48 protein-coding genes, 1 tRNA gene, 2 pseudogenes and 1 riboswitch (1 of these 52 running past the window's edge) are annotated in these 57671 nt (G+C 40.1%); of the genes and pseudogenes, 23 read left to right on the top strand and 28 right to left on the bottom strand.

The annotated features are described in order from the left end of the window. Window positions 1-2060 carry the 5' portion of an accessory Sec system translocase SecA2 gene (gene secA2, locus AB4160_RS03065; protein ID WP_372003663.1) on the bottom strand. It extends 253 nt beyond the left edge of the window, so only the first 2060 of its 2313 coding nucleotides appear in the window; it begins with the start codon at window positions 2058-2060; its stop codon lies beyond the left edge, outside the window. Between the two features lie 884 nt (window positions 2061-2944). Here secA2 and AB4160_RS03060 point away from each other — a divergent pair. The 4 genes from AB4160_RS03060 to AB4160_RS03045 all read left to right on the top strand — a co-directional run bounded on the left by AB4160_RS03060 (window position 2945) and on the right by AB4160_RS03045 (window position 5056). Further along, window positions 2945-3274 carry a hypothetical protein gene (locus AB4160_RS03060; protein WP_372003587.1) on the top strand — a complete coding sequence of 110 codons (330 nt, stop codon included), beginning with the start codon at window positions 2945-2947 and terminating at the stop codon, window positions 3272-3274. Between the two features lie 3 nt (window positions 3275-3277). Further along, complete coding sequence (locus tag AB4160_RS03055) at window positions 3278-3457, top strand: hypothetical protein (protein WP_102531040.1); 180 nt, start codon at window positions 3278-3280, stop codon at window positions 3455-3457. A 445-nt stretch (window positions 3458-3902) separates the two neighbouring features. Further along, on the top strand, window positions 3903-4247 hold the full coding sequence (locus tag AB4160_RS03050) for a TM2 domain-containing protein (protein WP_102440481.1): 345 nt from the start codon (window positions 3903-3905) through the stop codon (window positions 4245-4247). 368 nt (window positions 4248-4615) lie between these two features. Beyond that, window positions 4616-5056 carry a PACE efflux transporter gene (locus AB4160_RS03045; protein ID WP_102440480.1) on the top strand — a complete coding sequence of 147 codons (441 nt, stop codon included), beginning with the start codon at window positions 4616-4618 and terminating at the stop codon, window positions 5054-5056. 311 nt (window positions 5057-5367) lie between these two features. On the opposite strand, the gene AB4160_RS03040 is transcribed toward AB4160_RS03045, so the two are convergent. The 3 genes from AB4160_RS03040 to AB4160_RS03030 form a co-directional block, all read right to left on the bottom strand. After that, the gene (locus tag AB4160_RS03040) at window positions 5368-6480 is read right to left on the bottom strand and encodes a hypothetical protein (protein WP_372003585.1); all 1113 of its coding nucleotides are present in this window, start codon (window positions 6478-6480) and stop codon (window positions 5368-5370) included. Between the two features lie 416 nt (window positions 6481-6896). After that, window positions 6897-7853 carry a GGDEF domain-containing protein gene (locus AB4160_RS03035; RefSeq protein WP_303445736.1) on the bottom strand — a complete coding sequence of 319 codons (957 nt, stop codon included), beginning with the start codon at window positions 7851-7853 and terminating at the stop codon, window positions 6897-6899. A gap of 268 nt (window positions 7854-8121) precedes the next feature. Next, window positions 8122-8877, bottom strand: coding sequence for an outer membrane protein OmpK (locus tag AB4160_RS03030; RefSeq protein WP_102440477.1), 756 nt, complete (start codon window positions 8875-8877; stop codon window positions 8122-8124). A gap of 552 nt (window positions 8878-9429) precedes the next feature. Here AB4160_RS03030 and AB4160_RS03025 point away from each other — a divergent pair. Then, window positions 9430-10016: pseudogene (locus tag AB4160_RS03025) on the top strand (NapC/NirT family cytochrome c). Window positions 10017-10189: 173 nt separating this feature from the next. Here the strand turns inward: AB4160_RS03025 and AB4160_RS03020 are convergent. Further along, complete coding sequence (locus AB4160_RS03020) at window positions 10190-11461, bottom strand: MFS transporter (RefSeq protein ID WP_372003583.1); 1272 nt, start codon at window positions 11459-11461, stop codon at window positions 10190-10192. Between the two features lie 393 nt (window positions 11462-11854). Between AB4160_RS03020 and AB4160_RS03015 the strand changes: the two genes are divergently transcribed. Further along, on the top strand, window positions 11855-12373 hold the full coding sequence (locus tag AB4160_RS03015; RefSeq protein WP_102440473.1) for a hypothetical protein: 519 nt from the start codon (window positions 11855-11857) through the stop codon (window positions 12371-12373). A gap of 243 nt (window positions 12374-12616) precedes the next feature. Here AB4160_RS03015 and AB4160_RS03010 read toward each other — a convergent pair whose 3' ends face one another. The 3 genes from AB4160_RS03010 to AB4160_RS03000 all read right to left on the bottom strand — a co-directional run bounded on the left by AB4160_RS03010 (window position 12617) and on the right by AB4160_RS03000 (window position 14955). Next, complete coding sequence (locus AB4160_RS03010) at window positions 12617-12988, bottom strand: HopJ type III effector protein (RefSeq protein ID WP_372003581.1); 372 nt, start codon at window positions 12986-12988, stop codon at window positions 12617-12619. 92 nt (window positions 12989-13080) lie between these two features. Next, a complete protein-coding gene (locus AB4160_RS03005) occupies window positions 13081-13737 on the bottom strand; it encodes a cupin domain-containing protein (protein ID WP_372003579.1) in 657 nt (218 codons plus the stop codon). 228 nt (window positions 13738-13965) lie between these two features. Continuing rightward, window positions 13966-14955 carry a cytochrome-c peroxidase gene (locus AB4160_RS03000; RefSeq protein WP_372003577.1) on the bottom strand — a complete coding sequence of 330 codons (990 nt, stop codon included), beginning with the start codon at window positions 14953-14955 and terminating at the stop codon, window positions 13966-13968. A gap of 559 nt (window positions 14956-15514) precedes the next feature. On the opposite strand from AB4160_RS03000, the gene rpiA reads away from it, so the two are divergent. The 5 genes and pseudogenes from rpiA to AB4160_RS02975 all read left to right on the top strand — a co-directional run. Beyond that, window positions 15515-16177, top strand: coding sequence for a ribose-5-phosphate isomerase RpiA (gene rpiA / locus AB4160_RS02995; RefSeq protein WP_102440469.1), 663 nt, complete (start codon window positions 15515-15517; stop codon window positions 16175-16177). Between the two features lie 382 nt (window positions 16178-16559). Continuing rightward, complete coding sequence (locus AB4160_RS02990; RefSeq protein ID WP_102440488.1) at window positions 16560-17105, top strand: RNA polymerase sigma factor; 546 nt, start codon at window positions 16560-16562, stop codon at window positions 17103-17105. Then, window positions 17102-17719 carry a hypothetical protein gene (locus AB4160_RS02985; protein WP_372003575.1) on the top strand — a complete coding sequence of 206 codons (618 nt, stop codon included), beginning with the start codon at window positions 17102-17104 and terminating at the stop codon, window positions 17717-17719. Before AB4160_RS02990 ends, AB4160_RS02985 begins: the two co-directional genes overlap by 4 nt. Then, on the top strand, window positions 17716-18687 hold the full coding sequence (locus AB4160_RS02980) for a DUF4097 family beta strand repeat-containing protein (RefSeq protein ID WP_241903591.1): 972 nt from the start codon (window positions 17716-17718) through the stop codon (window positions 18685-18687). Before AB4160_RS02985 ends, AB4160_RS02980 begins: the two co-directional genes overlap by 4 nt. 30 nt (window positions 18688-18717) lie before the next feature. Then, a pseudogene (locus tag AB4160_RS02975) lies at window positions 18718-18789 on the top strand (GlyGly-CTERM sorting domain-containing protein); the annotation flags it as partial. 160 nt (window positions 18790-18949) lie between these two features. On the opposite strand, the gene AB4160_RS02970 reads toward AB4160_RS02975, so the two are convergent. Together AB4160_RS02970 and AB4160_RS02965 are read right to left on the bottom strand one after the other, a co-directional pair. Continuing rightward, window positions 18950-19633, bottom strand: a complete 684-nt coding sequence (locus AB4160_RS02970; protein WP_102440467.1) for a Crp/Fnr family transcriptional regulator — start codon at window positions 19631-19633, stop codon at window positions 18950-18952. 30 nt (window positions 19634-19663) lie between these two features. Next, window positions 19664-20098 (bottom strand): DUF3069 domain-containing protein, encoded by a 435-nt coding sequence (locus tag AB4160_RS02965; protein ID WP_372003573.1) that lies wholly within the window; start codon window positions 20096-20098, stop codon window positions 19664-19666. A 1180-nt stretch (window positions 20099-21278) separates the two neighbouring features. On the opposite strand from AB4160_RS02965, the gene AB4160_RS02960 reads away from it, so the two are divergent. From AB4160_RS02960 to queG, 3 genes are all read left to right on the top strand, one after another. Then, window positions 21279-23174: a tetratricopeptide repeat-containing diguanylate cyclase gene (locus tag AB4160_RS02960; protein ID WP_198589987.1), complete on the top strand. Its 1896-nt coding sequence runs from the start codon at window positions 21279-21281 to the stop codon at window positions 23172-23174. A gap of 3 nt (window positions 23175-23177) precedes the next feature. Further along, entirely contained in the window at window positions 23178-25133 is a 1956-nt protein-coding gene (locus AB4160_RS02955) for a tetratricopeptide repeat-containing diguanylate cyclase (protein WP_303461869.1), read from the top strand. Between the two features lie 179 nt (window positions 25134-25312). Continuing rightward, on the top strand, window positions 25313-26485 hold the full coding sequence (queG, locus tag AB4160_RS02950; RefSeq protein WP_372003662.1) for a tRNA epoxyqueuosine(34) reductase QueG: 1173 nt from the start codon (window positions 25313-25315) through the stop codon (window positions 26483-26485). A 37-nt stretch (window positions 26486-26522) separates the two neighbouring features. Here queG and AB4160_RS02945 read toward each other — a convergent pair whose 3' ends face one another. Continuing rightward, window positions 26523-26741 carry a dodecin gene (locus AB4160_RS02945; protein ID WP_076541563.1) on the bottom strand — a complete coding sequence of 73 codons (219 nt, stop codon included), beginning with the start codon at window positions 26739-26741 and terminating at the stop codon, window positions 26523-26525. A 346-nt stretch (window positions 26742-27087) separates the two neighbouring features. Here AB4160_RS02945 and AB4160_RS02940 point away from each other — a divergent pair, with 346 nt between their 5' ends. Continuing rightward, the gene (locus AB4160_RS02940) at window positions 27088-28020 is read left to right on the top strand and encodes a LysR family transcriptional regulator (protein ID WP_102440462.1); all 933 of its coding nucleotides are present in this window, start codon (window positions 27088-27090) and stop codon (window positions 28018-28020) included. Window positions 28021-28109: 89 nt separating this feature from the next. Here AB4160_RS02940 and AB4160_RS02935 read toward each other — a convergent pair whose 3' ends face one another. The 6 genes from AB4160_RS02935 to AB4160_RS02910 form a co-directional block, all read right to left on the bottom strand. Then, complete coding sequence (locus AB4160_RS02935; protein ID WP_102476285.1) at window positions 28110-28862, bottom strand: HDOD domain-containing protein; 753 nt, start codon at window positions 28860-28862, stop codon at window positions 28110-28112. A gap of 216 nt (window positions 28863-29078) precedes the next feature. Further along, entirely contained in the window at window positions 29079-31064 is a 1986-nt protein-coding gene (locus tag AB4160_RS02930) for a TonB-dependent receptor (protein ID WP_102476284.1), read from the bottom strand. A gap of 132 nt (window positions 31065-31196) precedes the next feature. Continuing rightward, window positions 31197-31416: riboswitch (cobalamin riboswitch) on the bottom strand. Between the two features lie 214 nt (window positions 31417-31630). After that, window positions 31631-32215, bottom strand: a complete 585-nt coding sequence (locus AB4160_RS02925; protein ID WP_133126429.1) for a hypothetical protein — start codon at window positions 32213-32215, stop codon at window positions 31631-31633. Window positions 32216-32390: 175 nt separating this feature from the next. Beyond that, a complete protein-coding gene (locus tag AB4160_RS02920; protein WP_102440458.1) occupies window positions 32391-32729 on the bottom strand; it encodes a DUF3622 domain-containing protein in 339 nt (112 codons plus the stop codon). A 79-nt stretch (window positions 32730-32808) separates the two neighbouring features. Next, window positions 32809-34779: a U32 family peptidase gene (locus tag AB4160_RS02915; protein WP_371999561.1), complete on the bottom strand. Its 1971-nt coding sequence runs from the start codon at window positions 34777-34779 to the stop codon at window positions 32809-32811. Between the two features lie 141 nt (window positions 34780-34920). Beyond that, complete coding sequence (locus AB4160_RS02910; protein ID WP_076541549.1) at window positions 34921-35487, bottom strand: phosphoribosyltransferase; 567 nt, start codon at window positions 35485-35487, stop codon at window positions 34921-34923. A 509-nt stretch (window positions 35488-35996) separates the two neighbouring features. Here AB4160_RS02910 and AB4160_RS02905 point away from each other — a divergent pair. Continuing rightward, complete coding sequence (locus AB4160_RS02905) at window positions 35997-36752, top strand: thiol:disulfide interchange protein DsbA/DsbL (RefSeq protein WP_372003570.1); 756 nt, start codon at window positions 35997-35999, stop codon at window positions 36750-36752. Window positions 36753-36888: 136 nt separating this feature from the next. Here the strand turns inward: AB4160_RS02905 and AB4160_RS02900 are convergent, their stop codons facing one another. The 5 genes from AB4160_RS02900 to AB4160_RS02880 all read right to left on the bottom strand — a co-directional run bounded on the left by AB4160_RS02900 (window position 36889) and on the right by AB4160_RS02880 (window position 42815). Continuing rightward, window positions 36889-37419, bottom strand: a complete 531-nt coding sequence (locus AB4160_RS02900; RefSeq protein WP_303445725.1) for a cytochrome b/b6 domain-containing protein — start codon at window positions 37417-37419, stop codon at window positions 36889-36891. Between the two features lie 57 nt (window positions 37420-37476). Beyond that, complete coding sequence (hemG, locus tag AB4160_RS02895) at window positions 37477-37998, bottom strand: menaquinone-dependent protoporphyrinogen IX dehydrogenase (protein WP_102476280.1); 522 nt, start codon at window positions 37996-37998, stop codon at window positions 37477-37479. A gap of 250 nt (window positions 37999-38248) precedes the next feature. After that, window positions 38249-39892, bottom strand: coding sequence for a di-heme oxidoredictase family protein (locus tag AB4160_RS02890; RefSeq protein WP_372003567.1), 1644 nt, complete (start codon window positions 39890-39892; stop codon window positions 38249-38251). 248 nt (window positions 39893-40140) lie between these two features. After that, window positions 40141-41304 (bottom strand): imelysin family protein, encoded by a 1164-nt coding sequence (locus tag AB4160_RS02885; protein WP_372003566.1) that lies wholly within the window; start codon window positions 41302-41304, stop codon window positions 40141-40143. An 86-nt stretch (window positions 41305-41390) separates the two neighbouring features. Continuing rightward, on the bottom strand, window positions 41391-42815 hold the full coding sequence (locus AB4160_RS02880; protein ID WP_372003565.1) for a hypothetical protein: 1425 nt from the start codon (window positions 42813-42815) through the stop codon (window positions 41391-41393). A gap of 186 nt (window positions 42816-43001) precedes the next feature. Here AB4160_RS02880 and AB4160_RS02875 point away from each other — a divergent pair, with 186 nt between their 5' ends. Together AB4160_RS02875 and AB4160_RS02870 are read left to right on the top strand one after the other, a co-directional pair. Further along, window positions 43002-44201, top strand: a complete 1200-nt coding sequence (locus AB4160_RS02875) for an MFS transporter (RefSeq protein WP_372003563.1) — start codon at window positions 43002-43004, stop codon at window positions 44199-44201. Window positions 44202-44245: 44 nt separating this feature from the next. Beyond that, window positions 44246-45157 (top strand): TIGR03899 family protein, encoded by a 912-nt coding sequence (locus AB4160_RS02870; protein WP_303411673.1) that lies wholly within the window; start codon window positions 44246-44248, stop codon window positions 45155-45157. 22 nt (window positions 45158-45179) lie between these two features. Here AB4160_RS02870 and AB4160_RS02865 read toward each other — a convergent pair whose 3' ends face one another. Continuing rightward, window positions 45180-45824, bottom strand: a complete 645-nt coding sequence (locus AB4160_RS02865) for a hypothetical protein (RefSeq protein ID WP_372003561.1) — start codon at window positions 45822-45824, stop codon at window positions 45180-45182. 422 nt (window positions 45825-46246) lie between these two features. Between AB4160_RS02865 and AB4160_RS02860 the strand changes: the two genes are divergently transcribed. Then, window positions 46247-46669: an organic hydroperoxide resistance protein gene (locus AB4160_RS02860; RefSeq protein ID WP_372003559.1), complete on the top strand. Its 423-nt coding sequence runs from the start codon at window positions 46247-46249 to the stop codon at window positions 46667-46669. 100 nt (window positions 46670-46769) lie between these two features. Here the strand turns inward: AB4160_RS02860 and AB4160_RS02855 are convergent, their stop codons facing one another. After that, complete coding sequence (locus AB4160_RS02855) at window positions 46770-47294, bottom strand: DUF3087 family protein (protein ID WP_372003557.1); 525 nt, start codon at window positions 47292-47294, stop codon at window positions 46770-46772. A gap of 439 nt (window positions 47295-47733) precedes the next feature. On the opposite strand from AB4160_RS02855, the gene egtB reads away from it, so the two are divergent. The 4 genes from egtB to AB4160_RS02835 all read left to right on the top strand — a co-directional run bounded on the left by egtB (window position 47734) and on the right by AB4160_RS02835 (window position 51541). Further along, a complete protein-coding gene (egtB, locus tag AB4160_RS02850) occupies window positions 47734-48999 on the top strand; it encodes an ergothioneine biosynthesis protein EgtB (protein WP_102436150.1) in 1266 nt (421 codons plus the stop codon). Further along, window positions 48996-49985, top strand: a complete 990-nt coding sequence (locus AB4160_RS02845) for an L-histidine N(alpha)-methyltransferase (RefSeq protein ID WP_372003555.1) — start codon at window positions 48996-48998, stop codon at window positions 49983-49985. The genes egtB and AB4160_RS02845 overlap by 4 nt, the downstream gene beginning before the upstream one ends. Before the next feature lie 124 nt (window positions 49986-50109). After that, the gene (locus AB4160_RS02840) at window positions 50110-50490 is read left to right on the top strand and encodes a nuclear transport factor 2 family protein (protein ID WP_371999549.1); all 381 of its coding nucleotides are present in this window, start codon (window positions 50110-50112) and stop codon (window positions 50488-50490) included. A gap of 124 nt (window positions 50491-50614) precedes the next feature. Further along, window positions 50615-51541 carry a LysR family transcriptional regulator gene (locus AB4160_RS02835; RefSeq protein WP_102476273.1) on the top strand — a complete coding sequence of 309 codons (927 nt, stop codon included), beginning with the start codon at window positions 50615-50617 and terminating at the stop codon, window positions 51539-51541. A 112-nt stretch (window positions 51542-51653) separates the two neighbouring features. On the opposite strand, the gene AB4160_RS02830 is transcribed toward AB4160_RS02835, so the two are convergent. The 4 genes from AB4160_RS02830 to AB4160_RS02815 all read right to left on the bottom strand — a co-directional run bounded on the left by AB4160_RS02830 (window position 51654) and on the right by AB4160_RS02815 (window position 56975). Beyond that, window positions 51654-52637 carry an MDR family oxidoreductase gene (locus AB4160_RS02830; RefSeq protein ID WP_372003553.1) on the bottom strand — a complete coding sequence of 328 codons (984 nt, stop codon included), beginning with the start codon at window positions 52635-52637 and terminating at the stop codon, window positions 51654-51656. 323 nt (window positions 52638-52960) lie between these two features. Beyond that, a complete protein-coding gene (locus AB4160_RS02825) occupies window positions 52961-56095 on the bottom strand; it encodes a DEAD/DEAH box helicase family protein (RefSeq protein WP_372003551.1) in 3135 nt (1044 codons plus the stop codon). Continuing rightward, the gene (locus AB4160_RS02820) at window positions 56019-56612 is read right to left on the bottom strand and encodes a bifunctional 2-polyprenyl-6-hydroxyphenol methylase/3-demethylubiquinol 3-O-methyltransferase UbiG (RefSeq protein ID WP_102520175.1); all 594 of its coding nucleotides are present in this window, start codon (window positions 56610-56612) and stop codon (window positions 56019-56021) included. Before AB4160_RS02820 ends, AB4160_RS02825 begins: the two co-directional genes overlap by 77 nt. A 286-nt stretch (window positions 56613-56898) precedes the next feature. Next, window positions 56899-56975: transfer RNA gene (locus AB4160_RS02815), tRNA-Trp, on the bottom strand. Between the last annotated feature and the right edge of the window lie 696 nt (window positions 56976-57671).

Raw genomic sequence — 57671 nt, 5'->3', positions numbered from 1 at the left:
AACATAAAACTGGTGCCCGCAGTCCCCACTAAATTAATGCCTTCTTTGATATAGTCAATCTCAGACAAATGCTGGACCCATAGTTTGTCGATGGCGTGCATAACTACAATATTCAGGGCTTCATTGAGCTTTTCATCACTCACGACTGTACTGAGATTTTGCCAACGCGATGTGACTTTGCTTTTAAACTCTTCAGCCCCTTCCCCCTGTAAAATGTCATTCCGTAGTTGGTGGATCATTTGCCTTTGCTGTTCAACCAAATCACTGTATTTGTATAACGCTTTGCGTCTATCAAGATTCGCGCCTTCTAGCACTCGCTGGCCGTGCGCAATTTTTTTGCTGATACGGGCATTGGATAGCAACTCCCCAGTGTCACTTTTGCCAGACAACAAGCCATCCTGCCCCAAGTGATTAAACAATTTGTCTTCAAGGCTGACAAAATATTGCGAAGACCCAGGCTCGCCTTGCCTTGCCGCCCGTCCACGTAATTGATCATCTATCCGTCTCGACTCAAATCGGCTAGTGCCGATAATATGCAGGCCACCTGCCTTTTTTACTTGTATATTGCTTGCAGTGTCTTTTGCCCCCAGTAAAATATCTGTACCGCGTCCGGCCAAGTTGGTACAGATGGTGACGGCCCCCCAAGCACCTGCCTGAGCAATTATTTGGGCTTCCTGCTCATCATTTTTAGCATTGAGCAGACAACACTCAATCCCTTTTTCAACTAACAAAGCATATAAGTTTTCAGACTCGCGGACATTGGGCGTGCCCACCAAAACAGGTTGCCCTGTACGTTGAATCAAGGATATTTCATTGCAAATGGCAATGGTTTTTTCGGCTTTTGTACTGAACACCCGATCTGGCTTGTCTATTCTAATGCAGGGTTTACGCGGTGGAATAACACAGGTTTTTAATTGGTATAACAGCTCAAACTCTTGCGCTGCCAACACCGCGGTGCCGGTCATGCCGCTCACTTTCTTAAACAAACACATCAAATGTTGCAAGGTGATTGAACCTAGGGTTTGACCTTCCTTTTTGACTGGCAGACCTTCTTTGGATTCCAATGCCGATTGCATACCATCTGGCCAGCGGTGCTTTTCGGCAATTCTACCTGTGAATTCATCAACCAGTTTGATGCTGTTGTCTTTAACTATGTAATCTATGTCTTTGACCAGCAAAACCTCGACGTGCAGTGCTAGATTGACGCTGGTCAGCAAGGGCAAATTATCGATATCAAATAGGTTTTCACAGCCAAATTGTTGCTCTATTTTACGACTGCCGCTGTCCGTCAAGTGAACAGAGGTGCTAAATTCATCGACCGCATAATCGTTTGTTTTGTCTAATTGTTTAATTACCGTCGCAATGTGCGTCAGTTGATCATTGTTTTGGTGGATATCACCTGAAATAACCAGAGGAATACGGGCTTCGTCAATTAGAATCGAATCGGCTTCATCAACAATGGCAACATCTAATCCCGACAATACTTTTTGCTGTTTATAATGCACCAATTGATCACGTAAATAATCAAAGCCAACTTCTCGGGCTGTGGCATAAACAATGTCGCAGGCATGAGCTTTTTTGCGTTGTTTACACGACATGTCAGCTTGAATCATTCCCACGCTCAAACCAAAAAATTGATAGAGGGGCTGTAAAAAGTGACTGTCTCGTTTAGCCAGATAGTCATTAAAGGTGAGTACGTGAACTTTGCGGCCAGCTAATGCGTTAACAATAACGGGGGCAGCTGCGGCCAATGTTTTACCTTCCCCGGTTTTCATATCGACAATATAACCGTCATGTAATGCTAACCCGGCCAACATTTGGCTATCGAAGGGCCTCATGCCTAATAGTCTGTTTGATATTTCTGACACAGAAGCAAAAATTTTAACTTGAGTGGATATATTCATTGGCGGGGAAATAGAAGCACACAGTGATTGTAGCTGTGCTTTGAGTTCATCATCACAAAGCGATTTCAATGTCTCGCTAAAGGAGTTTATTTGTGTCAACGTTTTCTTAAACGGTTTAAGGTCGGATTCAATCGATGACCTTTGCAGTTTTTCCATAACCCTTTTAAACATACTTCCACCTGTTTGTTTATGCTTAAAATATATATTGGTTGTGGAAAGGCTTAATTCAAGTCAAAAGCCTTTAAACCCTTGTTCCTCAATCTAACCAATGCACCTCAAAAAACCACTAAGCAAATGATTTTATTCGTAATTAATAAATAAAACTTTTAAGAAAATAGGTTAAAAGTAAGTGGGTAGAGTCAGTGTGTAGAGTCAGTGTGTAGAGTCAGTGGCAAGAGTAACTTAATCTAAAACTCATCAGTTTAAATTAGGTCTAACCCCATGAGGTGAATGCTGTATCAATGGGGACTGCAAGACGTTTGATGCAAGAAGCGAAAAGGGAAATGCTTTTGGTTTCCTTTCGTTTAGTATGGGCAAAGCGCTACGGCTTTCTCCGCCATTAATACCGTAAAAATTTGAGAATAAATGGATCAGAGCCTGACCATAACGACTCAGGCTAAATTTCTAATGTTCAGGGTTAGGATTAGGGCTGGGCTTAGAATTAGCAGCAAAACTAAACATGCCACCCATTATTAAAAAGTATTGGAGACTGCTACGTGTTTGGATTTAGTTTACTCTGATCCAACATATTTCAGATGTCACTTCCTACCCTAATAATATCACCACTGATTAAGCTATTTTTTTGTATTTGCGGTTTGCCAATTAAGAGTTAGCTAAACTCACTACTTAGGTGGTTAAAATGACTAACTGTTTATTTATCACACAGGTGTAAATTGAATATGTTTTGATTTGTTTTTGATTTCCTTTTGATTAAAACTACTTAAAATCACTTTAAATCAGTTGCTTAAGTGATTACCTCAAAACTTGGCACGCAGCTTGTAATAACCTAGGTGTACCCCATAATTGAAAAGGAAGACACCATGTTTAACTCAACCTCAAATACAAATTTAGTCACTCGCTCAGCATCTACAAAAACTAACCGTACATTTAAAAAATTAGCGTTAATTGCCGTTATTGCAACAGCAAGTGTTGGCGCTCAAGCGAATGAATTGAGTAGTGCTGATGTCGTAAGTGCATTAGAAACACGTTTTACTGAAGCAACCACAGAAATGCTACAAACTGCGAAACAAGAAATTACTTTGAATCTGCAAAGTCACATCGCAGAGCAACTATTTGAGCTAAGTACTTCTCTTGAGTTGACTGAATCAGTAACTGAGCCAGATACAGCATTAGTAAGTAATGAGGACTAATGAATGGATTTAATGATGTTACTTAATTTAGCAGACCCATTAACCACAATGCTTCTGCTTCCCGTTATCAGCTTTATTGTGTGTTCGTTGTTGATATGCGGGTTGCAGTGGTACCAATTTAAAAGCGTCAATGCTATTTCCAAAGAGTTTGTTTCACTGGAGATGGCGGGAAAAGCAGCATGAACTTAACATGCCACTCATTGTTAAAAAGTAACGTAACGACTTTATACTTGGATTGCGATGACTTATATGGCTATTCAAATTCAAATTCAAATTCAAATGAAGTCTGACGCTAAATACTCCCCCGTAAACACTTAACATGTCTGTTAATTAGGTGGCCATGTTAATTATAACCGCATTAAACGCACCTTTAAAATGCGCTTAGGCCATGGTCTAGGTTTTGAGTTTGGTCTTATTTTTGCCACACAGCCCTGAGGATGACTGATGTGAAGTGGTCAAGTTAATCACCTATCAAAAAAGCATTTGTAAATCCGCTAGCCTTTGCCTAGAGACCTTAAAAGCTTATTAGATTTTGGCTTTATTTTCGTTTTGTGAACTATGCACCTTTGTTCAGCGCACACTTGTACCCATAATGCCTTATCAGCGATATTGACCATTGGAGTTTGCGATGCAACAGATTAATTGCCCACAGTGCAGCCAAAAAATCGACCTTAACCAAGTGACTTGCCCACAATGTCATGCCGCGCTAGGTTTAGATGCCCTCGGTGGCGTCGACCCAGATGTTCGCATCAAAAATCAGAAGCTTGCAATATGGTTTAGTGTGCTGTTTGGAGGCTTAGGTTTGCATAAATTCTATTTAGGTCAGTATCTCAAGGGTAGCTTGTACTTAGTGTTTAGCTGGACACTGGTGCCTATGGTAGCTGGCTGGGTTGATGCGATTCGCACCTTGAAAATGAGTCCATTTAGTTTTCAGCAGCGTTACTCACGTAAAGCGAGTCAGTACTCCGCTTAACTAAAACTAGCTTATCCTCCTAAATGAGTAGGGAGTTGCATATTGCTCCCTATTTATAAAACTCGATTTATAAAATCCTATTGAATAGCTTCCTATTAATAATGCCACAGTCTCGTGAGCTTTAATGATTTAAGACGTCAACGATGACATCGCTAAGCCACATTAACGCCGGGGATTTCTCATAGGTTTAGTGTGAAACTTCTTTTGCAAAAGGCTGAAAATCCCCCTTACTGGGCTGCTACAACAATATTCCAAGCTGTTTTACATTTTATCTATCACTTTTTAAGGTAGTCACTCACTTTATTCTTTTGTCATTAATGATAACTTTAGCAACCAAGAACCACTACCCAACAGAAATGAGAATGACCATGAACACCAAAGAGCGCATTTTTCACAGCGTATTATTTGAAGCGATTGCTTTAGCATTTGTTATCGGCGCCGCAACTTTATTTACTGATGCGGGCCCAAAGTCTGCTACAGGCTTAGCGGTAGGCTTATCGCTAATTGCAATGAGTTGGAATTATGCATACAACTTAGGCTTTGACCATATATTTGGTCATAACCGTATTAAACGCACCCTTAAAATGCGCTTAGGTCATGGTCTAGGTTTTGAGTTTGGTCTTATTTTTGCCACACAGCCCTTTATGATGTGGGTGTTGCAGTTAGATTTCTGGACGGTGTTTATGATGAACATTGGGGTGGTGGTATTCTTCTTGATATACGCGATTATATACAATTGGTGCTATGACCAACTTCGAGCGCGTATTGTCTCCGCTCGCGCTGCAGCCAATAATGCTGCCGTCAGTTAAGCTAGCCCAGCTTTAGGTATATGAAACGATACTTAGGTTAATCCCAAGTTCGTCAAATAAAGCAATAATACTAGAGTGACAGTCTATATCGGCGTTAGGTGCTAGGAGTTAAGAATTAAGAATTAAGAGATAGAATCTAGAGTCAAGAGCGACAGAGTTCGCTCTTAACCTCATGCTGAAAGATGCACTGAATAGGCTTAACAGTCCGTTTTGATTAATGTTCCCGCTGTGTTAATAGCGCCTGTTACGCCATCTAAAATGACGATATAGGCATCTAACTCGACACATGCGATGAAGAATAAACTTTATTGTTATTGAACCTCAGTCAGTGGCATTTCTAGCGCCCCACCATTGCCTGCTTTAACCACCTTATAAACACCAAGGGTACATATTGGCAGCACATAAACACATGCAAATCCGTAAGACATCAAGCTGTAACCTTTACCTATGAGATCGACAATGCCTATGGTGCCAAGCAATGCAGCCAATGACACTGTACCGATAGCGATGAGCGCTCTTAACCAAGGCTTTGCATTAGCCTCATCACTGGTGGCAGGGATACGTTCAATAACACTTTGCACTAAGCCGACACCGGTTTCGATAAGCGTGCCAAACAAAGCGATGATAAATAGCATTAACAGCCAATCGGGGGCAAATTGCTGGATCATCCAATAATTGGGCAGCGGTTTATCTAATACATCAGGATAGCCAACGCTGTAACTTAAGTGGAACAGCAACGCCGGGATCATAATAGCAACTGCGGCAATCGCAGCTGACACGAAAGCCTGCTGCCGAGTTACAATATCGCGGGTAGAAAATAATAACCCTGGGGCAATCGCCAAGTTATACATCGCATACAATGCGCCGCCAAACCACCAGCTTGGCTCAATATCCGTTAGCGCAGTAGCGGCTAATAAATCCGTATCAGATTGGCCAACCACAATGACGAAATAAGTAATAAATACCCCGTACATCAGCACTGACCACAAGGCTAACGCCTTCTCAACCACCAGTCGCCCAAAAAGCACAAACAAAGCCACCAATATTGGCATTAAAATTAGCCCTATTGTGGCAGGCACATCAAAGCGCTCTTGCAAAGTGTTACCCGCAGCGGCGCTCACCACCCCCAGCACTAACAAAAACAGTAAGATGTATAAGATTTCAAATACAACCCAAAAAGGCCCAATTAATTTCTTAAAGAAATGGCGATAATCATAAACCTTAAACACCCGTGCAAATTCAAAGGTTATTCCTAATACTATTGCAAAAATTACCGTTGCCGTGCATATGGCTAATACGCCTCCCATTTGGCCGTATTGGGTAAAAAACTCGATAACCTCTCTGCCCGTCCCATAACCACCACCAATAAGCACTGACAGAAATACCGCTGCGGGGATAAAATAAATCTGTATTACCTTAATCATGTTTGAGTCCATTATTATTTTATGAGTCAGTTGCAGCTGACTTTCTCCGTCTTAAGTTCAACTTTGTTATCGAGTTCTCGTTAGCACAAGAACTGCTAAGCTAAATTTTTATTATTTTTTAATCACATATTTTAAGGTAAACGTCATTTAACCTTTATACAACAACTAGCGTTATTGATAAAAAGCTTAATCTGCGAGACAGTCTGTAACCCTCCCTTGAACTCAATAATTTTGAAGCTAGTCTGCTAAAACGATGGCATGTGGAGTATGGCGTAAGGTGTGTGGGTTAAGGTTTATGGAGTAAAGATTGAGGAATAAGTTTGTTCAGCCCGAAATACGAAAGCGATTGTATGAAAAGAATACCTCAGAAAACGCTATCGTCCTGCTTGTTATAAGTTTGCGGTCATAGCGCTAAATTAACCGCAAACTTGATTACGGCCGTTATTTTTAGCTTGATACAAAAGTTCATCAGCTTCATTAATGAGTGCGCGTAAGCTTTGCTTCGTATAACAACTCACCCCACAGCTAATGCTAAGATGAACAAGTTGCGAGTCGAGTTTAATTGGCGTTGAAGCAACAGCCTCACGAATATCGTTAGCAATGACGAGCATGTCATGTTTAAAATCGTGCTCATCATTAGAGCGGCTAGCAACAGTATCGCTAAGAGGCGCTTTGATTAATAGAAGAAACTCTTCACCGCCCCATCGAATTACTGTAGTTTCAAGCGAATTTGATTGCTTAATAATGGCAGCGATATGTTGCAAGGCCAGATCTCCAACGCCATGACCGAATTGATCATTTACACGTTTAAAGTGGTCAACATCCAGCATGATCACCCCAAATTCAATTTCGCCATTTACCGCTAATACCATGTTTTCTACCGCGATAGCCGCGCCTTCACGGCGATTATAAAAGCCTGTTAAGTCATCAAAAGTGGCATGTTGAGTCAATTTGGCTACTAAGGCTTTTTGTTCGGTTATATCGAATATTACTCCGATTAAACCAGCCACATTACCTTCCGCATCAAAAAAGCTGGTTTTGTGAAATTTTACAAACACAATATCTCCGCTATTGGTGCGAATTTCTTTTTCATAAATTTGCACCCCAGGATTATCAAACAAGGCTTGATCCGCTTGTTGGTAACTATCCGCCAAGGCTTTATCAAACAATTGATATACGCTAAACCCCACCAGTTGTTGTCTCGATATTTTTATGAAGTCTTCAAAAGCCCGATTACAGCCCAAATAAACCCCATTCACATCTTTGTAAAAAATCGGCACCGGAAGCGTATCAATCGTAAACTGCAAAAGAGGGTTATCCGCGCTAAAAAACACCAATAAATCGTGTGGAGCTAAGGGGTTTGTTAAGGCCATATCTACTCACTAGTAAAAAATCATGCTCTTTGAGTATAGACATGTTAGCTAACACTTTCCTCAAGCCTGCAATTAATGGCAATTTAGCAGTCCGTTAAAAACTCAAATGTTTAGGGCTTATTTATGGGCAACTATTAGAGGGGATGTCAGGGGACAAAATGAATGATTGGAGTGTCACTGGATAATTAAAATATAATCATTAACAACAAAACTCAGGGGGATCTGACTGTGACTCCCCTGATCGCTTAGCAATGTTCAACTCGCATATTTAAAAGTGGTACTTTACCAATAAGCTAGTCACATTTTGATTGGTATTAAAGCCCGAGCTGCTCTTAATACCGTACTTGTTTTTCCAATAGTCATATTCAATACCCACATAAAGTGCACTATCTCGCATACCGACTTGCTTACCTAAATCATATTTAAGTTGTGGATTGAAATGAAAGTTCTTTTCATAACTGCCATCAGAATCAACTACCCAATCAATAAAACCATCAAATACGATATTTGAATCGCCTACAGGCCAGGTGACTTTCCAGGCTGGGGTGATTTGCCAAGTATCACCATCGCGGCCATCGGGGAAGCGGCGATACATATTAAGCTGAAAAAAATCAAAACCAGGAATGGCTAAATCAATACCTGCACCAATTAAAAATGATTCAACATCGCCTTCGCCAAACTCAACGGTGGTTGCTAGCAGTACATCTTTAACAACCCCCATTTCAACCGGTTCACCAAGCATTTTACTGAAGCTAAAGCGCGGGCTAAATTCACCATAATAGGCGCTTTTACCGTTTAAAAAGTCTTCTTCACCATTGTATTTAGTGAAATCGACAAACATAAATAAATCGCCAACACTCCAACCGCTAACATGTTCAAAAGTCAGTGTTTGTTGAATTTCAGGATTAACCTTAAAGTCGTCACCATATAGGTAAGTTAAACTATTGTCTTGCCACTGAACCACGTCATTGGCAGCAGCAAATGGTGCGTAACTCGCTAACAAGGCTATAAGCAGGCGTTTCATATTACATCCTTTTAAATAAGTTTAATTGATATAAGCCATTAAGGGATTGGCCTTGAATGATTTAAGCATTAGTGCAATAGGTTTCTCATAAGGTAACAGCGTATTATGATCCTTGCTGTGATAACAATTTTATCGCTTTCGAGTCGATATCAGAGTGTCTATCACAAGCGACATCAATAGTAATGCAATAACAACGGTGGAGATTATGCCAGTAACCTTTTAGATACTTAAGCGTTACATTGCCAAATTGCTTGATAAGTGAATTCTGAATCAAGGACGTTTAAACTTGCTGCATTCACTGAAAAGGAATTAGATTTTATCGGCCAATAAATCTTACCAAGATTAAAACAGCTATCCCCATAAGTGACTCAATATAAAATGACGATTGCGCGGGCGAAAGTTCTGTCACAGCGACTGAATACAGAGAGAAATGATCATTTAATGCTTCTATAGTTTGTCTAATACAAGTCAGCTATATTTATACTTCTAACTCATTTACCTCACATCATTTGCACCACTCATTCTGCCCCGACATTCCAATAAGGTCATTCAATGGAAAAGCTAAAAGCATTATTAAGTACCGTGTGGCGAGTAATTAAAAGCCTAGTGTTCATTACAGTTTAGGCTTCTTAGTTATCGGCGGCTTTATAGCGGGAGTCATATTTGGGGGGGCGTTTAATACTGCATTGGAAATGTCGAGCACTGAAGAATTCTGTAGTAGTTGTCATCAAAATGTTTACGAAGAAATGAAACCTACCATTCATTTCACTAATCGCAGTGGCGTAAGAGCGACTTGTCATGATTGTCATGTGCCCCATAAATGGACCGATAAAATTGCACGAAAAATGCAAGCGTCTAAAGAAATATGGGCAGACTTAGTCGGCACCATTGATACCCCTGAAAAATTTGAAGCAAAACGTCGTGAGCTTGCTGGACATGAATGGCGTCGATTAAAAGCCAATAACTCACTCGAATGTCGAAATTGTCATGAATACGATTATATGGACTTCACTCGCCAGTCAGATAGGGCAGCTAATATGCACTCAAAGTATTTAGAGAGCGGCGAACAAACCTGTATTGATTGCCACAAAGGTATTGCCCATCAACTACCAGATATGGAAGGCGTAGAAGGCTGGTAACTTCATCCTCCAAAGACGGTTATATATTGCGATAAGATGAACATGTATGACCACCGTATACCAAACACACTGGAATATAGGTAATCACTGCCGTTAATCATATAGAACAGCGCAAATTAAACACGACGCCACTATCTCGACAAGTAGATAAACAGTAAACCCACTTTAGAGGGCTAACTCAGTTTCATTTCGGCAATATTGGGTCGAGAAAGTCTGGTTAATATCCGATAAAGATTGATAACCACAACACATAAAACCGCCCCTATCATAAATAGCCACGGGCCTCCGAGTAGGTCAAGAATGATCCCTCCTCCTAACGGCGCCATGGCAAAACCAATTTCACTAAATGAAGCTGCGCCAAAATAAGCGCCTCGAAGATGTTGCGGGGCTAAGCGATCAATATGCACATTCATGGTCGGAAATAAAATCGTCTCAGCAAGACTCATCACCACTACGGCCCCTATCCAGCCCCAAAATATATCCACTGGGTTTAATGCCAGCCACACTTGGGAGCACATGAGCAAGATCAATCCAAATTGAATTCGCTGAATTAAACTATATTTAGCCATCAGTTTTAATAAGATAAACTGCGTAGAAATGATCACTAATGCATTGGTAAAAATTATACTCGATATCAACGTCAGTAATTGAGGCGCTTGTGCTCGGGTTAAATACTGAATGAGCGAACTGTCCATTTGCGCATAAATAAACATGCATAAGGTATTGGCTAATATTAAACATTGAAACAATTTATCTTGTTTTAAAATGGCAAAAATTTGCTGGCGAGTTTCTTTTGCAACAGGCTTTGTTACACCCGAATGAGCCTCTTTATCAGCGGTATTTTTAGCGGAATCAATATTTGATTGATGACTAAAACCCCAATAAAGCATTATCAGTAACACCACAAAGGCACCGGCTGTTATATAAAAACTCGATTGCTTACCCGTTAGTCCTAACCAAATGCCAAGCATAGGCCCAACAGCGCAGCCGACATTGACGATGAAATACAATGATTGCATCGCCAATTCCCGTGTTTGCTTATCATGGATTATGTCACCGATAACGGCAGAGGTGAGCGGTCGCCATATCGAGGTCGCGATTGAACATAAGGTCATCACCACCACATAACCATTAACGCTGTCGACTTGTGCTAGCAATGAAAATGAAATGATATAAAGCACACCAGTCATGTACATCAGTTTGTGCCGACCAATACGATCTGACAATGCACTACCGATAAAACTGGTGAATACAGACACCAATGCAGCACTGGATAAAATCAATCCCACTTCTGTGGCACTTAACGCAAACCTGTCATATAAAATGACCGCGAGAAACGGCCACACCATATAATAGCTGCCACGAGTAATAAACGAGCCAAACAACAATATCCACATGAGTAATGGAAACTGCTTAACACGGGCTATAGAAACATCGCTTTGCATTGTAAAACCTTTAAAGGAAAGCCTAAAAGAAGTGATCTTGACCAAATCTAAAGAGTTGGCGCCTTTAAAGCAACAATTGCGTAACAAGATGCGCTGGTTATTACGAATACAGCCGTGTTTGCATAGCGGACTCTAAAATGGTCAAGCAAATTAAAAATAATAAAGAGCAATTCTATTAAATTAAGCTGAACGCCTAGGGGCATGATGAAAATAGCTTAAAAACTTAAGCTTATTTATCCCTTCCATCGACAGTTTATAATGACCAATAATTGACACTAATGGGGGATATTGTTAATTTACTTGTCAGTGACGAAGTGAGGCTTTAATTGCATAGTTTTAAATGCTTAAACCTTATTTTGCTTAATGGATTATAAACACACAAGGGAATGCCCAATGAAAAAAATACTGCTATGTGCATGTATATTAGCTATGACTGCCTGTAAAACTACTGATATCCGTAATATTGCTGACTCAGTTTCAGACATTGCCGGAGCGGCACAAGGTAACTCAACGAGTGTACCAACTAACCAAGCTTATTCGCACCCGACTCAGCAATACGCAAAAACAAGTCAAACATTCCGTATAACCAAACCGACAAAAATGAACCCTGAAATTGGTCAAATTCGTCCATTACGCACAGAAAAAAACCCTCAAGGCATGACCAAGGTTCGATTCGAAGCCTATCACCTTGATAGTGGTGCGCCGATGCAGAGCAATCAATACCTTTATCAGGTTTCAGCCGAAGGGTGGTTGAGTGAAGAACCATTCGTGAACTTTAATTCAAAATTAGTCACCATCAATAGTGGTAATTACTATATCAAGGCACAGGCCGATACCGGTAAATTTTATGCTTCTGGAATGGTGACTTTAGAGCGCGGCGTAACCAATATTGTTAGTTTTGATCTTCAATAAGTAAATTTAAAAATTGGCGGGTATTAAGTCCTTTCAAATTAGGCCTTATTTTATCAATCAACAATTTTGCCAAAACTTGAGCTTGTAACAATTAATGACTTACGAGCTTAGAAAAATCATTTAAGGGCTAATACCTTTTCAGCCCTTACATGATTCAATTCATTAAACCACTTTAATTTCAGCAATCATTGCTACATGCTTCCCACAATTGCGCCGACATTCATTAGCAAAAAAGTGCAAAAATCAAGCTTTCAACACTAATGCCACTTGGCTAAACTCAATCCCCTGCCAACCATTAAGCATAAATTGTCGAATATTTTGATGATCACTGCCCTCTGGGGTGGCTAATACATCAGCATAGAATTGGCCAAACAAGCGCAGCGTTTGAGGCTGGGTTAAATGGTGAATTTGCGCAAACGAAAACACCTTACAAGAACCTGAGTTTTCGCCAGCGTCATTAGCTTGTTTACCATTAGTAAAAGCGCTTGGAGTGAAATCATAGTGAGCATCGATGATTGCCATCGTAGCTTCAAAGCGAACGGGTTCAGCAGTTGTTTGAGACAGTGTTTCGATAAAGCTAACAACATCAGCTTGAGTATTTGTCAGTTCAGTCATGTTAAATCCTGTATTGCTGTCATAAACAGTGTGAAAAATCCTATAAACATCATATAAAAAGATTAACCAATCGTCCTTATAAAATGTGTAACTTACTCATCCAGCAGCAAATGACCCACTTTCACCCAAATAAGCGTATCTTGTTCAACATAAGGATTATGCTGACTTAAATGTGGACTGCGGATCCAAGTGCCTGCAGGATAACGACCTAATTCATCAATAAACTCACCGCTAATAACGTAAATTTCTTCACCACCAAAATGACGATGAGGCTGAAACTGGCATCCTGCTGGCCAAAACACTAATGCTGCCGACTCGGTTAAATGCTGATGCAGCGGCATCACCTTTAAATCACCTTGCCCAGCAGACCATGGTGTATTGTTAGTATCGATACGTATTTGAGCGCTATCGGAGGCTTGAAATTGATGAAGCTTTACCAGTAACTCGCAGCCTTGAACGCTAAAGGGCGCATGACTAAAGCCTTCAGGGTTACGAATATAACTGCCTGCGGGATAATCGCCGCTTTCATCTGAAAATATCCCACTGAGTACCAGTATTTCTTCACCTAAAGGATGCGGATGCGATGCAAAACTTGCTCCAGCATCATACTTCACCACACTGGTCGCATGACCACGTTCAGCTTCTTCTCTGGCCAATCTTTTACGCCATACCCCTTGAGCTGGGCTTTTGTCCCATTGAAGTTTATTGGTATCAATTACAACCCGCTGAGAAAAATCCATGTTAAGCATTATGAGTTCCTGCTATTTTTTATATCAGTGTAATAGGACTTAAACTAAATGAATAGCGCACACTTAAATAGCGGGGAAATAAAAAACCCGCACTATTACTAGCGCAGGTTTTGAGGGAGTTGCAGATAATGTTCAGCTAGGCGTAAAGTTAAGCTGAAGTGTTATCGCGACTTCAATACTGTTTAAACGCCGCTATTATTAAAAGGCATTATTATTTAAACGGCACTATTATTTAAACGGCACTGGACGCGGTGTATTCGCATTTGAAGGCGGTAAAATCGGCAACATAATTTGTGGCTGCTCACCGGTTAAACTGTTCAAAAACTCAACCATTTGTGCAGTTTCTTTAGCTGACATTTTTTGCCCTAGTTGAATGTCGGCCATGGTATTAACCGCTTCATCTAGGTTCCATACGCTACCATCATGGAAGTATGGGTAGGTAAGCTCAATGTTACGTAAGGTTGGTACTTTAAAGACGAACTTATCAGCTTCTTTACCGGTAACCCCTTTACGCCCTTCCGCTGGATTGTCTGTGTGGAATGGTTTAATTAAGCCCATTTTCATGTACATAGTGCCGCCAACCGCTGGGCCGTTATGACACGCGACACACCCTTTGTCTTTAAATAACTGATAACCCGTTTGTGCATCTGCAGAGATGGCTTTTTTATCGCCTTCTAAATATTTATCAAATGGGCTATTTGGCGTCACTAAGGTTTTTTCGAATGTCGCTATGGCATCTGTAATACGGTCGATGTTGACTTCATTTGAACCATAAATGTCATTAAAACGCGCAACATATGCAGGCATTGAAGCGATAGTATCTACTGCTAAATCATGGGTATAACCCATTTCTTTTGGATTATCGATAGGACCTGCAGCTTGCTCTTTTAAGGTTGCAGCACGGCCATCCCAAAATTGCGCCAGCATATAATCAGCGTTTAAGACTGTAGGCGAGTTTATTGGACCTTGTTGCCACTCATGACCAATTGAGGTCGGCAGTGCATCCACACCACCAAGGGACAAGTTATGACATGAGTTACATGAGATAAAACCAGACATTGATAGACGTGGCTCAAAGAAAAGCATTTTACCTAGCTCAACTTTTTCAGGCTCGGTGATCACCGCAGGCTTAATGACTTTAATGGGCTCACTGGCCTGAGAAGTTGAAATAGAAAAAATCGAAGCTAGCATTACAGCAACGGTGGTCAGCTTAGTCATAATAAATAACCTTGTTCATAGTATGGTTTAATGGCAAGCATCTTAATTGTTCTATATCTTAGGTTAAAACGGTAAAATCCGATTAAGTCCATCGCAATCGCAAATTCTATTTATGCGGCTTAAGTCACTGTTTATTTTTAAAAATAAGGTAGGTTAACGAACCATTCGATTAAATTAAACCTGCACACCACCAATAGCGATTAAGATTGCTGTAGATCACATTCTTTTGTATCAAACACTGCGCCAATATTGATACAAATGACTTTTTACAGGTGTAATATCGCGATAAAAAATGCAGCTTATTCTTGCCTATTAAGCTCCATCACTCCTTAAAGCTGATTTTCTCGCCCATATGGCTTAGCTATATTATTTACCGAAGTTAAGTATATAGGGATTTACTGACGCATATGGCAATACACTTATAACTCTTGAGTGTAACGATTCGTGTAACTGCCAGTTAATAAATCAGCCAACAACGTACCTGCTATGGCTTAGCATTTGTTATACTTAACCAAATTTATTACTTACCATTGGTAGATTGCCACCTCAGGATGTTGATATGACCCAAGACGAAATGAAAAAAGCCGCTGGATGGGCTGCACTTAAATATGTTGAAGAAGGTTCAATTGTTGGTGTTGGAACAGGTTCAACGGTTAATCACTTTATTGATGCGTTAGCGACAATGAAAGATGACATTGAAGGCGCCGTATCAAGCTCTGAAGCCTCAACCCAAAAACTAAAAAGTTTAGGCATTGAAGTATTTGATCTCAATAGTGTCTCAGATCTATCTGTGTACGTTGATGGCGCTGATGAAATCAATGACCATATGGACATGATTAAAGGCGGCGGCGCGGCATTAACCCGTGAAAAAATTGTCGCGGCTGTGGCTAAAAAGTTTGTTTGTATTGTTGATAATACCAAGCAAGTTGAGATTTTAGGTGAGTTTCCACTGCCTATTGAAGTGATCCCAATGGCGCGCTCTTACGTTGCTCGTGAATTAGTAAAATTAGGTGGCGATCCGGTTTACCGTGAAGGTGTCGTCACTGACAATGGTAATGTAATTTTGGATATGTACAACTACCGCATTCTTGATCCTAAAACCTTAGAAAAGCAATTAAATGATATTGTTGGTGTGGTCACTAATGGTTTATTTGCTAACCGCGGTGCTGATGTATTGCTGGTTGGCAGCCCAGATGGCGTTAACACGATTGTCGCCAAATAGTCCTAAAGGCTAGTTGCTTAAGTCCGGTAATTAAAGTTAATCGCACTGATAAAATGCTCAATTCACCATTGGGCATTTTTGTTTTTATAACCATAAAGCCCTTAAAGTTGTGCCAAGCCCCTATCCTACTTGCTTCCACTTAAAATTTTCACTTTAACCTTTCACACCTAAGCTTACTCAAGCAGATGCTTTTCAGCATTTTGACTCCCCATAGTAATCAAAAAAATATTTTATTTAATCAAGTAAACCTTTTAGCAACTTGCTAATGTCTAATCTAGTAACTCACATCACATTGGAATAATTGGTGAACTTAACCTCAAGCAATATCACAGACATTGATAATCAACTCAGCAGTAATACTCGCGCTGCTGAAGCTGGTGAAATCAATAATGCCTGCTTAGATGACGCTTTAGTGGCGAAAGCTAAGGGCGGCGATAAAGCAGCGTTTAAGCTACTTTATCAGCGCCATCAAGGCCGTGTGTATGCCATTTGTTTGCGTTTAAGTGGTAGCGCTGATCATGCCGATGAAATTTGCCAAGACTGCTTTGTCAGATTATGGCAAAAGCTAAATCAGTTTAATGGCGATAGTCAGTTTACGACTTGGTTATATAAGCTGTGTGTCCACCAAGCTATTAACAGCATGAAAGCAAAGCAAAGCTTTTGGCATCGATTTTTACCAGAATCGAGCTTGAGTGAGCATCATCAAAGTCTCAGCGAAAATCATCAAACGCAAAACGGCCATCAAGAGTATCACCGCCTTGATAAATTAATTATGCAACTGCCACAACGCACCCGCGTGGTGTTTGTACTGTGCGCAATTGAAGGTTATCAACATGATGAAGTTGCGCAGATTTTGGATATTGCCGTTGGCACCAGTAAAGCCCAATACCACAGAGCAAAGCAGATGCTACAGGAGATGTTGGCATGAAAAATAGCAATCAGCAGCAACAATTAACAAGGCTTATTGATAGCTTGCCAAAAGAGATCTCACCAAACAAAGATCTATGGCAAGACATTGAGGCGAAAATAAGCGCCCCAACAAATTCTTCAGTGCCAGCAAAGCAAACTGATGCTGCAACTCAGTACCGCAGCGCTAACTCGCAATACTGGCGACATCTTGCCGTTGCCGCCAGTATTAGTTTTGTATTGGTATTAGGCTGGCTATTAACAAGCCCTACAGCACAAAAGCCAAGCCTTGAGCCTATCACCGTCACAAATGCCCTTAGCAATCAGTCTACTGATGATTTAATTGCCTTGGTTGATCAAATAGCCCTGACCCATCAACAGCAAATTAATGGCTTTGATGACAACAAATATACTGTTGGCATGCAGCTTGATGACCTTACTAATCCATTCAATAAGGGTTATAGCGAATTGCAGCTTGCATCAAAAGAGATCCAAAAAGCCCTTAAAAGCGATCCCAATAACAAGCAAGTGTGGGATTTATGGTTATGGGTAATGAAGCGCGAAATACAGCTGTTACAACAGCAACAACGCACCCCAATTAACACGACTCCATCGACTCAAGGAAATTCCATATGAACAATCAAACTAGTCAGTTTATCAGCCGACTTATCATTGGCGGCAGCCTGCTATTCACAACAACACTCATGACATCAACAATGGCCTTTGCAGCACAATCCGTTGAACAAGAAATGACGGTTAATGCGAAACCACAAATTGAGCTAAAAGTGCAGCGCGGCAAAGTAGAGATCATCGGCTGGGACAAAGACCTCATCACAGTATCCGGTCAGTTAGATGAATTGTCTGAAGGGTTTATCTTTGAGCAAAAAGGCAATCAAATCACTATTGAAGATAAGCTACCCAACAGCTATCGGGGTCATGATGAAGATGGCTCAAATTTAGTCATCAAATTACCCATAAAGCTAATGCTTGAAGCTGAAGGGGTTTCAGCAGATTACAAGATTGAAAATCTGTCAGGCGAAATAGACTTGGCATTAGTCAGTGGTAACTTAAAAGCTAACCACATGGATGGCGACATAAAACTACAAACAGTGTCAGGCAATATTGAGTCAGACAAGCTCAATGGCAAGCTTGAATTAGAAACCGTTTCTGGCGATATCAAGGATAAAAGCTCTGCAGGCAAAGCTCAGTATCGCCTCGTCAGTGGCGAGTTAGAGTCTAAAGATAACCAAGTCACTAAGCTTAGTATCGATCAAGTATCAGGTGATATTGAAGGCAACTTTAGCGCGGTAGAAAAAATCAAAATTGTCAGTGTCAGTGGCGATATCGACATCAGTTTAAGCGCCAAAGTCACTAAGGCATCATTTGATACGGTTAGCGGTGATGTTGAAGTCAAATTCACTCAAATGCCTAACCTGACATTTGAGATTGATGGTGGCCCAGGTGGCGATATTAATAACGAATTAACCGATGATAAACCGCTAAAAACTAAGTATTCAGCAAGAGAAAGCATCCAATTTACAACCGGCGATGCCACAGGTAAATTTAGCGTTAATACCATAAGCGGCAATATCGAATTGAAGTAGCGTTTTTATCTTCATGCTGCAGTTACAGGCGCTAGCATGGGGATCTTAAGTCTGATATTACTCGGCACATTAGGCGCTAAACGTCGCCGTAAACTACACTAGGATAGCATTCCAAACTAGTGCTTGGGCCTTCTACAAAGAAGGCCCTTTTTTTTCATTTAACGCCAGCTCACAACCTAACCCGAATAGCAGCTATAAACCCGTCGAGATTGTGACAATTCACTCGTATAACATAGTCATTCGTTTTACATAATCACTCGTATTACATTGTCACTCGTAGCGCTAATAATTCTGACAACCTTGTATAATCTAAAATAATCATCTTGCCTCTGACTAAATCAATATAGCCATCTTCAGCCAACTTATTGAGTACTTCATTGACTCGAGGGCGACTTACATTGGCAATTTCACTCAGTTGCTGCTGGGTGATTTTTAGTTCAATAACGGGCAAATCAATCATGCGTTTAGCACGTACTAATTCTAATAAAAAATGAATGATACGTTCTTCAATACCATAAAATGACAAGTGCATACCTTGAACCAGTTTAGGGGTATTACGGCGCATAATGCTATAAATAAACTTATAAATCTCAGGGTTAATGTTAGCTAACTCAGTGAGTTCACATTTAGGGAAAAACAAGCTGTTGATCGGTTCCAGTTCATTGGTATAAAGACTAATTTTAGGGAAAATCTCAACCGCTACAGCCCCAACCCACATTTCTTTACCAAATATAAAACTCGCTAAAGGGCGGTTATCAGCACTGGTGGTGGCAAATGTACCCAGACCATCGATACAGTAAAAATACCCCCGTTCACTGTCATCAGCCAGTAGGTTACTGTATTTCTCAATGCCTTGATCATCGACAGCAATATCCATGATCTCAGCTTTGGTTCTTTCGCTCAATTCACAGGGCCAGTTTATTTGTTTACGTAACGCGAGTGTCATTTATTCTCCAGTCAAACATTTCAGCAAGCGTTAAGCAGACATAACTTGTTTAAAGCTATTAAGCATTGAGCGATCTGTACGTGCTTTTTTTAATTTTCTAATACTTTCTTTTAATGATTGCTCTGCCAAGCGGCCAAATACACCATCATATTCTTTTTCATCAATTTCTTTTTCTGACTCAGCCTCATCTGCAATTTCTTGGGCAACACGGCTTAACTGCATCCACGCATTGGCAATATAAAAACCATGAAACTCCGCCTTGGGCAGTAATTTTTGTGCACTCGCAGGCATTGCTTGCCAGCTTTTAGCAAATAACTCAGCCTTGTCTTCAATTAGCTCATTAAACAAACCTTCATAAGCCTCAAGTAAAGTCTCTGGTAATTTATCCATCGGCAGCACTTTATTAGCGACATTAAAAGAAATCTGCTTTGCTGTTGCTTTATACTCTTCGCTTAGTTGACCCATTAGTTTGTTCTCTATTTCAATGATTAAGTTAGCGCCATGAATTCATGTGATTAACGCAGTTTGAGTAACCAAGTCGCATTAACAGCACTTAAAATGGCACAGGCATAAGGTTTCTATCGCAGAAAATACTGCCATTAAACCTTTAAGCTTTATGTTATTTAGCAACAGACTAGTATAAACGATATTATCAACGCCTTTATAGGTTATAGACATATATATTGGTTGTTTTTGTGAAGCTGCAAATACCTACCCAGTCAATAATGTGATCTTATCCAGTTAGATTAAAAGTGGCCCGTTAAACACATAAAATGAATGCAAACAACTTGACTCATGAATGATGATGCTTTTAACATTTATCGACTCTTTTTAAGGTGTTTTCACTATGGTAAACACAGTTAACGAACTATATTAGCAACAGCTATTTTTAAAAGATGAAATAAACAATTAATCAGATTACCTCACAGTACATTTAAACAAAAAAACGCGAGTAAATATTAACAAAAGCACAGGCTGAAGTGTTCTTTGTGTGACACATACTTATTTATTTACCCTTTTAAACAGAAGCTTAGCCATAACAGCGCTACTTATTCAGCTTTGATTGAACAAACCAAAATTTCTGTCATAATGTTGTGAAGCCAGTAAGTTAAATTAGCAATCTTTGATATAGATCTTATCTCTTTTTTTATTAACTTTTATGCCTGCTTAACGATTTATGCAGCTTTACGTAATTCGACATACCTAGATAGCTGCACCAGCAATAGTTACCAAGCTGATAACAATAAGTTAGTAAAGTTAAGTAAATTTGTTGATACTCACCTGCAGAAAAAAGATATTATTGATCCTAGTGGCTAATTGAACTTTTTATATTGTTATCAAATACTAAATAATAAAATACAAAAATATTAATTCAGGGAAAAGTTGCATGGCCGATATTAAGCAAAGCGGCCAATTTTTAACCTGTAGCCTAACAATAAAAAGCACTGAGCACTGTTTTGCTCAAGTTGATTAGCACTTTTGTAAAAGTTGTGCTTAAAAGGATTGTTGCGAGTTAACAAGCCAGTTTACAGCCTTAGTTAACAAACAAAAACAGCATGAAGGAACTGCGTAAAGCAAGTATAAAAAATTGCATAATAATTATAATTCAACAATTAGCGTTTTTAACGGCCTTTACTGTCACAAGGTGAGTCGTTACATCAATCAGCTGCTGTTATTGTTGGTATTAGTCGGTTTACTGAATAGTGCTTCAGTGACTGCTTTTACTTTTGATAACAAGGCAGCTGATGACTTGTTCCATCAATTAAAAACAGAACAGATCACAGATTTACTTGTCATAGAGCAAACATTACTCAAACTCGAGAACATTATTGCCAGTAACGATATTGAGCGCCAGCAGCTGTTACTTACTGAGCAATGTAAAACCTTTAGCTCCAGTGACAGTGAGCAAAACAACAACTTTATTACCACGACAAACAACATTGAGCAGCAATCTTTTTTTAGTCCACAAATTCCAATTTTGCTGAATTTATGTCGTTCAAAAGCATTCAGATACCTTGACCAACATAGCAGCGCGATTAAACTAAATCAGGCTGCACTTGAACAAGCCTTAGCACTAAATGACAAGCATATCATCGCCAAAGCCCATAATAACATTGCCAAACAAGCACTTTATCAAGGTCAGTTTTCCAAAGCGATTGATAGCTTCACTCAGTCTTTTGAGCTCAATCAACAAATAGGCTTACAGCATGCAGCTAGCTTAGACTTACTGAATTTAGCAGGTATTTACCGGCGCTCAGGCGATAACGAAAAAGCACTTTATTACTACAACAGAATAAAGGGTTACCTTAATAAAACCAAAGACTTAATGTTACTTGCCAATGTTGAAAACTCACTCGCTTATATAGAATTAGATCGCGGTGAATATCAGCAAGCACTGGAATACTTTGAAAAAGTCTATCAGGTCATCGAGGGGATCAATGATCCGCTTTACACCGCTAGAGTTGCGATTGATATGTCAGCGCCGCTGATTAAACTTGGCCGATTAGCAGAAGCAGAAAAGTGGCTAAATCAAGCTCGACCTTACATGACCCCCGAGATGTACTCTCACTATGGTTACATGCATAGTTATTATTTAGAGCTGCGCATGTTACAAGGCAACTATGCTAGCGCCTTTGAGCATTTCAATGCAGCAACAGCTAACTTTCAAAAGTATAATATGCAAAAAGGTTTAGCTATTAGTTATCAGTTAGCCAGTCAGTTATTTGCTATCCAAGCTGATTATAAGTCAGCTAACTACTGGCACCATCAGTTCTTAAGCATTCATAAACAACTCGATCAGTTAAGGCTGGACACCTATAATTCCGACATGAGACTCAAGTTTGACTCAGATAACCTAGAAGATAAACAAGCACAGTTAATTGAGTTCCAAGCGCTTAAAGACATTCAGCTTAATGCCGTAAAAACTCAGCAAAAATTACAATACACCGCCCTCGCAATGACATTTATCTTCTTGTTAATATTAGTTATTTTAATTATTAAGCTGCAAAAAAAGTCACAACAATATCGACAAATAGCATTAAAAGATCCACTCACCAACATCCCTAATCGCTTACATGCCTACGAGGTCATGCAAAAGCTGCTAAAGCAAAAAGTGCAATTTTCTATCTTACTTATCGACGTAGATCACTTTAAGAGTGTCAATGACCGATTCGGCCATGACATCGGTGATATAGCACTACAACTCATTGCTCAAACTTGTCAGCAAAATTGCCGCGAGGAAGATACTGTGGCGCGTATTGGTGGTGAAGAGTTTCTGATCATTATGCCAAAGACAAATATCGAGCAATCGATGATTTTCGCTGAGCGAATTAATCATAAAATGAAACTTGTGAACTCACCGCAGTTAAACGATAACTTGATATTTTCAGTCAGTATCGGCATTACAAGCGTGATTGATGAAAGCAGTATTTCTACTATTTTGAAAAAAGCTGATATTGCCCTCTATGAGGCAAAAAATGACGGCAGAGACTGCTATAGGCATTATCAATATCTCCCAAACATCATTAAAGGAGAGCATTGATATATGCACAGCGGCAATCAAAAAAGCCTTTTTCACGGCATTAATAAAAACCTGTTTATCCAAATGCTAGTTCGTAAGCCATTGCTCATTATTAGCTTAGGTTTAGCTATGCTCAGTATGAGTTTCTCAAGCTTTGCCAAAATAGAAAACCCTGAGTTTGATACACTCTTTAACGCCGCCGATCAAACCGATATTAACGATCCTAGTTTTCCGAAAATGGTTAAAGACCTTGAAAGCTTGCTCGATGTAGAAGATATCGAACGCACTTACTTGTTACTGCCTAAACAGTGTCTTAGTCATAATGTTTTCCATGGCGATGAAAATAAATTAGCCGATCAGTTCATTATTGATACCTTAAAAACTTATCCAGCAATGCCAGCAAGCACTCGAATAGAGTTAAAGCTCTGTGAAGCAACTATCATGCGTTACCGCGGCGATACCTCAGCGGCAAATGCCCTTATTCGTGAAAGTTTGTTAGCAGCAGAAGGGATTAACAATCGCCGCTTAATGGCTGATGCCTATTCACAGCTTGGTCAAATCGCCTCCTATACCGCTGATTTCGCGATGGCGCTGAAAAACTTATTATTGGCTCATGAGCTGTATAAAGAGTTTGATTTACCCACTAGACAGCACCTCAGCCTACTAGATTTAGCGGTCACTTATCGCCGTATGGGCGAAACGGACACCGCCCTAAAATATTATCTCCAGCTTGAGCAAGCCTTTACCAAGAGCAACCAGCTTGATTTAGCCATGATGGTAAAAATGGACATGGCCTATGCCTATGAAGATTTACGCCAATACCAAAAAGCTGCCGACCACTATTTAACCGTATTGGACTATTTTCAGACTATCTATACCGACCCTACATACCCTGCACGGGTAGCTGTAGATATGTCTTACCCACTTATTGAACTAGGCAAATATCAACTCGCCCTTGATTATCTCAAGGAATATGAAGATGTCATCGGCCCTAATGTAGATACTCATTATAGTTTTATGCAATTGTTCTTTGCCCAAGCTAAACATGGGTTAGGGCTCGAAGAGCAAGCAATACCTTACTTAGACAAGGCCACCGCAGGGTTTGAGCGCAATCACAATAAGCGCGGCCATGAAATGCTACTCAAATCAAAAATAGAGATATATGAATCCTTACAAGATTGGCAGCAAGCCTATGACGCACAAATTAGCCTGTATGAGATACATCAGCTAATTGATAAGGCGATGGAAAATCAAAGCAGCACTGAAATGCTAGTCAAGTTTGATAGTGAAAAAATTGAAGCTGAAAATGCTAAATTGATCGCATTCCAATTACTGAAAGAGCAACAGTTAGTCACCCAACAAGACAATAAAAGATTACAAATTATTGCACTAATACTGGGCGGTGCGTCATTAATATTACTGTTTATATTTACTCTCTACTCAAACAAGAAGTCGAAACAATTTAAACAGTTAGCATTGACCGATTTACTAACCCAGTTGCCAAACCGCCTTGCCTTGTATCAACAGGCAAATCAATTATTTAATAATGCCTTAATCAATCAGCAAACTTTGGCTATTGTGTCTTTTGATGTCGATCATTTTAAGCAAGTAAATGACACCTATGGTCATGACGCTGGTGATACTGTCCTTAAAACATTAGCAGAGATCTGTACTAGCAAATTACCAGCAAACGCAGTCATTGGTAGAGTAGGTGGTGAAGAGTTCTTAGTGTTATTACCGCAAATTCGCTCCACTGCTGCGATATCACTAACACAAGCGATCATCGAGGACGTATCAAGTCATGATTTCTCAGCAATTAACCCCGAGCTAAAGGTCACCATCAGTGCTGGGGTGAGCACTTATTATGATGAACAAACATTATCTGAACTGATAAAAAAATCAGACATGGCGCTTTACCAAGCCAAAAGAAATGGCCGAAATCAGCTATCGTACTACCATGATGACTCACAGAGGTTATAATAAAACAGTGGATCACTAACCTAGCGTAAATAGCTGTCATCATGCCTAATTCAAATATACCTCCTAATGCTAATCCAGCGGCTAATACTAATACAGCGCTTAATGCTAGGGAAAAGGAGTCTGCCACAACCCCCTCAGGACTATTACAGCCATTAGCGCATAAGCTTTCAGCCACTGAGATGGCGGAGTTAGCTTACTTAATAAAGAGCTGGGCGTTTGAATTAGGGTTTTCTCAGCTTGGGATCACCGATACCGATTTAAAAAGCGAAGAGAGCAAGTTACAACAATGGCTCGATAATGGTTATCACGGGGAAATGGGCTATATGGCCAGCCACGGCATGATGCGCGCTCGCCCCCATGAGCTTCACCCAGGTACCGTTCGCGTACTCAGCACCAGAATGGACTATTTACCGCCACAAGCGGGCTTTGCCACTAATTTATCAGACCCAAACTTAGGTTATATTTCTCGTTATGCAGGCGGCAGAGATTACCATAAACTGATTCGTAAACAGCTTAAAAAACTCGGTGATAAAATCGTGTCACACTGCCATAACTTAGGGCTTGATGGCATTGATTTCAGACCGTTTGTGGACTCTGCCCCAATCCTTGAACGGCCATTAGCGGAAAAAGCAGGTCTTGGCTGGACAGGTAAACATTCATTATTACTAAACCCTGAGGCTGGCAGTTGGTTCTTTTTAGGCGAAGTGTTAATTAACTTACCTTTGCCTGTAGATATTCCTATCCACCAAAGCTGTAATAGCTGCGTAGCCTGCATAAAATCATGCCCGACTAATGCCATATTAGACAACAATGTCGTCGATGGTCGCCGCTGTATCTCTTACCTCACCATTGAATTACAAGGCGTGATACCTGAAGAATTTCGCCAAGCCATTGGCAATCGCATTTATGGTTGTGATGATTGCCAATTAGTGTGCCCTGTTAACAGTAAAGCGCCGCTAACTCAGCAAACTGATTTTCATATTCGTAAACAACTGATCCAACCTGATTTACTAAGCTTGTTTACTTGGACTGAAAAGCAATTTCTATCACTTACAGAAGGCAGCCCTATACGTCGAATTGGCCATAAAAGCTGGTTAAGAAACATTGCGATTGCCTTAGGTAACGCGCCGTTTAATCAGCAAATTATTGATGCGCTTAACCTACGCAGATGTAGCGATGAAGTCGATGAAATGGTCATAGAACATATTGATTGGGCACTAGCGCAACAAGCACTTAAACAGCAAGATTTAACCCCTGACGATAAAACAAAAACGGCGCCTAAAAGTCATTTAAGCCGTAAAACCTTGCGAGTGATCCGCAGTGTTGAAAAAGGCTTACCTAGAGACGCTTAAACCTTTTACTTATTGTCATCTTTCAGACACCACGTCTTCAATGAGGTGATTTCTGATCTAAAGTAAAACCGACTTTAATAGTGACTTGCCAGTGAGCAATTAAACCTTCTTCTAGGTGACCTCTGGTCTCAACAACCTGAAACCAACGTAAATGTTTAAGCGATTCATTAGCTGCTGCAATTGCATTTTTTATCGCATCATCAGAGCTGATAGGTGACGATCCTGTTAACTCAATAATTTTATAAGTGTGGCTCATTTGTGACTCCAGTCATTTTAAACTCAATCAACATAGAAATTCAGTAAAGCAATACCAGTCTGAGTATAGATAAGCCTAGCAAAACTGCGTAGTCGCAGATTAAAAACCTCAAAAAGCCCTCTCTCAATGACCTTTAAACTAGTGATCACTTATTAAAGTCACTTTTTATAAAATCAAAAGCTGTAATTTTCACGTCAAAACAATCACAAAAGTTAACAATGAGACTACATTTTCGTAAATAAATTACACAGGCGTCTGGACGTCTAGAAGTTTGTTGTGATAGTCTTGATACAAGCAACCGAATTGATTTCACCCGTAAGTTGAGCAAAATTCATGTGAGGATTATATGATAGAGCTGAGACACCTTCGAACTCTGATGGCACTTAAAGAAAGTGGTAGCCTTGCTGGTGCTGCGAAAAAACGCTTCGTAACTCAATCAGCGCTATCTCATCAAATAAAAGAATTAGAAACACGCATTAATTCGTCTATTTTTATTCGAAAGAGCAAACCATTATCTTTTACTCAAGAAGGCACTCGACTACTTAATTTGGCGGAGGAAATTCTCCCTAAAGTGATGGTGACAGAATCAGATCTGAAAAAAGGCCTTGATGGAGAGGCGCAATCTTTAAAATTGGGGATTGAATGCCATAGCTGCTTTCGCTGGTTAATGCCGGTGACCGAGGCCTTTAAACAAATCGCACCAGATGGCCGTATTGATTTATCTAGCCGTCATTTATTTGATTCATTAAATGCCTTAGCGCTTGGTGAGTTGGATATTGTACTCACTTCAGATCCAGTACCAGGGCATGCACTTGCCTATCAACATTTGTTTGATTTTGAAGTGAAGTTAGTCGTTTCAAATGAGCATCCTCTAGCAAAACAGCCATTCATTAAACCTGAGCAGCTCGCCAAGCAAACACTGATCACTTACCCTGTTCCATTGCAGCGCCTTGATATTTATAAGCACTTTTTAGAACCTGCTGGTGTTGAGGTGGGTGAACAAAAGCAATGTGACTTAACAGCGATGCTGCTTCAACGTATTGCTTGTAATGATGGCGTAGCGGCGCTGCCAAGCTGGTCAATTAATGAAGGCCATGGACTTAACTTAAGTTCTGTAAAACTTGGCAGCGAAGGCTTAAAAAGGCCGTTATTTGCAGCCTACCGCCTTAATACATCCAATACCCATTTAATTCAAAAATGGCTAACCTTAGTGGCTGCTGAAGGGCTAAAGTTACAAAGATTAAGTCAAAAGCACCAATCGCTCTTAGAATGTGCATAAACAAGTTGTGAAAAATCCATAAAAAATGCCACGATTAAGGTGGCATTTTTTATGTCATGGGATTAAATCAACTCGCTATACTAGCTTCATTAATTAGATTCATTAATTGGGTTTATCAATACATTACGTTTGCTCAGCACAGCTCTAAGCACTAAGCCTGCAGAGTTTACATTGCTCGTTTGGTTAATATTATGGGCCACCATAAATTCATTCCGTAACTCATCATCTAACCCAAGAGCCTCAAATGCTTCTATAGATAAACTTTGCTGCTGGGTATCAATGAGCTTTTTTATCACCTGTAATGCTATGGGCTTTTCTGAGGCGGCATTTAAAAATGCAAACGCACTTAAGGTAATCACTTGACCAAATACACTAAATAGCGCCAAGGTTTGCAGTTCATCTGCATCAATATCTATAGCTTGTTTATTGTCTTCAAGCTCACGTAAATAATGCACTGCATCGGTAGCGATATTTTCAGTAAGCGCCCAATAGCCCTTAACTAATTTACAATATGGTTCAGGTAATTCATCTAAGCGTTCTTTTAGATAAAATGAGAAGCTATAGCGGTAAATATTGACTTGGCCTAAACGGATAAGCGCATCTTTTATACTGCGATTTTTTGTCGCGATTACGCCACCAGCTTGAGCGGTATTACTGCGCCAAAGTAAATGAGCGGCAAGCGCGGGATCGCTGGCAATGATATCGATAATAATGCGGATATCTGCTTCATTAATTAAGGCCTTTTTTAAAGGGATCAAAATACCACGGCGCCCAATGACTTGTTCTTCGTTGCCAATAATAGCTTTTACTTGAGTGAGTACCTGCTGCTCAAGGTAGGTCATAAAGCGATGCTTCCCTGTATAATTCTTCGTTCTCGATTAACGAATTTATCCATAGAAACCCTACAAAGGTCAAGTGATTAATGCTGATTAAGACAAAAAGCCGACAAGTGCTTTGTCGGCTTTAGTATCTTCAGTGTAATTAGCTAGATAACAAGTTATTATCGTCTAAAAATCAGACGCTTCGCTTATTATCTGTTAGTTCATTACAAAGGGATTTTAAAAACGATAACCTAAGGTTAAGCGAATTGAGCGACCATTACCCGAGTAATAACCGCTGCCGCCCCATTCCTCAGGAACATAATAGCCAGCACTGACATATTGCTTATCTAACAAGTTGTCAGCACGTAAACTGGCACTCCACTCATTACGGGTATAGTTAATGGCTAAGTTAGCTAATACATAACTGGATAACTTAGGGTCAACATTGGCATTATCACCTTCAATAAAGCGCTCGCCAGTATAAATACCTTCAGCAAAAACCTGCCACTGTTGGGCAATATCATAACTCACATACGCACGGGCATTATGCTCCGCAACCCAAGAAAGCGCCTTGCCTTCGTTCTCGCCTTCGGTAAATTCAGCATCAATGTAATCATATGATGCGCCCAGCAACCAATCTGCAGCGATTTGCACATCATAAGCGGCATTAACGCCAAAACGAGTTGAAGCATCAGCATTAACGTTAGCACCGCCGCCCTGTGGACCATCAGTGCGCCCTGCGTCATATACAATTTCATCTTCCAAATCTAAACGGTAAAGGTTTAATTTGAAGGTTTGTGTTGTAGTGGTCCAGTCCCAACCTGCTTCATATGAGCGGCCGGTTTGTGGATCAAGACCAAGGGTGGTAATTGGGGTATAGGCTTGCTCATCCACTTTGGCAAAACGGAAATTATCATTGGCGCGAATATAAAAACGATGCGCAAGGCTTGGACGATAATTTAACCCTAACTCAAATGCATGGGCATCATTATCAAGCTCAACACCATTTGCGTATGATAATTGATCTGTTAAGTCATCTGTCACTTCACTGTAACGCCCACCAACTACATAGGATAATGACTGCGTTAATGGCACTGAGGCTTGCACATAAGCACTGGTCACTTTCTGTTCATTATTACGTTGAATGTAAGCAGTATCAAAATCGGCCTCACCGATACTTAAATCAACCCCAGCAATAATGTCTAAATCACCATTATCTAGCTGATAATTTGCTGTGGCTTTGGGTGAAAAGCTTAATAAACTTCGCTCGATACGCCCAGCACTGCCCCAAATAAAGTTAGTGGTTAGAGTATCAGAGTAAGTTAAATCAGTGGCCAAAGCCCATTCTTTAGTTAATTGGTACTCATAGCCACTGCGCAGCGCTGTGGTCATTTCATGAACATAATCATCATCGGTAAAAGGTGCGGCCTGAGTTGGATCTTGCAGATACTGCTCCAGTGTTAGCGCACCAGGGGCCTGGCGATCATTATCGAAGTAGCTGGCTTCAACAAAGAAATTTTGTAAATCAGTTTGATATTGCAAACGGCCTAGAATTGAGCCGGTTTCACTGTCGTTATTATCGCGATAGTTATCACTTTGATTGTAACTGCCGGCCAAGTAATAATGCCAAGCGTCATTAATTTTGCCTGAAATATCCCCTTTAGCTTCATAAGTATCAAAGCTGCCAGCACTTAATTGCAGTCCGCCGCCGTCTTTATTAGGCGCTTTAGTGATGATGTTAATCACCCCGCCAACAGCTTGATCGCCATAAAGTACCCCAGCACTACCTGATAATATTTCCACCCGCTCAACTTGATTTAACGGCACTGCATTAATGCTAGGAGCCGCAATATCAATATTGTTTAAGCGGCGACCATCAATCAAAATTAAGGTATTGCTGGCGGCTTGAGACGCTGAAAAACCGCGCATGGCAAAAGTCGTACCTGAGTTGTTATCAGACACTTGAATACCCGCTTGAGAACGTAATAACTCCGTTAAGCTCACCGCACCACTAAGCTGAATATCAGCTTGGTCGATCACATTTACATTCGCTGCAATATTAAGAGGATTTGCATCTTGACGACCAATAACCACAATTTTTTCAACCTCTGCATTGGCAGAATTGTCTGTTGTGGTGTCAGCGTAAACAACTGAGGTTGTTGAAGCAGCTAGACCAAATACTAGGCTTAATGCTGATGCGATTTTTGTTAGATTTGTACCCATTTACCTTTAACTCCTGAAAGGAAAAATGGGGCATATTTGCCGCAGCGCATCGTACTCGTAAATTTATCTGTTAGCGATAAGCCATGATTATTTACAAGCAACGAGCTACATTTCGAGATCTGCCCACCGAAATCTCAAAATCATCTATAGGGCCGGTCTCCGGACTTAGGTTAAAGTAGCAAAGCTACTGACGAACATGAATTTTTAACGTTAAATAGCAGCTAAAATTTCACAGCTACAAGCTTTATCGCACTCAGTCCTCACCATTACCGTTGCGGGGGCAGTACTAGATTTTCACTAGTTTCCCGATTATCCCGTGTCATACACAGGCACCACTATAAATTGACGATAAATTATATAAATTTTTGATTGCTACGACTTAAAGCAGCCATATAACAAGCTGATATAGTATAACGTGCTTATGGGGATTTTTGATATAACGAAAATGAATCAATCATATTATTCAACTTATTGAAAAATAGTCTGAATAATATGATTACTCATTAATAGCTCGCTTACTGATAAGCGGATTGTTGATAAACCAATTATTGATAAAAAGAAAATTTCTAGAATCGTAACTGCTTAAAATTCGACATAAATTGACGATGATTGGTCGATTTTAATGGCGCTGAGTTTTTATTAAAAACATCGCCGCGCATAGACTTATGCATAAAGTACAAGTCTTCAACGCCTTTAATTACGGCGTAATAACCTATTTCACCTTGCTGTTTAACTGAGCCACCTTGCTGTAAAAAGTTAGCCATAACGGTACAGCCGATAATGCCGTGATACGCTTCTTGACCACCCATCTGGGTTTTTCCAAGTTGCTCATAAACCACCTCACCTTGGCAGCTGTCTTGGTAGGTGCTAGCAAAATTATTTAAAAATCGCTCAGGCTCGATATTTTCTGCCAAGCCCTCAAAGCCTTGAATACAGAATAAATCAGACCAATTATTTAAACTTTCCCCAGCAGGAACAAACTCAGCTTTATACATATTCCCTTTGCTAGAATTAAATGCCATATTCCAGCCAATAGGCAGCTCAAAAGACACACTTTTGGAAAATATTGATAACTCTCTTTTTGCAGCGTTAGTTGCATCTGCTGATTGATTGGTGGTGCTATTGAGGTAAGACTGTGACTCTTTGGCCATTACTTTATTTCCAGGGCCTAATAACAACAGCCCTGAAAATATTATTGTCGTAAAGCAAGCTTTCATACCTAATTCGTCCTTGGTATTGGTGCTGAAAGGTGAAGTTTGGTTTATTCAAAAATAAATACGGCAAACCTTGTCACCAAGTTGTTGCATTACTGTAATGTTTTAACGCTTAATCTTCAACAACATCTGCGCTATCGGCAGCATCTATTTGCTTAGCATCATCTGATAATGCATCTGCTTCATCGGTTAATGCTTCTGCAGCAATTGCATCTGCAATTGATTTAGCCTTAAGTTGTTTTTCTGTTTTACGTTTATTGCGTTCAGCTTGCGTGGTTAAAAAAGCGGGAAGCTCTTGCTTACCCCAAGCTTCAGCCTCGGCTTCTGATGCAAATCCGTCATGACTTTTAGACACAATAGTCTTAGTTGCAGTCATACGACGAGTGATTTCAGTTTTCCAAGTTGTACCAACTTGTTTTACTCTAAAATCATATTTTTTTGCTTTAGTCATTTTGGGCTTTTTCCTACAAATTTATCGCCACGCATCGCGCGTGATAATGGTTATTGAGTAATAAGATGACATCACCTGATTACTTTACTAATTGATTTGATCCAACGATCATCATTTCACATTTTAGGCAATCGAAAACCAGCTTTAAGCGGTCTTTGCCAATATCGAGCACCATTGGGTCAGCTTTAATGCCTTCAACTTCTTTAGGGCATAAATTAAAGCTGTAACGTAAGCAATGCTTAGTCACCATTAATGGTGCATCGGTTAATAGTTTGTTTTTCTCGTAAGTGTCTTCAATTTGAACCACACCGTGTTGCTCATAAAATTCACGAGACTTATCGTTTGCAACATTAGATAAAAAACTTAAATACTTTTGCGGGAAACGCGCTGACTTATCATGCTCAGCTCGCTGTGGTCGCTGGTAGCCTTTTACTCTGGCGTCATCAAAGGCTGCAATGGCATCTCGCCTTAAACCATTAATCACTGACGCTGGTAAAAACCAACGATTAGCACATTCAATCGTTAACTGCTGTAACTGATAGTCACTGTTACCCAGTTTGCCGAGCTGCGTTCGCAGGCTTGCATCTGCTTTAGCGTAATCTTTCGCCGGCTCTTTTGCCCACTCAAGCTCTACTGTAACGCTATGGGCATGCTTGTCACTGATGGTCAGTGAAATGCCTTGCGGCGTATCAGCCAATACCATATCAACCGCAATGTTACGGCTAGCAGAGTCTTTTGATAGCAAAGCATCAAATTGATGATCGAAGTTTCTAAATAACTCCACACCGACTTTTAAGTCTTTCGACACATCGGTCAGATATAAAGTATTACCATCAGCGCGGTTAACCCTTAAGCCTTTGGTTTTGTTATCAGATAAACGCTGCTTTTGATAACCATCAATAAAGAAGCACAAGCCATCACCGTTATTAAACTCAACGGCTTTACCCGCTTTACTGCTATCGACTTTAATAAAATCGCGGCCAACACTGGTGATAACCCCCACTTTTTCACCAATGTACTTTGGCGAGCTAAAATGCTCAATTTGCTCAGTACGTTGATTAATAAAGTAATCTGTCTTACCGCGGTTAAAGCTTTTTTCAGGATCTGGCGTAAAAGTAAATTCGCTTCGACCATGAGACATTGACTCAAGATCGCTGCGGCGATCAATAATCGCATCTAACTGCTGGCGATAATGGGCGGTGACGTTTTTAAGATAACTAATATCTTTTAAACGGCCTTCCACTTTAAATGATGTTACGCCTGCATCAATTAATGCTTCTAAATTCTCAGTTTGGTTGTTGTCTTTTAATGACAACAAATGCTGATTTTCAGCTAACACTTCACCATCACGGGTGGATAAATCGCAAGGCAAACGGCACATTTGTGAACATTCACCACGGTTAGCACTGCGATTAGAAAACGCATGACTGATATTACATAAGCCGCTATAACTGACGCACAATGCGCCATGAACAAAGTACTCAAGCTTAAGTTGCGTACTGGCTGCAATTTCTTTAATTTGCGGTAAATTCAGCTCACGGGCTAATACCACCTGTGAAAAACCGACCTGTTCTAAAAACACTGCTTTTTCTGGGGTGCGATTATCCATTTGGGTACTCGCGTGCAGTGCAATTGGCGGTAAATCTAACTGCAACAAGCCCATATCTTGGATGATTAATGCATCCACACCTGCTTCGTATAATTCCCAAATAAGTGCCTGCGCTTTGGCAATTTCGTCATCCATTAAAATGGTATTTAACGCTACAAACACTTGAGCATGATAACGATGAGCAAACTCTGCCAGTCTGGCAATGTCTTCCACACTATTACCGGCATTATGGCGTGCACCAAATGCAGGTCCGCCAATATATACAGCATCAGCACCATGACGAATAGCTTCAATGCCGTAATCAGCATTTTTAGCGGGTGCCAGTAGTTCAAGCTGCTTTTTCTCTTGCGACTTGCTCGCTAGAGATTGAGAACCTAGAGATTGAGTATCTATAGGCTTATCAGTGGTTTGTTGTGGGGAAAATATCTCAACAGAGCTCATAATGGGCAGTATCTTTTCAGGGTAATAATAAAAAATGCATCAAGAAGGTGAATTAAACACGGACAATAACCACGTGTCAGGCACTCTCTTGACGCACTGTTGAGCTGCTAGTTTAGCAAAAAATAACCAATATCGATGCTTTTACTTAAACAAATGCTGAATATTCTTAAAATCTGTTTTACCTTCAGCGATTTCTTGCGGGTTTAAACCTGACACTTCATGAGGAAAAACAAGCCATTCTTCAGACTCATGGATAAAATAATCCGGCTTTAAATCAACTGCGGTATTTTTTGGTTTGTAATAAGGACAAGCCACTCGAATATCTGTCGGGATATTTTTGCGCATAAATTTTTGCAATTTATCAATTAATGCATCAACACTGCGGCCAGAATCAAATACATCATCCACAATTAATAGCCCATCGTCAGCATTTGCATTTTCAATGATGTAATGTAGGCCATGAACTTTGATTTTCTTGCTTTGCTTATCAGTGCCAATACCGTAATAAGATGACGTTCTTACTGCGATATGATCGGTTTCAACATTCTTAAAATCATAAAATTCTTGCACTGCAATACCGATTGGAGCACCGCCACGCCAAATCCCCACAATAAATTGCGGTCTAAAGCCACTATCGTACACTTGTGCTGCTAATTTGAATGAGTCTTCAAGCAACTGCTGTGCGCTAATATAATGTTTCTCTGTCATTGGATAAGGCCCCTATTATTTTATTGCGGCGGATTTTATACCAATTATAGGTAACTTGTCTGTGAGGAAGAGAAATATTTATCAAATAAGCCTCAAACCGCACAATGACGACTTGGTATAAAATCACCAAAATATAATAAGTCTCAACTGCCACTCATCAAAGTGCCAGTGTAAATAGTCACAATTAAGCGGGCTATAGTGACAAAAGTGACAAAAGTGGCAAAGAGACAATAGTGACGACAGTGAGCGATTTCGGCAAGTTTGTGAAGCTTGGCAAATTCTGCGTACTGAGTCGTTATAAAAGCTAGTTTAAATTGCAGTGCTTTTTACTAAAAAGCACTAGGCCATCACAGTTTTAACACTGACACTGCTAACGGATTCAGTCATAATCGCAGCTAACTTTATGGCAATTAAGCAAGTGCTTAAGTTGCTTGAGTTATTTAAGTTGCGTAAGCTTAATTATCTCTCGCGATATATCGCCAACATCACCCCACTTTGTCGAGGCATACATGGTAAAGATTAAACATATTGCATTCACGCTGGCTGTTGCTGCATTCACATTAACCCTAACGGGCTGTGGCAAACCTGCTGATACAACGGTTACAACTACAGAAAAAACTGCTGTTAAAACGGCTGTAGAAACTGTTGAAAAAACTGCTGTAACTCCATCTAGGTTTGTTGAAGGTCAACATTACACTCAAGTTTCTGATGCACCAGCATCAAGTGAACCTAAGATTTCTGAATTTTTCTCTTTTTACTGCCATAACTGTTACAACATGGAAACCCAGTACCTGCCAGAAATTAAAGGTAACTTGAATAAAGAGATTAACTTTGAAACAAAGCACGTTGACTTTATGAACAGTGATATTGGTACTGAAGTCATGCGCGCCTTAGCCGTTATTCATGAAGTGGGTAATGCGGATGTATTAAATAAAGCCATGTTCCAAGCGATTCAAGGCGAAGGTGGACACCACGACCACAGTGCTCCAGGTCATAGCCATGACGAGCCTGAAATCAACAATCGTGACGATATCAAACAAGTGTTTGCAGCTCACGGTATCGATAGCGCCGCTTATGACAAGATTGCTGACAGCGAAGCTACAGATAAGAAATTGTCTCAATGGCGCCAACAGCAAATCATGTACCGCGTTCAAAGCGTACCGACTTTCATCGTTAACGATAAGTATGCTATCAACATGAATGAAATGCGTACTCTTGGCGATCTAATTGACGTGATGAATTACTTAGCATTAGAAAAGAAATAAGCTACAAAGAATCATTGTCTAAGTACAATCTTTAGCGTATTAAAAAGCCCAATCATGATAATCATGCTTGGGCTTTTTTAGGTTTGTTATAACGTAAAATTGTCACTAGCCAATGGTATATAGATTGAATTAATGACTAAGAATTTCTCACCATATCAATAATATGAAACATGGCAAACACGATATGTACCATCAAGAAACCCACAAAGCCTTGGGCAAAAAGAATGTGGTATTTACGCCACATTAATGCATCACTGCTACCTTGAGTGGCAAACCATGCGATGCCGGTAATACTCACTAGCGCCATTAAAATCAGCCCTATTCCTTCAACAATACTGAAGATACCTTTGCCTCCAGAGCTCGGTAAAGTGCCCTTTTTTAACTGTTTAACTTCATCTACACATTGGGAAAAGTCTAATCTTAACCACGGAAAGAACTGACGCCAGTGGCCATTTAACAGATTCTTCAGCATAAATAACAAACCAAATATAGCTGCCACTAAGCCTAGATACACATGCAAACTGTCCCAAATACTGGCATTGGCTCTTAATTGCCGACCGATTAGGATCCATGGGCTAGTTACCACCAAAAATACGCTTAGGGTTATCACAATGACATGCAGTTTTTCGGCAATAGCACTAACCAAAGCAGATGACTTTTGACTCATGAATTTACCTTCCTTTTGCAATGATAAGCACTTAACTTATTCTCAGTCTTAAGCTCGTTAAGCGCTATGAATTTGGTCTACATAGGCATCTACTTTTTCCCAGTCGGTGTACTCAACTTGGGTATTAGGATCCGTAGGCCCTTTGGTCATCCACATGATAAAGCGAATAATATTACGATCCATTGGGCCATAACCTTGATAATCTAAATTACCACCAAACACTTCCAGTACTTTAGGTTGCCAGTCACTTTGCTTTAAAAAAGCTTGCATATACATATTGGTGTCTGGGGTGTTTTTACCCGGTTTCCTAGCAACTAAACTCACAGAGAAAAAACCATTGGGTTTACTATCAAGGACTGCTTTATTGTCGGCAGCAAATTGATAGAGTGCTGGGCGGTGCTTACCATGGCGGATACTGGCACCAATAAATACTTTATCAAATGCACTGATATCAGGCTTATCTTGCAGCGCTGCTAAGGTGACTGTGTTGCCTTTAGCGATGAGCTTTTGCTGCATGTAATCGCAAATCTTACGGGTTTGACCGTGAACCGTTGAATAAATAATTAAAATGCTACTCACGTTAACCTCAATTTTAAAAAGTGTTATCTGTCATTAACTTCATCTTAATTGAAATGCCGCAACAATTACATGGATCAGATCACGACAAATCAGTCGCAACGCCTATTAATAATCAGGACTTTTGACTAGCTCACAAAAAAGTGGATAAACCTTACGGTTCATCCACTTAGCAATTATCATTATGTCACATCAATAATTGAACTTACGCCCACTGAATAATGTTGTCAGCGAATCAATACTAGCAAGAGATTTATAAAGACATCAAAAATGCCACCAGCTGATCTCGTTCAGCTTGTGATAATGCCATAAACTCATCTTTGCTATTTTTAGCTTCGCCGCCATGCCATAAAATAGCCTCTTCTACGGTTGCTGCGCGGCCATCATGTAAAAAACCAGCCTGTGGGTTTACTGTGTGTGTTAAACCAAGCCCCCATAATGGACGGGTTTTCCACTCATTACCGTTAGCAAGAAAGTCAGGGCGACCATCAGCAAGTTCTTCACCCATGTCATGCAGTAACATATCTGTAAACGGATAAATTACTTGTCCTTTTAGCGAGTCAGGCATAGGTAAGCCACCGATATCGCCTGCAGTTTGGGTGGTAAAGCTAGCCATATGACAACCAGTACAGTTAACCTGTTCAAATAGTCTTGCCCCCTCGCGAACGTTATCATCAGTGACATTACGTCTCGCGGGTACCGCTAATGTTTCGGCGTAAAAAACCACAGCATCACTAAATGCGGCATCAGCTTCTGGGGCACCATTCTCATCGCTGCCAATATCAACAAAACCTGTACGAGTTAAGTAAGAGTCATGCAAACTTGTTCCAACAATACTTTCATTAGGGAACAGCGGATTAGTAATACCAATATCACCACGTAAAGCGCCTAATGACTGCACTCTGACACTTGGCGTATTCGCTTTCCAACCAAAACGTCCCATTGACACAGGCTTTTCAGCGCCATTCTGCGCTTTTATCGCATCAAATACCCAGTTTGGACGCCCTGAAATACCATCATTATTGGCATCGTCAGCATCTGCGTTAGCTAGAATGTCAGCTTCAGGAATTGCTTCTAATAAGCCTAAGCCAAACACCGGCATGCCATTACGCCAGCCCATAAGCACATCATCTTGCAGTAGATTTGATGTCACATTGGCACTGTGCTTAGTTTCACTTGGTGCATCATAAGGATTTTCGACTTCAAAAATGGGTTTCTTTAAGACAACTTCACGACCATCAGCATAAGTAACCGTGGTTTTCTCGTATGACAAATACACATCAGCTTGACCACCAAAGGCATTATCTTCCCAATCAGCACGGGCTTTTAGCACGCCGCGATGAAATAATTGTCCACCAAAATCAGGCACTGCTATTGGCGCGCAGTAATCATTTTCAGCTGTCGGGGTTACACACTCTTCAGCGGGCGCTTTACTAATTCGTAAGAAAATACCTGCATCAGAACCCAGTTTAACCCGCGTTTCATCCGCCGCTAAATATGGCGTTGAATTACGACCATCTCGTTGATGACAAGAATTACAATCAGCATTATTGAATACTGGACCTAGGCCATCTAGCTCTGGGTGTGCAGTGTTAGGTGCGGTTGTAAATGACATTTCAAAATTGGCATCACCTTCAAGGTGAAGTTCAAGGTTTTCAGCTGATAAATTGGGCGCTGGGGTTGAAAACCCATGACCAGAATTACCGGCATCAAATGTGGTGGTATCACCGCCTGAAGCACTAATATCGGTAAAGTTTGGGTAAATAACTGTTGGTGGTGTATCAATTGGAGGCGTTGTACTGGGCTCTTCATCGCCGCTACCACCACAGGCCGACAATAAAATGGTGCTCGCTAGCGATAGAGATAATATGGATAATTTGGGGTTCTTATTCATCATTTTCACACTCTGAAGTCATTATCTAATACGCAGATAATTTAAGATTTGAACGAAGACAGACATGCCATACTCTATTGGTCAGCTTTTATCTGTGTTTTTATATCGATGCTTTTAAATCTGAGCTTTATAAAACTGAGCTTTTATAACTGAAGTTATAATTAAAGTAAGGCTGTGCACTTAAAGAATGGCTCTACCTATGACAAGGTAGAGCAGTTTCAATTAGTCACAGCACTTAACAATGCTTTAAATTATTGCGCATTCCAGTCTGATAATAATGGGATTACGTCAGACTCTAACGAGGTTTGCAGCTTAGTTAATGCAGTGACAGCAGTCGCAACACGTTCACGGCCAGATTCATCTAAAATGGCTTGGCGAAATGGCATATCGTCACTACCGGCAATGGCTTGAATTTTCAAAATAGCATCATCAATTTCACTTGATATACGAATTGAAAGTGCACTGTCTGCTGCGGCGACAAAGTCAATAATGCCTTGCTTATCTGCACTACCGGTGAACTCACCATGGTAAACATTACGAACACCTTGGATGTTGTCAGCAAAATCGGTCAATGAATTCCAAGAGTATTGCGACTCAACTTTTGAGGTGTCAGCTGTGGCTAATGAGTCACCAAATGGATCAGCAATTTTGCCATTACCCACTTCATCAACAATACCAATCATGCCGTTAATTAATTCTTCAATAACCGCAAGTTCTGATGAATAAACGGTATTATTAGCAGAGCCAGGCGTTTTTAATAAATCTGCATAAGGCAGTGCATTGGTATCTTGTGGGTTATGAGAAACCTGCCATGCATCATCTAACTGCGCTGTGTAGTCGCGAAATACTTCAGCCAATGCAATGACATATTCACGTTCAGCCGTCGTTAATTCTGCAATTAATTTCGTATTGTCATCTACGCCATCACCAAATAATAAATATTCCATGGTATGAAAACCTTGAACATCATCGTTCCAGCTTTTAATAGTCTCAGCATCAAAACCACTATTGTTAGCTAATTGGGTTTGTAAGTCAGTGGTGTTTAACGGCCAGCTATCTAAATGTGGATCAATACTTAATGAATCTACAGGACCAAAGATATGTGACTCACCTTGTTCCCATGGTTTACGAGCGGCTTTCCATGCATCTTGCGCTGCTGTTAAGTCAGCTTGAGATGTAGAATTTAACAATACTTGCGTCGCAGATAACAAGGCAACGCCTTGTGCAGCTAGATTGGCATAACCAGCAACAATGACATCATCAGTTAAATTGGTGACCAACTCTGTTGCTGAAAAAGTAAACCCTGTTTCTGGTAGTAGTGGTGCTATAACTTCTTCAATCTCTGAGCCTGAACCACCACATGCTGACAGGGTTCCTACTAGTGCGAATGCAATTGCTGTGTACTTAAAATTCATGTAATACTCCATTTTAATCGATAATATTTTTTACTGAAGATGGTCAGTATTTTTCTTAAAATTAAACTAGCTAAAATCTGCTGCTGTTAAAGCGAGAACTGATAACCCACACCGAGGGCAAAAAAGTTAGTATCTGGAATACTGGCTACAGCCACTTGCTGCAGGCCACCTTCAGCTTTAATCACAATCTCTGGAATAGGGAAATAGTTAACCCCAATACTGCTCCAGGTATTTTCATAACGCTGGGTAGCAGTACCGCTTTCTACTTCCATTAATGGGTTTGAGTAATCAATATTGGCAAAAACAGTTAAGGGAACATCGATGTATTCATCTAACTTAAAGCCAGCTTCAACAAAAAATGATTGCGACTTAGAGCCTAACTGGGCGAAGTTACCTGGCTGTAAACCTGGGGTGGTTTTGTTTGCAAGAGTAATGGCATCGGCATCACTTAACGTGCCATACATATATTGACCACGAAGCACCCAAGGGCCTTCAACAAAAGCCGCTGCAGCTGTCACAATGCTCAATGTGCCATCAACATTTAATTTATTACTTTTGTTACGGTTACCGCTGGTATTGCCATAATAATAAGACACACCAATTGCACTGCCGGTTTTAAAGTTGCCATAGTCGATACGGCCAGCAAAGGCTAAATCATCAGCGTTAACATGCTCAAAACGTTTCTGATGCCCTGAAGCAACCCAATCATATGTTCTGAAATACTCAGAATTAAGGCCGCTGACAACTTGTGCTTGATAATGAAAATCTGCAAGTTCACCGTAAACACCAATACCGTTTTCATTCCACACAGCTGGTATCATCGCAGCTTCACTTTTGTGGCGCAGCACAGTGAGATATTGATTCGGTTTATGTAAAGTGCTTGAAAGACCAATAGGCAAATGAATGTTACCGAATTTAACCCCGAACGCATCACTAGGTCGGTAACGTATTTCAGCCTTCTCAACGACGACTTCACCACCCGCTTCTGTTTCAGTTTCAAACTCGCCAAACTCATCAAAACCATCATATTCTAGTGCAGCACCAGTACCGCCGTGCTCGTATTCTATTTCAACCTCCATGCTCCATTCGTCAGTGAACTGGTAGCCAAACTCGGTAACAATACGTTCAAGGTCAAAACGATTTCGTCTTTCAGGTGAGGTATCTTGCACATTTTCAAAATACTCATCGCTAGTGAAGTTAGCTGAGCCGTAGGATTTGAATGAGAATTTACTGTAACGTTCTGCTGCAGTTGAAACAGTGTTACTGACATCTTTTACAGCGTTACCTTGTTGCTCTTGAGTCACCTCAATCTGTTTTTGAGATGCTAACTGCTGTGACTGTTGCTGTGCAAGCTGCTGTAATTCAAGTTTTAATGTTGCGATTTCAGCTTCTTGTTTCGCAATTGCTTTTGCCAAATCATCAGCTGAAGTTGCAGCACTGACATTGGCTGTAGCCCCAAAACCAATCACACTTGCTATCGATACTGCCAACAGTGTTAACTTTTTGCTCATCTCATTCTCCACAATAATTGCGTGCCTTTTGTTAATACATCGACACAGTATATTAAATAAGAATCATTTACATTAGAATTTACATTTATTTTCGCAACTTCGTTTACATCAAATTTACACTTAGCGATCAAAGGCTATCTATGTAACTATGAGGTTAATATTGACAGACAAGAAAAAGTGACCGTAATGCCCGCAGTTTCAGACAAAAATCCACAGCAATTGTTATTGTGGATGACCTTTATCATGTCGATGGTATTTGCTGTGTGGCAAGCCTTACTCAATAACTTTGTTATCGAGAAGGCGGCATTTACTGGAGCAGAAATTGGCCTACTGCAAAGTTTACGCGAGGTGCCGGGCTTTTTAGCCTTTACCGCAATTTTTGTTTTATTGCTGATAAGAGAGCAAACCTTCGCGCTATTGTCACTGGCGGTGTTGGCTATTGGCATTGCCATTACTGGCTTTTTTCCTAGTGTATTAGGGCTTTATATCACCACGGTGTTAATGTCGATTGGCTTTCATTATTTTGAAACTGTTAATCAATCATTAACGCTGCAATGGGTTGATAAAACTAAAACTGCTGAGTTTTTAGGTAAGGCATTAGCATGGCGCTCTGCAGCAGCTTTACTGGGTTATGGCAGTATTTGGCTGGTTATGACTTGGCTAAAACTCGACTACGTGTGGATGTACGCTATCATTGGCGGCTTAGGCTTAATTGCGGTCGTTATAATGAGTCTGTATTACCCACATTTCCCTATTGCTGAGCCGCAGCACAAAAAGCTTATCTTTAGACAACGTTACTGGCTTTACTACGCACTCACTTTTTTATCAGGCGCCAGAAGACAAATCTTTATGGTCTTCGCTGGTTTCATGATGGTGGAAAAATTTGGCTATTCAGTGACTCAAATCACCTCACTGTTTTTAATTAATTACGTGGTTAATTTACTATTTGCACCAGCCATTGGCCGCTTTATTAGTCGCATAGGTGAACGTAATGCCTTAGTGATTGAGTATGCTGGTTTAATTATTGTTTTTGCTAGCTACGCCGTCGTTGAGCACGCCACCATAGCCGCAGCCTTGTATGTTATTGACCATCTATTATTTGCTATGGCTATCGCCATGAAAACCTACTTTCAAAAAATTGCCGATCCTAAAGATATTGCCGCTAGTATGTCGGTAAGCTTTACCATTAATCATATTGCCGCAGTGATTATTCCGGCACTGTTAGGCATATTATGGTTAAGCTCGCCTCAATGGGTATTTATGATTGGAGTCGGCTTTGCTATATGCTCGTTAATATTGGCATTAAACATCCCGACATCTCCTGCTGCTGGCAATGAAACTAATTGGCGTTTTGTAACAAAAACATCAAAACTCAAAACACCATAAAACAATAAGAATAAACAATAAGAATAAACAATAAGAATAAAACAATGGCAAACATTCAACCGCAAATCGCTGAAGCCCAAGTCTCCACTAAGGCCTCAACTAAGGCCTCAACTAAAGCTTCGACTAAGCCGCTAAACTCAGCACAGGCAAACGACAACGGCGCTAAGGTTTCAGCAAGTAAAAAAGCGCTTTTGCTGGGGAAAGTACTGGGATTAGCCAGTGAAGAAGATTATCGCCCTTCCAGTGCATCCATTGCTGAGCGAGCTGAGTTTCGACTACGAAAACTACACTCTCAGCATCAGCTTAATCTGGAAACCATCTTTAAATTGGCTCTCACTTATACGCCTACAGATGTGACAGGAGAAGATTTAGACCCTGATTGGAGTTACCAGTTTTTTCAAATGGCTGAGCAAATTAATAGCCGCAGAATGCAAGATTTATGGGCACGCATTTTAGCCAGTGAAATAGTTAAACCGGGTAATTTTAGCCTAAGAACATTGGCAACCCTTAAACAACTGACCCAAAGAGAAGCCCATATTCTTGAAAAAGCCTTGGGAATGTCAGTAAAACTTAATCACGAAAGCCGTTATAAACTGCTCAGTGGCTACCGTATACATGGCGGTATCAAACAATATTTTAGAAAATCGACTCTGATGAATTTCGGGCTATCGAAATATGGTTTGCCCTATTCGAGTATATTGACCTTAATTGATGCGGGAATACTTCACAGCAGTGAATTTGAAACTGGCACCTTAGACAAAGGCGTTAAAATTCAATTAAATATGATAGACAACAAAATAGCTATTGAGCCTAATAGCAATAACTTACTATTCAGTTATTACCGTTTTACCCCCATTGGAGATGAACTCAGCCAATTGGTTCATCCTAAGGTTGATAGTGCTTTTGTAAAGGATTTAACCGCACTACTTAGCAGAGACTTTAAGGTAGAAAGTTAATAGCAGCTATATAGATGCGAGACTATTTAAAGTCTTTAGTTGAGGCGACTGTGGCTTGAACATCCGCTTGCGTCTCACCATGCTCATAAAGAGAAGAATGCTGAGCTTTATGCATCGAAAATAAAAATTGTCTGAGGGTTTCTCTTGAGTCTTCTCCGACAATAATTGTTGCTGCAATAACGCCATTGTCTGAGCGAACTTTTTTATATTCAATATCAAAACTAATTTCATGGGTAAGCACCAAGGTGCCACGCCTAGGTTGGCTTGACTCGATAATCTGCGGTGCATCTAAAGTGACGCCAGTGCTTGAAAGCGACAACACATCAATGGCTAAATTTGTATCAAAATCAATAATTCTGACATTATCTAACTCTTTCATGCGCCAGCTTCTATCTGCACCTCGGGTATCCACGACTTCAGGGATCCCCAGTTGAGACACAAATTGACCCAGTTCATCCATTTTTAAAGAGAAAGGAAACCATAAACGGTAGTGACCAATTTCAGCTAGTAACGTCATCTGAGTTTTCCCTAACAGGCTGGCTAAAGCCTCGGGCATTTCAGTGGTCACAGCAACGGAATCAGTATCACTTTTACTAACAATAGGAGGCTGCTTGGCAAAAAGTTCACTGAAACAGGCTAACTCTTCTTTGGTTAATGTTGAAGTCATTGTCAATCCTCCCTGATGTTTATACTTTAAGATAGCCTAAAAACATTAACACGCAAGCTACATTTATTCAAACATGTAGAAATGTTCAGTTTTAATAAAAATCAATAAAATTATAGGCTTTCAACATTTAGCCTATACCTAAAAAGAGTTAGCCACCTACTTGAAACCAGCTCGTGATTCAACGACTTTCGAATCAATTATCTCAAGCATACTCAAGTCATCCACCCACTGTGAGTAAATCTAGCGCCAGCTATTTAGCACCATATCATTTTCAAAATAATCTTGGGAAAAATAAATAAATCACAATTAGGTTGCGCGCAATCCAATTTAAGTTTATTGTTACCCCCAGTTAAGTTGTGCACAACCTAAATTCAAGTATGCATATCAAGATAATGATTTTAATTATGTAATTTGGAGTAATAATGGACATCATTTATTCAGCATCAGCAAAAACTACCGGCGGTCGTGATGGACGCTCAGTATCTTCAGACAACAAACTTTCTGTTGAGTTAAGCACGCCAAAAGAATTAGGTGGCGCAGGCGGAGAAGGAACCAACCCTGAACAACTTTTTGCAGCCGGTTATTCAGCCTGTTTTATTGGCGCGATGAAATTTGTTGCGGCCCAAGATAAGAAAATACTCAGTGCAGATTTGTCAGTAGAAGCAACCGTGGGCATTGGCGCAAATACCCAAGGCGCTGGGTTTGCCATTGATGTGGCACTTAGCATTGATTTACCAGGAATGGATAAAATAGCAGCGCAAGCCTTAATCGAAAAAGCTCATCAAGTTTGCCCTTATTCCAATGCAACTCGCGGTAACATTCGCGTTGAGCTGTCACTGGTTTAAGCATAAACAGCTGTTGAGACTATTACTCTAAACACTGATCAAAAAAAGCCCCTGAATTACTCATTTATAGGGTAATTCGGGGGCTTTTTGTTTAAATGATTTAGAACTTTTCGAGTAAAGTTTCAGAGAAGTCCGCAGTCGTTATTTCAAGGTTTAAATCGGCAAGTTTTGATTCGATAGCACTGATATCAGTTTGAACTGTGGCCAGTGTCAGGGTGTTATTGTCTAATTCAAACACTTGCTTTTGGGTCGTAAAATAAAACAATAAAACCGTTAATGCGTCTAGATCATTGTCGCTGGCTGCCAGTTTGATTTTAGCCAGTTTGCGATAAATTCGATTATGCAGTTGTTTTAATTTCCAAACCCAGTAAATCTCTTTTAGGTATTCATGTTTCTTATAAAAATTCATTACTAAGCTGCAGCTGAGTACCGCGAGGATAACGCCTAACAAGTTTAGGTGAAAGTGCCCTGTAGATTCACCACTGGCCACCGTTTTATTACCAAACAATTCAATTAGCACAGTACCAAAACCGAGGGATAATAGGGTTAAACTCGCCACTAATGACACTAGAACCACATTCAAACGTTGACGATATAGCGCCTTATCAACCTTCATTAACTGCATGCAACAACCTTAAAAAAATATGATGACTTATTTTACACTGAATAAGATCGCAAAGTAGCCATTGCTAAGGCTATTTTAATTAGGGAGTAAACCTTTGTCGTGTTAGTAGCAAAACTTCAGCCTTAGTTTTTAATGTGCACGCGTCAACAGCCTATAGCCAATATTTTCAGATTTAACTTAACCACTTAGTAAAATGCTACCTAGATGATTTTATGATAAAAAACTTTCATCTTGGTTTATTTTGACTAGGCTTAACATTAGTAGTTATTTTAACCAATTAGAAAGAATTAAAAACAACCAGCTCAGTTGATAAGTCTTAAAAGACACATAAAAGCCAAAAGATGAATTATAGATGCCTATTGCTGTTGCCTGTCATCAGCTTGAAAGAAATTATTGTCATAGTGCTTCTAAGTATATCGTTGCAGAAAGGGATTTATAGATGGATATCAAGGGGAACTTAGAGTGTAACCAGTTAATTAAACGCTATATTGCCACCAGAGCCGCCACAACCGAAATATGCGCCCCGTTAGAAATAGAAGATCTGTGTATTCAGCCCTGCGCCGACGTCAGTCCACCTAAATGGCATTTGGGACATACTACTTGGTTTTTTGAAGAGCTAATATTACGCCAGTTTGTTGCAGGTTATCAGCGCTTTGATGAGCATTTTAGCTTAATTTTTAACTCTTACTATAAATCAGCAGGCCTGCATTGGACCCAAAAAGATCGCGGTAACTTGTCTAGGCCTACGGTAGCGCAAATAGCCCAATACCGTCAGCAAATTGATGAGCTAATTCTAAGCTTACTCAATGCTGGGATATCAGAAGAAATTGCTACCATTATTGAAATTGGTATTCATCATGAGCAGCAGCATCAAGAGCTTCTGTATATGGACATTAAGTATATTCTGCATTGCAATCCCAGCAGTCCTCGCTACAGCAAAACACCGTTAATGAGCGCACAAGCGGTCACTGGCTCATGGCACACTTATACTCAGCAACTGGTGGAAATTGGTCATTGTGGCGAAGGCTACGCATTTGATAATGAATCACCGCCTCATAAAACTTACCTGACAGATTTCTCAATCTCTGACACTCTTATCACTAATGGTGAGTATTTAGCGTTTATTGAGTCAGCAGGCTATCAAACGCCAAAATACTGGTTAAGCATGGGCTGGGATTGGCTTAACGAGAACGGTATTACATCGCCTTTGTATTGGCGAAATCTCGATGGAAAATGGTTTGAATACACCCTTCATGGCCTAACACCTTTAGACTTAAGTGCCCCTGTGGTTCATGTCAGTTATTTTGAGGCCAACGCCTTTGCCAATTGGCGCCAATGCCGCTTACCCACAGAGCAAGAGCTAGAGCATTATTTACGCAGTAGCGACAATCAAGCCTTAATCTCAGCCCAAGGCCTGCCACCAGCAAGTTATCATCAACCTCAGTTACACCCCATCAATGCAGGTGATACTTCAGGTCAAGTCTGGTGTTGGAGCCAAAGCCATTATTCAGCCTACCCCGGCTATAAGCCCTTTGAAGGCAAGTTAGAAGAATACAATGGCAAGTTTATGTGTAATCAGTTTGTGCTTAGAGGCGGCTGTATTGCCACACCGCCACATCACTATCGACATAGTTATAGAAATTTTTATCAACCACACCAGCAATGGATGTTTTCAGGGATCAGATTAGCAAAGGATATCGTGTGAAGATTTCTAAAATTGATTATAAAAGTGACAATATTGACGCAATAAATAAAGAGCAATTTGCGATTGATGTATTAACTGGCCTTAGCGCTAGCCCAAAAACCTTACAAGCTAAATACTTCTACGACGATACTGGCAGTAAGATTTTTCAGCAAATTACCCAACATGAAGATTACTACCCCACTCGCACTGAGTTTGAAATTTTAAACACCATCAAACATGAACTGGCGGAGCTTATAGGTGAACAGGAAATTGATATTATCGAACTCGGAGCAGGCGACGGTCATAAAAGCCAATTAATCATTGATGGGTTCGTGGATCACAACTGTAAAGTCAATTACTACCCCATCGACATTTCAGAAGAAGCCATGCTGATGTTAGAAGACAACATTTGCGATCACCCTAATGTTGAATGTCACGGCATAGTAGCGGAATACTTTGAAGGCTTAAGGCTGGTGAGAGAAAAATCGACCAACAAACAACTGGTATTGTTTTTAGGCTCCAATATTGGCAATTTTGATCGAGTTCAAAACCAAGGCTTTTTACGTCGTTTGTGGATGAGCATGAATGCTGGCGACTATGCACTGGTGGGTTTTGACCTAAAAAAAGATGTCGATATACTGACCCGAGCTTATAACGACTCCAGTGGACTCACCAAAGACTTTAACCTGAATTTATTAACACGGATCAACAACGAGCTTGGGGCTAACTTTGTGGTGGATAATTTTCAGCACTTTGGCATTTACAGCCCCCTTCTGGGCGCTATGGAAAGCTACGTCATCGCCTCAAAGCCTCAAAATGTGTATATCTCGGCGCTAAAAAGACAATTTCATTTCGACGCCTTTGAACCGATTCATTTAGAGTACTCCTTTAAGTTTCTCAAAACTGATATTGACTTTATTAGCCAACATACCGGTTTTGAGGTCATTAAACACTTTTCAGATCCGCGCGACTATTTCATTGATTCATTGTGGCAAGTTAACAAGTAACCACCCTATTTTAATACTATGACGTCATCTTGCGATAACAACCGCGGCAAACTAGGCTTTGGCAGTGGCGATTTAATACCTTGCATGAAAGAGACTTAAAACCATTCAAACTCAGGAGCGAACAATGCCCCAAGATCTTCAAGCCAATAAACACAATGCTATCGCATTTTACCGCAGCGCTTATTTAGGCGCCCCTGTTAAGGCCATTGAAAAATATGTTGGCGCAGAATACATTCAGCACAATCCGATTGTGGCAGATGGTAAACAGGCTTTCATCGATTACTTCATTGAGATGGCTGAATATAAAGGAAAAACGATTGAGTTTGTCAGGGCCATAGCAGAAGATGATTTAGTGGCGCTGCATACCCATCAAGTGTGGCCTGGTAACGATCAGTATGTCACCATGGATTTCTTTCGATTTGATGACCAAGGCAAGATAGTCGAACATTGGGACTCTATTCAACAAATACCCGCTGAATCAAAACATAGTAATACAATGTATTAAGCCGTCATTAGGCGTAAATTAAGCTATTTCTTGCTTATCTATAGAAGTCTTTCAAAACCAGTAAATCATTAACGTGATAGCTTAACCATCAAACCTAAATCGACTAATAATTGCTAATAATCTTATGAAACTTGAAGAAATTTACCGACAAGACCTTAGTTTACTTATCGCCTTACAAATCTTAGTCGAAGAGTGCAGTGTTACAAAAGCAGCAAAACGGCTGCACTTGAGTCAATCTGCCACCAGTCGAATCTTAAGTCGCTTGCGGGAAATGCTCAACGACCCTCTCTTTTCACGGGTCGGCCAACAATTAGTACCAACCCAATATGCCCTAGATTGCTATCAACAGCTGCAAGGCCCTACAGGTCAATTACTACAACTGCTTACCCCCAGTGAATTTATTGCCAAAGAATGCCAACAAAAATTCACCATAGCTACCACTGACTTTGCCGCACAAGGTCTGCTGCCACTGGTGTTACCTAAGCTCTATCAACTAGCACCCAATATTGGCATTGAGGTCATTCCGGTGCAGCATCAATACCTTCAATCGCAACTAAGTTTACAAGGCGCTGACATGGCAATTTGCCGCGCCATAGATCAAACAGAGCAATTACAACAAACAAGGTTAGGTTTAGTGGGCGTTAGCTGTTTAGTTTCTAATAACCACCCTGTTGCAGATAAAGCCCTATCTCTAGAAGATTACCTACACTTTCCCCACGCTACCATTGCCATTAGTGATGGTGTTAAAGCCATTGTCGACTCATCTATCGCGCAATTCCCACAACGTAAAGAGTTATTAAGGGCGCCAAACTTAGACAGTGCACTGGCACTGCTTGAGCTGCATCCATTAATTATTACCTTGCCAGAGGGTATGGCTGAAATCGCCGCAGCCAAACACGGTTTAATTGTAAAGCCACTGCCGTTTGCAATAGCGCCACTAAACTACAATTTATTTTGGCATGCACGCTGTGAATTAGATAAAGGTCAGCGCTGGCTAAGGGATAAAATAGTCGACTTAATTAAGCCTTTGCTTATCAGTAACAGGCAATAATGAGCACTAAAAAAAGACACAAAAAAGCGGCTATTAAAGCCGCTTTACGATCTTTTAAATAAATGCTTGAGCTAAAAAATTAATCTTTAATGAATAGCTTCAAGCTAATAAATTATTGGCAATTAACTAATACCCGCCCCGTCACCTTACCTTTAACAATCTGCTGTGCAAATTCAGGTACTTGTTCAAGAGCAACAGTTTGACAGGCTTGCTGGTAAAAACTCTCTGGCAACAAGGCAATAACTTGCTCCCATGCCTTCACGCGTTTTTCAAACGGGCAAGCAACAGAGTCAACACCCAACAAGTTAACTCCACGTAAAATAAACGGCATCACTGTGGTTGGTAAGGCAAAGCCACCTGCTAAACCACAAATAGCGGCACTACCACCATAATTGATTTGGGTTAACGCGGTAGCCAACACTTGATTACCGACGGTATCAACCACCCCAGCCCAGCGCTGTTTATCTAAAGGGCGACCCGCTTGTTCAAACTCGCTGCGGTCGATAACATCACTAGCGCCAAGCTGTTTAAGTAGCTCACCATTAGACTCAACACGGCCAGAGCTTGCCACTACACGATAGCCAAGTTGGGCTAACAATGTCACAGCAACAGAGCCAACACCGCCACTGGCACCCGTTACTAGCACTTCACCTTGCTCAGGTGTAACACCAGCCTGCTGTAATGCTTGCACACACAACATCGCAGTTAACCCTGCAGTGCCAACCATCATAGCTTTAGGAGCATCAGCATTTTGAGGTATAGGTACTAACCAATCAGCTTTAACACGAGCCTTCTGGGCCATACCGCCCCAATGGTTTTCACCAACGCCCCAACCCGTTAGGATTACCTCATCACCAGCTTTATAACGCGGATCTGCAGATTCACTTACCACACCCGCAAAATCAATCCCTGGTACCATTGGGAAATTACGAATAATTTTGCCTAACCCAGTAACAGCTAAGCCATCTTTGTAATTTAGCGATGAATAACTTACATCAACTAACACTTCACCTTCAGGAAGATCAGCAACAGATAATTGGCGAACCTCAGCTTGGGTCTGCTTATCATTTTGGGTTAATACAAGTGCGTTAAACATGGTGGCGCTCCTTACATTTTAGATAAAATTATCATAGTGTAAAAACCACCATGAATACACTGCAAACTTTGCATGCCACACATGCACAGGAGTCATACACAAAGGCCGGTGTTGAGATGGGCATGTTTGCTGATAGCTGTTAGCTGATCACATATCATTTGCGAGCAAAATAAACCATCAAATGAGTATAGGTGCAATTCAGCGTTAGTGAGGGAGGAGGAGAAATAAAGAAAATTGTAGCCTTAAAATGCCCTCAAATTAAAGCCTCATAGATATAAAACCACTCTGCTTTTATCTTGTTAAATATAACAAAACAGGCAAGTTTAATTCTTAATAACTCCTTTAAAACGCGCGAAAGTATTCATTTGTTCGGACGCATTAAGGGGATGATAGTCTTTATTATTTGCGATCAATGTGTATTTACCTTGTGATTGCTTAATTACTTTTCTAAGTAAATACTGCGGTTCCCCTATATCATCTAGTAACTCAATTGCTAGGATTTGATTTGAGATTGAGCCAGCACTAACTGGCGTGATCCATTCAAATAGCAATAGGTCACCATCAAGTATGGGGGATTTCCCACCATTCATTGAGTTACCTGATGCTTTTGCAATGAAGTGTTTATCTGGGTTATTTGTTCCGTATTCTGTGGGGATTTGTATAAAACTTACCTTATCAGCCGTACTGGTTTTAAAGTGACCGCAAGCAATTTTAAGATCTTCAAAAAACGGTAATGAAACTAGGTTTTGATTGTCGAGTTCTGCCTCAAGATTTGGCAGGTTTAAAGTAGCGATATCTTCTTTGGTGATTGTCATATCAAGCTTATTGTAATAATGGCTAAGATCCTCCCGCATTTGAGTGGTAATCGCGCTCAAATCTGATTGTTTGAGTTTGTCCCATAACACGGTATCAAATGCGATCAAATTCAACTCTTGGCACTGATAAAAGAAACGCTTACGTTCGAATTTTTCAAATGGATTGATAAGAATATTACGCTTGATATACGCCGAATCCAATAAATTTTCACTGATATTAAGTGGGTTACCGCCTTTCTCTGCTTTACCATATTTACTCAATAAAGATTCATAGAAACCTGCATATAAACCAGCAACTACATCTAAATCCAATTCGCCTTGTTTATTACAGTGGTTCGCCATGACAATAAGCAAAATAATTTTGTATGAGAAAGTATAATCACGTTTTTCAATAAACTCGATAAAGTCAGCCTTTCGAGTATCCTGTGTTCTAAGTGGAATATTTTTGGTGATTCTTATTTTTTCTAGCTGTTCGAAGCTAAAGTAATTAAGATTTTTACTACCAAATGGAATCGTTTTATCGGCAACCAAATCACCTTTTTTCATCCAAGCTTTTACTGTACCTGTTGAAATAAATAGCTCTCTAGCTAGCTGCTCTTCATTTAGTAGGTCTCTAAACTCTTTTTCAAAATTAAAGATATTAATCGGTTCGATTCTTCGCTCCGACTCCCATAATCCATCTAAAATAATTAATTCATTCTGAGATGTCCCTTGAACATCTTTTACCAGATCACCAAAAGGTTGATAGTGACTCAAATTAAATAAGCCATGTAATGACCAAGGTGTAATAGCTGCTCCATAACTATCAACCACATCAATTACATATAGCGCTTCTTTGCCTGGATAATTTCGTGTTCCTCGTCCTAATTGCTGGGTATAAAGTACTTTCGACATTGTTGGCCTAGCCATAACAAGAATACTGGTTTGAGGCGAATCCCAGCCTTCGTTTATTAAATCGCAAGCACATAGCATTTGAACCTCACCCCTATGATATAAATCTAGGCCAGTACGTTCCTTACCACTTACCGAAGCCGCTTTTATACCTGATTGATTTAATAGCTTGGCCATTCTTTGGGTGTGTTTAATATCGACACAAAACACTATGCCCTGCTGTGTGCTGATAGATTGTGCTTGTTGATTAAAAAAGTATTTAAGTAAAACATCTGCAATCAGTTGGTCACGCGAAGGGATGATCACAGTTTTCTGTAAATCGGTTTTAACGAATTCTTTGCCGTTAAATCTTACCTTCGAAAAATCAATATTTGATTCTAATCTGAAAGCTCGAATTTGCGGCACTAACTTTTTCAAAATAGCTTGTTCTAAGGTCATCTCAACTTCGTAATGACCAAAAATATCGCTCAGAGAGCGCTTATCAAGACGCTCATCCGTAGCAGTTAAGCCCAAAAGACTCTTAGGAGAAAAGTAATTTAAAACTTGGCGTAAACCATCTGCAGCAGCTCTGTGCGCTTCATCAATAAGAATATAATCGAAATGGTTTCTAGCGAGTTTACGATAATGCCGTAATACATAGGCACTAGTTTGCACTGTAATATCGAGTTGTGAATTGTTAAGTAACTCACCAACCCTTATCTCTGGAATTTGTGCCTCTAACCTTTTAATTAGCTGCATTTTTAGCGCAACTGTCGGCACAACAGCTAACACTTGTTTGGCATTGGATTGCTGTAATTGCTGCCTAACATCTTCAATAAACACTTCTGTTTTACCCGAACCAGTAGGCAGTACTACTAAAAATCTATTCTGGCCTGCTTTTCTTTTTTCAATTAGGGTGTTTACAGCATCCTGTTGATGGGCATATAAACTAAAATCAACGGAACGTTCAGCTCTATATAATGGAGATTTTAAGAAATGTTCAGATTGGCCAAAATAATCTTTCATTTGGTCTTCAAATTTAAAAGAATCACTCATGCCCCTATCTGACCAGCGATATACAAGGTAACCATCATTTACTAATGTGTTTTGTTTAAATAGTTGCGATCGATATTGCTTCTGAGAGACTATCCGAGATAAGGGATGATGATAGGTTTCACCATTTAGCTCTATCGCTATAGGTGATGTTTTACGATGCAAAATGTAATCAATAAATCGCTTATGTCCTTGCCTATCAATATAAGGAGCTTCCGCTTGCAAAGCATGTATAGATGCTGGCCCAAACACACTCTCAAATATTTCTGCAAACTTAAATTCGGGGGGAGTAGGATCGATATGTTGTTCCTCACGATTCGTGCCAAACTTTTTTAGTTCTATGCTCTCAATTTCGGAGGATAAAAAGTGGCTTATATCATCAATTAACTGCTGTATTTCAAGTGCACAAAAACGGAGTAACCCTTGATAATGGTGCATCAGCTGATTCTGATAGCTAGTGTAATCAACATAATGAAAATCAGAAGGTTGAAGGGAATATAATGAATTATCGACCAAAATTGCTGAAGGCTGATTCCGCAAATTAGAATCATTATTGCCGATAAAAGTATATAAGCGGCCAACATCAACCACATTTTCTAACTTATACCCAAAACTAGCTAAAACCTGATCAACTGCAATCCCATCAAGCCCCATTGCGATCGCCTTTAATAAGAATTGCATTAAGCCACTTTTCATCCTGTCGGTCAGGCCGAGCATCATCAGTGATCCAACTTTTTACAACATTAAAATCACTTCCATCTATGAAATCGTTAAGCCTTTTTTCATCTGCATTCGTGAAATAACGCCCGCCTCTCTCTACATCACTAACACCATACTTAAAAGAACAATAAAGATAACCACCATCCCTTAAACTTCTAGATAAATTAGCGAATGAAGCTGGCAGTAAATTACTAGCTACATGTAATAAAGAGGCGCAAGCCCAAATACCATCAGCCAATGATGAAGCTTTAAAACAATCAAAAGTGTTTAGTTCAACATCAATCCCCGTTAGTTCAGATGCTTTTAGCACTAAACTCTCACTTGCATCAAATGCACTCACTTCGAAGCCTTGCTTTAAAAAATACAAGCTATCTCGTCCGCTTCCGCAGCCAGCATCAATAATATGCCCATTCGGCTTTAATAGAGGAATGAAGATTTCGTACAAAAGGGATAAATCTACATTGACGGTATCATTATAAAATGATTCAGCATTAATGTTATAAAAGTTATTTATCATAGGCTTGGATTGTATAAGCAATTTTCAACAGACTACCATAAGCAGCAAGATATATTGTATTTCTGCATCAAGCAACTTAACTCATAGCAAATATTAATTAAGAAAGGTAATTGAAATTGAAGGCTGACACGTTAATCGAATAAATGTTTAAACTAACTTATTGATGTTGGACTTTGAACGTTAAATAGCAATCAACATATCACTTTTGTTAATATTCAAAAATAATTAAATTGATTAAAAGCCAGAAAAGACAAAGGCCTAGCATTTCTGCTAGGCCTTCTAAATTTGGCAGGGGTAGCAAGACTCGAACTCGCAACCATCGGTTTTGGAGACCGCTGTTCTACCAATTGGAACTATACCCCTGTTGACGGAATGCATTATGCTAAAACCACTGCGAAAGGTAAAGCATTATTTATCACAAACGTACTGACTGTGGGTTTTTCAGCCAAATTAAGCAATTTATAATCTACTTTGCTATTTTGGCAATGCGAAGCTCACTTACATACGGTATTTACATGATGTCGGATCACATACTCTTCTTAAACAGTTACGTAACTGAGCTTAAGGAGACTTACAAATGACTTGCTTGAGTACAAGCAGCACAATTACCAATCGCAACGAATAGTCGCTTATAAACACTTACAAGTGGTATGAACTGCATTTAGAGCTATTGCCCTTCACCAGTTTAGAACTAAAGTCTTTAATAGGTCATAACGGCTTAGGTGAAACGGCTTTAGATATCGTTAAAACCTAACGCTTCGAGTTTGAGAAACAAGCTAAGAATTTACGATTTAGCATAAGTGAGAGGAAATATAACAATTTACAACAGTAGTAACATCAACAAAGTTGAACAATAAACACTCAAATTAATGATTTTAAAATACTTCATAGTTATTTAATTAATCTAAAAAGTAAAAATATCACCATTGCTGACATCTGGAATAAATGCTTAATATTAAAACTAAATATCATCATAGAATGATGATATTTATTCGACGCAACGAAAAAAGCCTCATCTTTCGATGAGGCTTTCGTCTTTATGTTGGCGGAGCGGACGGG

The organism is Shewanella sp. 10N.286.51.B8, assembly GCF_041469325.1.
GTDB lineage: Bacteria > Pseudomonadota > Gammaproteobacteria > Enterobacterales > Shewanellaceae > Shewanella.
Note: the sequence above shows the minus strand (reverse complement) of the source record. Positions and strands in the feature narration are given on the sequence as shown.

Coding starts and splice junctions, on each gene's coding strand:
- AB4160_RS02935 (WP_102476285.1), bottom strand. CDS start 28,862: ATGACCTACCTTGAGCAGCAGGTACTCACTCAAGTAAAAGCTATTATT.
- AB4160_RS02820 (WP_102520175.1), bottom strand. CDS start 56,612: ATGATAAATAACTTTTATAACATTAATGCTGAATCATTTTATAATGAT.
- AB4160_RS02840 (WP_371999549.1), top strand. CDS start 50,110: ATGCCCCAAGATCTTCAAGCCAATAAACACAATGCTATCGCATTTTAC.
- AB4160_RS03005 (WP_372003579.1), bottom strand. CDS start 13,737: ATGCTTAACATGGATTTTTCTCAGCGGGTTGTAATTGATACCAATAAA.
- AB4160_RS02915 (WP_371999561.1), bottom strand. CDS start 34,779: ATGAGCTCTGTTGAGATATTTTCCCCACAACAAACCACTGATAAGCCT.
- AB4160_RS02925 (WP_133126429.1), bottom strand. CDS start 32,215: ATGGCCAAAGAGTCACAGTCTTACCTCAATAGCACCACCAATCAATCA.
- AB4160_RS02855 (WP_372003557.1), bottom strand. CDS start 47,294: ATGCAGTTAATGAAGGTTGATAAGGCGCTATATCGTCAACGTTTGAAT.
- AB4160_RS03020 (WP_372003583.1), bottom strand. CDS start 11,461: ATGCAAAGCGATGTTTCTATAGCCCGTGTTAAGCAGTTTCCATTACTC.
- AB4160_RS02825 (WP_372003551.1), bottom strand. CDS start 56,095: ATGATGCTCGGCCTGACCGACAGGATGAAAAGTGGCTTAATGCAATTC.
- AB4160_RS02885 (WP_372003566.1), bottom strand. CDS start 41,304: ATGAATTTTAAGTACACAGCAATTGCATTCGCACTAGTAGGAACCCTG.
- AB4160_RS02900 (WP_303445725.1), bottom strand. CDS start 37,419: ATGAGTCAAAAGTCATCTGCTTTGGTTAGTGCTATTGCCGAAAAACTG.
- AB4160_RS02965 (WP_372003573.1), bottom strand. CDS start 20,098: ATGGGTCAACTAAGCGAAGAGTATAAAGCAACAGCAAAGCAGATTTCT.
- AB4160_RS02920 (WP_102440458.1), bottom strand. CDS start 32,729: ATGACTAAAGCAAAAAAATATGATTTTAGAGTAAAACAAGTTGGTACA.
- AB4160_RS02870 (WP_303411673.1), top strand. CDS start 44,246: ATGGCAAACATTCAACCGCAAATCGCTGAAGCCCAAGTCTCCACTAAG.
- AB4160_RS03035 (WP_303445736.1), bottom strand. CDS start 7,853: ATGGCCTTAACAAACCCCTTAGCTCCACACGATTTATTGGTGTTTTTT.
- AB4160_RS02930 (WP_102476284.1), bottom strand. CDS start 31,064: ATGGGTACAAATCTAACAAAAATCGCATCAGCATTAAGCCTAGTATTT.
- AB4160_RS03050 (WP_102440481.1), top strand. CDS start 3,903: ATGCAACAGATTAATTGCCCACAGTGCAGCCAAAAAATCGACCTTAAC.
- AB4160_RS02945 (WP_076541563.1), bottom strand. CDS start 26,741: ATGAGCCACACTTATAAAATTATTGAGTTAACAGGATCGTCACCTATC.
- AB4160_RS03055 (WP_102531040.1), top strand. CDS start 3,278: ATGGATTTAATGATGTTACTTAATTTAGCAGACCCATTAACCACAATG.
- AB4160_RS03000 (WP_372003577.1), bottom strand. CDS start 14,955: ATGACTAAGCTGACCACCGTTGCTGTAATGCTAGCTTCGATTTTTTCT.
- AB4160_RS02910 (WP_076541549.1), bottom strand. CDS start 35,487: ATGACAGAGAAACATTATATTAGCGCACAGCAGTTGCTTGAAGACTCA.
- AB4160_RS03060 (WP_372003587.1), top strand. CDS start 2,945: ATGTTTAACTCAACCTCAAATACAAATTTAGTCACTCGCTCAGCATCT.
- AB4160_RS03030 (WP_102440477.1), bottom strand. CDS start 8,877: ATGAAACGCCTGCTTATAGCCTTGTTAGCGAGTTACGCACCATTTGCT.
- egtB (WP_102436150.1), top strand. CDS start 47,734: ATGGATATCAAGGGGAACTTAGAGTGTAACCAGTTAATTAAACGCTAT.
- AB4160_RS02970 (WP_102440467.1), bottom strand. CDS start 19,633: ATGACACTCGCGTTACGTAAACAAATAAACTGGCCCTGTGAATTGAGC.
- AB4160_RS02835 (WP_102476273.1), top strand. CDS start 50,615: ATGAAACTTGAAGAAATTTACCGACAAGACCTTAGTTTACTTATCGCC.
- AB4160_RS03010 (WP_372003581.1), bottom strand. CDS start 12,988: ATGACTGAACTGACAAATACTCAAGCTGATGTTGTTAGCTTTATCGAA.
- AB4160_RS02830 (WP_372003553.1), bottom strand. CDS start 52,637: ATGTTTAACGCACTTGTATTAACCCAAAATGATAAGCAGACCCAAGCT.
- AB4160_RS03045 (WP_102440480.1), top strand. CDS start 4,616: ATGAACACCAAAGAGCGCATTTTTCACAGCGTATTATTTGAAGCGATT.
- AB4160_RS02985 (WP_372003575.1), top strand. CDS start 17,102: ATGAAAAATAGCAATCAGCAGCAACAATTAACAAGGCTTATTGATAGC.
- AB4160_RS02940 (WP_102440462.1), top strand. CDS start 27,088: ATGATAGAGCTGAGACACCTTCGAACTCTGATGGCACTTAAAGAAAGT.
- AB4160_RS02955 (WP_303461869.1), top strand. CDS start 23,178: ATGCACAGCGGCAATCAAAAAAGCCTTTTTCACGGCATTAATAAAAAC.
- AB4160_RS02905 (WP_372003570.1), top strand. CDS start 35,997: ATGGTAAAGATTAAACATATTGCATTCACGCTGGCTGTTGCTGCATTC.
- AB4160_RS02980 (WP_241903591.1), top strand. CDS start 17,716: ATGAACAATCAAACTAGTCAGTTTATCAGCCGACTTATCATTGGCGGC.
- rpiA (WP_102440469.1), top strand. CDS start 15,515: ATGACCCAAGACGAAATGAAAAAAGCCGCTGGATGGGCTGCACTTAAA.
- AB4160_RS03015 (WP_102440473.1), top strand. CDS start 11,855: ATGAAAAAAATACTGCTATGTGCATGTATATTAGCTATGACTGCCTGT.
- AB4160_RS02880 (WP_372003565.1), bottom strand. CDS start 42,815: ATGAGCAAAAAGTTAACACTGTTGGCAGTATCGATAGCAAGTGTGATT.
- AB4160_RS02875 (WP_372003563.1), top strand. CDS start 43,002: ATGCCCGCAGTTTCAGACAAAAATCCACAGCAATTGTTATTGTGGATG.
- AB4160_RS02865 (WP_372003561.1), bottom strand. CDS start 45,824: ATGACTTCAACATTAACCAAAGAAGAGTTAGCCTGTTTCAGTGAACTT.
- AB4160_RS03040 (WP_372003585.1), bottom strand. CDS start 6,480: ATGATTAAGGTAATACAGATTTATTTTATCCCCGCAGCGGTATTTCTG.
- AB4160_RS02860 (WP_372003559.1), top strand. CDS start 46,247: ATGGACATCATTTATTCAGCATCAGCAAAAACTACCGGCGGTCGTGAT.
- AB4160_RS02890 (WP_372003567.1), bottom strand. CDS start 39,892: ATGATGAATAAGAACCCCAAATTATCCATATTATCTCTATCGCTAGCG.
- queG (WP_372003662.1), top strand. CDS start 25,313: ATGGCGGAGTTAGCTTACTTAATAAAGAGCTGGGCGTTTGAATTAGGG.